The 57671-nt window shown below is 69.0% G+C and carries 50 protein-coding genes and 2 pseudogenes (1 of these 52 running past the window's edge); 12 read left to right on the top strand and 40 right to left on the bottom strand.

Going from position 1 to position 57671, the window contains the following annotated elements; translation table 11 throughout:
- From A5757_RS19950 to mqo, 8 genes are all read right to left on the bottom strand, one after another.
- Positions 1-424, bottom strand: partial view of a proline--tRNA ligase gene (locus A5757_RS19950; RefSeq protein ID WP_066837622.1) — the start only. The gene continues 1331 nt to the left of window position 1, outside the view; only the first 424 of its 1755 coding nucleotides appear in the window; it begins with the start codon at positions 422-424; its stop codon lies off the left edge, out of view.
- 69 nt (positions 425-493) lie between these two features.
- Positions 494-2074 carry an MFS transporter gene (locus A5757_RS19945; RefSeq protein WP_066837619.1) on the bottom strand — a complete coding sequence of 527 codons (1581 nt, stop codon included), beginning with the start codon at positions 2072-2074 and terminating at the stop codon, positions 494-496.
- Between the two features lie 33 nt (positions 2075-2107).
- Complete coding sequence (gene cobA / locus A5757_RS19940) at positions 2108-3316, bottom strand: uroporphyrinogen-III C-methyltransferase (RefSeq protein WP_066837616.1); 1209 nt, start codon at positions 3314-3316, stop codon at positions 2108-2110.
- Positions 3313-4683 carry a cobyrinate a,c-diamide synthase gene (locus tag A5757_RS19935; RefSeq protein ID WP_066837613.1) on the bottom strand — a complete coding sequence of 457 codons (1371 nt, stop codon included), beginning with the start codon at positions 4681-4683 and terminating at the stop codon, positions 3313-3315. Before A5757_RS19935 ends, cobA begins: the two co-directional genes overlap by 4 nt.
- A gap of 31 nt (positions 4684-4714) precedes the next feature.
- A complete protein-coding gene (gene cobO / locus A5757_RS19930) occupies positions 4715-5329 on the bottom strand; it encodes a cob(I)yrinic acid a,c-diamide adenosyltransferase (RefSeq protein WP_066837610.1) in 615 nt (204 codons plus the stop codon).
- Positions 5330-5344: 15 nt separating this feature from the next.
- Positions 5345-7222, bottom strand: coding sequence for a magnesium chelatase subunit D family protein (locus A5757_RS19925; protein WP_066837607.1), 1878 nt, complete (start codon positions 7220-7222; stop codon positions 5345-5347).
- Positions 7222-7686: a GNAT family N-acetyltransferase gene (locus A5757_RS19920; RefSeq protein ID WP_066837606.1), complete on the bottom strand. Its 465-nt coding sequence runs from the start codon at positions 7684-7686 to the stop codon at positions 7222-7224. Before A5757_RS19920 ends, A5757_RS19925 begins: the two co-directional genes overlap by 1 nt.
- Positions 7687-7698: 12 nt before the next feature.
- Complete coding sequence (mqo, locus tag A5757_RS19915) at positions 7699-9258, bottom strand: malate dehydrogenase (quinone) (protein WP_066837604.1); 1560 nt, start codon at positions 9256-9258, stop codon at positions 7699-7701.
- A 142-nt stretch (positions 9259-9400) separates the two neighbouring features.
- Here mqo and A5757_RS19910 point away from each other — a divergent pair, with 142 nt between their 5' ends.
- The gene (locus tag A5757_RS19910) at positions 9401-10390 is read left to right on the top strand and encodes an alpha/beta hydrolase (RefSeq protein WP_066837600.1); all 990 of its coding nucleotides are present in this window, start codon (positions 9401-9403) and stop codon (positions 10388-10390) included.
- Positions 10391-10417: 27 nt separating this feature from the next.
- On the top strand, positions 10418-11830 hold the full coding sequence (mtr, locus tag A5757_RS19905; protein WP_066837597.1) for a mycothione reductase: 1413 nt from the start codon (positions 10418-10420) through the stop codon (positions 11828-11830).
- Between the two features lie 12 nt (positions 11831-11842).
- On the opposite strand, the gene A5757_RS19900 is transcribed toward mtr, so the two are convergent.
- From A5757_RS19900 to A5757_RS19850, 11 genes are all read right to left on the bottom strand, one after another.
- The gene (locus A5757_RS19900) at positions 11843-13276 is read right to left on the bottom strand and encodes a S1C family serine protease (protein ID WP_066837594.1); all 1434 of its coding nucleotides are present in this window, start codon (positions 13274-13276) and stop codon (positions 11843-11845) included.
- A 36-nt stretch (positions 13277-13312) separates the two neighbouring features.
- Positions 13313-14083 (bottom strand): energy-coupling factor ABC transporter ATP-binding protein, encoded by a 771-nt coding sequence (locus A5757_RS19895; protein WP_066837591.1) that lies wholly within the window; start codon positions 14081-14083, stop codon positions 13313-13315.
- Positions 14080-14853, bottom strand: coding sequence for a cobalt ECF transporter T component CbiQ (gene cbiQ, locus A5757_RS19890; protein ID WP_066837588.1), 774 nt, complete (start codon positions 14851-14853; stop codon positions 14080-14082). Before cbiQ ends, A5757_RS19895 begins: the two co-directional genes overlap by 4 nt.
- Position 14854: 1 nt before the next feature.
- Positions 14855-15196 (bottom strand): PDGLE domain-containing protein, encoded by a 342-nt coding sequence (locus A5757_RS19885; RefSeq protein WP_066837585.1) that lies wholly within the window; start codon positions 15194-15196, stop codon positions 14855-14857.
- A complete protein-coding gene (locus A5757_RS19880) occupies positions 15193-15891 on the bottom strand; it encodes an energy-coupling factor ABC transporter permease (protein ID WP_066837582.1) in 699 nt (232 codons plus the stop codon). Before A5757_RS19880 ends, A5757_RS19885 begins: the two co-directional genes overlap by 4 nt.
- 55 nt (positions 15892-15946) lie before the next feature.
- Positions 15947-16270, bottom strand: a complete 324-nt coding sequence (locus A5757_RS19875; RefSeq protein ID WP_082929587.1) for a helix-turn-helix transcriptional regulator — start codon at positions 16268-16270, stop codon at positions 15947-15949.
- Positions 16271-16305: 35 nt separating this feature from the next.
- The gene (locus A5757_RS19870) at positions 16306-17025 is read right to left on the bottom strand and encodes a FadR/GntR family transcriptional regulator (protein ID WP_066837576.1); all 720 of its coding nucleotides are present in this window, start codon (positions 17023-17025) and stop codon (positions 16306-16308) included.
- Between the two features lie 7 nt (positions 17026-17032).
- Positions 17033-17821, bottom strand: a complete 789-nt coding sequence (locus A5757_RS19865; protein ID WP_066837573.1) for a 3-oxoacyl-ACP reductase — start codon at positions 17819-17821, stop codon at positions 17033-17035.
- Positions 17818-19197 (bottom strand): aldehyde dehydrogenase, encoded by a 1380-nt coding sequence (locus A5757_RS19860; RefSeq protein ID WP_066837570.1) that lies wholly within the window; start codon positions 19195-19197, stop codon positions 17818-17820. Before A5757_RS19860 ends, A5757_RS19865 begins: the two co-directional genes overlap by 4 nt.
- Positions 19194-19916: a gamma-glutamyl-gamma-aminobutyrate hydrolase family protein gene (locus A5757_RS19855; RefSeq protein WP_066837567.1), complete on the bottom strand. Its 723-nt coding sequence runs from the start codon at positions 19914-19916 to the stop codon at positions 19194-19196. The genes A5757_RS19860 and A5757_RS19855 overlap by 4 nt, the downstream gene beginning before the upstream one ends.
- A gap of 70 nt (positions 19917-19986) precedes the next feature.
- Positions 19987-21354 (bottom strand): glutamine synthetase family protein, encoded by a 1368-nt coding sequence (locus A5757_RS19850; RefSeq protein ID WP_066837723.1) that lies wholly within the window; start codon positions 21352-21354, stop codon positions 19987-19989.
- Between the two features lie 265 nt (positions 21355-21619).
- Here A5757_RS19850 and A5757_RS19845 point away from each other — a divergent pair, with 265 nt between their 5' ends.
- Both A5757_RS19845 and ngg read left to right on the top strand, forming a co-directional pair.
- Positions 21620-23440 carry an N-acetylglutaminylglutamine amidotransferase gene (locus tag A5757_RS19845; protein ID WP_066837564.1) on the top strand — a complete coding sequence of 607 codons (1821 nt, stop codon included), beginning with the start codon at positions 21620-21622 and terminating at the stop codon, positions 23438-23440.
- 65 nt (positions 23441-23505) lie between these two features.
- Entirely contained in the window at positions 23506-25230 is a 1725-nt protein-coding gene (gene ngg / locus A5757_RS19840; protein WP_082929594.1) for an N-acetylglutaminylglutamine synthetase, read from the top strand.
- Here the strand turns inward: ngg and A5757_RS19835 are convergent, their stop codons facing one another.
- From A5757_RS19835 to map, 4 genes are all read right to left on the bottom strand, one after another.
- The gene (locus A5757_RS19835; RefSeq protein WP_066837561.1) at positions 25231-25794 is read right to left on the bottom strand and encodes an alpha/beta fold hydrolase; all 564 of its coding nucleotides are present in this window, start codon (positions 25792-25794) and stop codon (positions 25231-25233) included.
- Between the two features lie 59 nt (positions 25795-25853).
- Positions 25854-26516: a hypothetical protein gene (locus tag A5757_RS19830; RefSeq protein ID WP_066837558.1), complete on the bottom strand. Its 663-nt coding sequence runs from the start codon at positions 26514-26516 to the stop codon at positions 25854-25856.
- Positions 26513-28012: a cobyric acid synthase gene (locus tag A5757_RS19825; protein ID WP_066837555.1), complete on the bottom strand. Its 1500-nt coding sequence runs from the start codon at positions 28010-28012 to the stop codon at positions 26513-26515. The genes A5757_RS19830 and A5757_RS19825 overlap by 4 nt, the downstream gene beginning before the upstream one ends.
- 70 nt (positions 28013-28082) lie before the next feature.
- Positions 28083-28940, bottom strand: a complete 858-nt coding sequence (map, locus tag A5757_RS19820; RefSeq protein WP_066837552.1) for a type I methionyl aminopeptidase — start codon at positions 28938-28940, stop codon at positions 28083-28085.
- A 145-nt stretch (positions 28941-29085) separates the two neighbouring features.
- On the opposite strand from map, the gene A5757_RS19815 reads away from it, so the two are divergent.
- A complete protein-coding gene (locus A5757_RS19815; RefSeq protein WP_066837718.1) occupies positions 29086-29433 on the top strand; it encodes a PaaI family thioesterase in 348 nt (115 codons plus the stop codon).
- 2 nt (positions 29434-29435) lie between these two features.
- Here A5757_RS19815 and A5757_RS19810 read toward each other — a convergent pair whose 3' ends face one another.
- Both A5757_RS19810 and A5757_RS19805 read right to left on the bottom strand, forming a co-directional pair.
- Positions 29436-30041 (bottom strand): DUF1707 domain-containing protein, encoded by a 606-nt coding sequence (locus tag A5757_RS19810; RefSeq protein WP_066837549.1) that lies wholly within the window; start codon positions 30039-30041, stop codon positions 29436-29438.
- A gap of 28 nt (positions 30042-30069) precedes the next feature.
- Positions 30070-31890, bottom strand: coding sequence for a penicillin-binding transpeptidase domain-containing protein (locus tag A5757_RS19805; protein ID WP_066837546.1), 1821 nt, complete (start codon positions 31888-31890; stop codon positions 30070-30072).
- Positions 31891-32053: 163 nt separating this feature from the next.
- Here A5757_RS19805 and A5757_RS19800 point away from each other — a divergent pair, with 163 nt between their 5' ends.
- On the top strand, positions 32054-33346 hold the full coding sequence (locus tag A5757_RS19800; protein ID WP_066837543.1) for a neutral zinc metallopeptidase: 1293 nt from the start codon (positions 32054-32056) through the stop codon (positions 33344-33346).
- Here A5757_RS19800 and A5757_RS19795 read toward each other — a convergent pair.
- The 5 genes from A5757_RS19795 to dxr are packed head-to-tail and all read right to left on the bottom strand — an operon-like array spanning position 33334 to position 38579.
- Complete coding sequence (locus tag A5757_RS19795; protein ID WP_066837539.1) at positions 33334-34035, bottom strand: GNAT family N-acetyltransferase; 702 nt, start codon at positions 34033-34035, stop codon at positions 33334-33336. The genes A5757_RS19800 and A5757_RS19795 overlap by 13 nt on opposite strands.
- Before the next feature lie 37 nt (positions 34036-34072).
- A complete protein-coding gene (locus A5757_RS19790; RefSeq protein ID WP_066837537.1) occupies positions 34073-34927 on the bottom strand; it encodes a GNAT family N-acetyltransferase in 855 nt (284 codons plus the stop codon).
- 55 nt (positions 34928-34982) lie between these two features.
- Positions 34983-36164, bottom strand: a complete 1182-nt coding sequence (gene ispG, locus A5757_RS19785) for a flavodoxin-dependent (E)-4-hydroxy-3-methylbut-2-enyl-diphosphate synthase (RefSeq protein WP_066837535.1) — start codon at positions 36162-36164, stop codon at positions 34983-34985.
- 8 nt (positions 36165-36172) lie between these two features.
- A complete protein-coding gene (locus A5757_RS19780) occupies positions 36173-37387 on the bottom strand; it encodes an RIP metalloprotease (RefSeq protein WP_066837534.1) in 1215 nt (404 codons plus the stop codon).
- 7 nt (positions 37388-37394) lie between these two features.
- On the bottom strand, positions 37395-38579 hold the full coding sequence (gene dxr, locus A5757_RS19775; RefSeq protein WP_066837532.1) for a 1-deoxy-D-xylulose-5-phosphate reductoisomerase: 1185 nt from the start codon (positions 38577-38579) through the stop codon (positions 37395-37397).
- A 183-nt stretch (positions 38580-38762) separates the two neighbouring features.
- Here dxr and A5757_RS19770 point away from each other — a divergent pair, with 183 nt between their 5' ends.
- The gene (locus tag A5757_RS19770) at positions 38763-39443 is read left to right on the top strand and encodes a fasciclin domain-containing protein (RefSeq protein WP_066837529.1); all 681 of its coding nucleotides are present in this window, start codon (positions 38763-38765) and stop codon (positions 39441-39443) included.
- A gap of 71 nt (positions 39444-39514) precedes the next feature.
- Complete coding sequence (locus tag A5757_RS19765) at positions 39515-40111, top strand: fasciclin domain-containing protein (RefSeq protein ID WP_197497400.1); 597 nt, start codon at positions 39515-39517, stop codon at positions 40109-40111.
- A 77-nt stretch (positions 40112-40188) separates the two neighbouring features.
- On the opposite strand, the gene A5757_RS19760 is transcribed toward A5757_RS19765, so the two are convergent.
- The 5 genes and pseudogenes from A5757_RS19760 to A5757_RS19740 form a co-directional block, all read right to left on the bottom strand.
- Positions 40189-41637, bottom strand: a complete 1449-nt coding sequence (locus A5757_RS19760; protein ID WP_156618585.1) for a hypothetical protein — start codon at positions 41635-41637, stop codon at positions 40189-40191.
- Between the two features lie 187 nt (positions 41638-41824).
- The gene (locus A5757_RS19755) at positions 41825-43291 is read right to left on the bottom strand and encodes a hypothetical protein (protein ID WP_066837523.1); all 1467 of its coding nucleotides are present in this window, start codon (positions 43289-43291) and stop codon (positions 41825-41827) included.
- Between the two features lie 32 nt (positions 43292-43323).
- Complete coding sequence (locus tag A5757_RS19750) at positions 43324-44778, bottom strand: hypothetical protein (RefSeq protein WP_156618583.1); 1455 nt, start codon at positions 44776-44778, stop codon at positions 43324-43326.
- Between the two features lie 232 nt (positions 44779-45010).
- Positions 45011-46444, bottom strand: a complete 1434-nt coding sequence (locus tag A5757_RS23990; RefSeq protein ID WP_304440367.1) for a PGRS repeat-containing protein — start codon at positions 46442-46444, stop codon at positions 45011-45013.
- Between the two features lie 443 nt (positions 46445-46887).
- Positions 46888-47545 (bottom strand): annotated as a pseudogene (locus A5757_RS19740) (hypothetical protein).
- Positions 47546-47635: 90 nt separating this feature from the next.
- On the opposite strand from A5757_RS19740, the gene A5757_RS19735 reads away from it, so the two are divergent.
- On the top strand, positions 47636-48964 hold the full coding sequence (locus tag A5757_RS19735) for a deoxyribodipyrimidine photo-lyase (RefSeq protein ID WP_066837516.1): 1329 nt from the start codon (positions 47636-47638) through the stop codon (positions 48962-48964).
- A 63-nt stretch (positions 48965-49027) separates the two neighbouring features.
- Positions 49028-49282 (top strand): DUF2631 domain-containing protein, encoded by a 255-nt coding sequence (locus tag A5757_RS19730; protein WP_066837513.1) that lies wholly within the window; start codon positions 49028-49030, stop codon positions 49280-49282.
- Here the strand turns inward: A5757_RS19730 and A5757_RS19725 are convergent.
- From A5757_RS19725 to A5757_RS19715, 3 genes are all read right to left on the bottom strand, one after another.
- Positions 49279-49848 carry a hypothetical protein gene (locus A5757_RS19725; RefSeq protein ID WP_156618581.1) on the bottom strand — a complete coding sequence of 190 codons (570 nt, stop codon included), beginning with the start codon at positions 49846-49848 and terminating at the stop codon, positions 49279-49281. The genes A5757_RS19730 and A5757_RS19725 overlap by 4 nt on opposite strands.
- A 69-nt stretch (positions 49849-49917) precedes the next feature.
- On the bottom strand, positions 49918-51273 hold the full coding sequence (locus tag A5757_RS19720; protein ID WP_066837507.1) for an FAD-binding oxidoreductase: 1356 nt from the start codon (positions 51271-51273) through the stop codon (positions 49918-49920).
- Positions 51273-52706: a wax ester/triacylglycerol synthase family O-acyltransferase gene (locus tag A5757_RS19715; RefSeq protein WP_082929593.1), complete on the bottom strand. Its 1434-nt coding sequence runs from the start codon at positions 52704-52706 to the stop codon at positions 51273-51275. Before A5757_RS19715 ends, A5757_RS19720 begins: the two co-directional genes overlap by 1 nt.
- Before the next feature lie 95 nt (positions 52707-52801).
- Between A5757_RS19715 and A5757_RS19710 the strand changes: the two genes are divergently transcribed.
- Positions 52802-53485, top strand: a complete 684-nt coding sequence (locus A5757_RS19710; protein WP_066837501.1) for a DUF427 domain-containing protein — start codon at positions 52802-52804, stop codon at positions 53483-53485.
- A 343-nt stretch (positions 53486-53828) separates the two neighbouring features.
- On the opposite strand, the pseudogene A5757_RS19705 reads toward A5757_RS19710, so the two are convergent.
- Positions 53829-55066: pseudogene (locus tag A5757_RS19705) on the bottom strand (IS256 family transposase).
- 312 nt (positions 55067-55378) lie between these two features.
- Here A5757_RS19705 and A5757_RS19700 point away from each other — a divergent pair.
- Positions 55379-56431: an IS110 family transposase gene (locus tag A5757_RS19700; protein WP_013470346.1), complete on the top strand. Its 1053-nt coding sequence runs from the start codon at positions 55379-55381 to the stop codon at positions 56429-56431.
- Positions 56432-56699: 268 nt separating this feature from the next.
- Here A5757_RS19700 and A5757_RS19695 read toward each other — a convergent pair.
- On the bottom strand, positions 56700-57671 hold a 972-nt coding region (locus tag A5757_RS19695), incomplete at its 5' end, for an HNH endonuclease signature motif containing protein (RefSeq protein ID WP_156618579.1).

Here is a 57671-nt window from a genome sequence, read left to right as displayed (position 1 = left end):
GGTATTTGGTCTGGATCTGGTACAGCCGCACCGGGAAGTCCTTGTACGACGAGTACTCCCCCTTGACCGTGAGCGCGAACAGTTCCTCGTGGGTCGGTCCGAGCAGATAGTCGTTCTGCCTGCGGTCTTTGAGCCGGAAGAGGTTCTCCCCGTATTCGGTCCACCGGTTGGTGGTCTCGTAGGGCGCCCGCGGCAGCAGGGCCGGGAACAGGATCTCCTGCCCGCCGATCGCGTTCATCTCCTCGCGGATGATCTGCTCGATCTTGCGGAACACCCGCAGACCCAGCGGCAGCCAGCTGTACAGACCGGGCCCGATCGGGCGGACGTACCCGGCGCGGATGAGCAGCTTGTGGCTGGGCACCTCGGCGTCGGCGGGGTCGTCGCGCAGGGTGCGCAGGAACAGCTCGGACATCCGGGTGATCACGAGCGACAACCTTACTAAGAGCGATTTCGGTGTAGTCAGTCGCGCTGAGCGCAACCAACTACACCCGAATCACAGTTCTCCTGCGTCGATCGCGTCCTTGACTTCCTGCGCATGCGCGACCTGCTTGCTGGTGTACCCGATCATCAGGGCCGCGCCGCCGACGAGCACCGCGACCGCGGCCACCCACAGCAGGCCGTAGGTATAGCCGGCGTCCAGCGCCGCGAGCTGCGCGGTGTCCATGTTCTTCACCGGGCCGGTGGTGCCGCCGAGGTACAGCGTCCGCGAGGTGATGACCGCCTGGATGATCGCCAGCACGACGGGTCCGCCGAGGTTCTGCAGCATCAGTGCGATCGCCGAGACCGGGCCGATCTGGTCGAACCCGACGCCGGCGATGGCCGAGATGGTCAGCGGCACGACGATCATGCCGATGCCGATGCCGCCGATCGTGATGGGCAGCACCAGGTTCGGGAAGTACGGGATACCGATTTCGAGTGTCGAGCCGTAGATCATCGCGCCGAGCACCAGCACACCACCGGCGATCACCAGCACGCGCGGCGGGAACATCGACACCAGCTGCGAGGACAGCGCCAGACCGATGCCCATGGCGATGACGAACGGGATGAAGCCGATCCCGGCGCGCAACGGCGAGTAGCCCAGGATGTCCTGCACGTAGAGGCCGATCAGCACGGTCAGCGTGAACATGACGCCGCCGGCCAAAAAGATCGCGGAGAACGTGGCCAGTCGGTTGCGGTCCTTGAACAGCTTGAACGGCACGACGGGGTTCTCCGCGGTGCGTTCGACGATGACGAACGCGATCATCAGCACGGCGGCGGCGACGATGGAGCCGATCGTGATCGGGGACGCCCAGCCCTTCTCGGGTCCCATCGAGAAGCCGAACACCGCAGCGGTACAGCCCAGCGTGGCCAGCAGGGCGCCTGCGGCGTCGAGCTTCAGGCGTTCCTTGCTGGTCTCCCGCAGCGTCGAGTGCGCGAGGTAGATCATCACCAGACCGATCGGCACGTTGACCAGGAACGCCCAGCGCCACGACACCTCGGTGAGCGCACCGCCGACGACCAGGCCCATGACCGAACCGACACCGGTCATCGCGGCGAACACCGCGGTCGCGGCGTTGCGGGCCGGACCCTTCGGGAACGTCGTCGCGACCAGTGCCAGACCGGTCGGCGACGCGATGGCCGCACCGACGCCCTGCAGGAGGCGGGCGATCACCAGGGTCGCCTCGTTCCAGGCGATGCCGCACAGGATCGAGGCGATGACGAACAGCGCCACGCCGGCGATGAACGCCCGCTTGCGGCCGATGGTGTCGCCGAGGCGGCCGCCGAGCAGCATCAGACCGCCGAACGTCAGGACGTAGGCGGTGATGACCCAGCTGCGGCCGGCGTCGGAGAGTCCGAGCTCGTCCTGGATCTGGGGCAGCGCGACGATCGCGATGGTGCTGTCCATGGTGGCGAGCAGCTGCATACCGGCGATCGCGATCACCGCGGCGAAGAAACGCCGGGACGGGACCCAGGCGGGGGTCTTCGCAGTGCGCGGAACGGGCGTGCGCTCCACACTCGTCGGCCGGGCCCGTTTCGAGGTGCCGTCGGCGTCTCGAATCATGGCTGCACGCTCGGCGTCGTTGAGAGCCGTCATAACGAGTTACCTTACAGTAATCTTAGGAACCCTTTATTTGGCGAAGCCCGCCACGGGCCCGATCACGATGATCGCAGGTGGTCTGATGCCCTCGGAACGGATCTTCTCCGGGGCGTCGCCGAGGGTCGCCCGCAAACTTCGTTGCGAGCTCGTCGTGCCGTGCTGCACCACCAGAACCGGCGTATCCGCAGGCCGGCCGCCTGCGATGAGCACCTCGGCGAAAAGTTCAATCCGCTCGACGGCCATCAGCAACACGATGGTTCCGGAAAGAGCCGCGAGTGCATCCCAATTGACTAACGATTCGGGGTGCCCGGGCGCGACATGCCCGCTGACCACCACGAATTCGTGCGTGACGTGCCTGTGGGTGACCGGCACACCGGCCAGCGCCGGCACGCCGATGGCGCTGGTCACACCGGGTACGACGGTCACCGGGATACCGGCCTCGGCGCACGCCAGCACCTCCTCGTAACCGCGGGCGAACACGAACGGATCGCCGCCTTTGAGTCGCACCACGAAATTGCCCGCCGACGCGCGGTCGATGAGCAGTGCGTTGATGGCGTCCTGAGCCATGGCGCGGCCGTAGGGGATCTTGGCGGCGTCGATGACCTCGACGTGTGGCCCCAGTTCGGCGAGGAGCTCCTGGGGGGCCAGGCGGTCGGCGACGACGACGTCGGCCTGCGCGAGCAGGCGCCGGCCCCGCACGGTGATGAGCTCGGGGTCGCCCGGTCCGCCGCCGACGAGCGCCACGCCGGTCGCCGGGGCCTCGGGGTCCTCGGCGGTGATCAGCCCGCTCGCCAGCGCCTCGTGGATCGCCGAGCGGATCGCCGCGGACCGACGGTGCTCGCCGCCGGCCAGCACGCCGACCGACAGACCCTCGTGATCGAAGGTCGCCGGGGTGACCGCGGTGCCCTCCCGGGCGATGTCGGCGCGGACGCAGAAGATGTGTCGCCGTTCGGCCTCGGCGACGACGGCGGCGTTGACCGCCGGATCGTCGGTGGCGGCGATGGCATACCAGGCGCCGTCCAGGTCGCCGACCTGGAATTCGCGCAGTGTCAGGGTGATTCCCGGGTCCTGCCCGGCGAGGGCCTCCACCGCGGGGGTGGCTTCGCGGGCGATGACGTGCACGTCGGCGCCGTTGGCGAGCAGCAGCGGCAACCGGCGCTGCGCGACGCTTCCCCCACCGACGAAGACGACCTTCTTGCCCGCAAGGCGCAGGCCGACGAGGTACGCGTGATCGGTCACCCGGCGAGCTTAGAGCGTGCGGCGGTCCGGACGAAGCGGGCGACGGCCTGGGGGTGCGCCGCGGGGTGGGTGTGCAGATATCCGGCGTGCACGCCGCCGTGTACCACCCCGTCGGCGACGCCGTGCCCTGAGCGGCCCGGGTATCGCCAAGCGGTCTGGTAGTCGGCGGTGAAAGCAACCGCGGTGCGGTGGAATTCGTGACCTGTGACACGTTCGCCCGCGGTGTGCAGCGACGAGTCCGCGACGGCGACCGCGTCCCGGTAGCCCAGGGTGAGCCGTTCGGTGAAGCGCGCCGACCCCGAGAGCACCCCGCACATCGCTGCGCCGTCGAGATCGTCGACCAGGTAGGTCAGACCGGCGCATTCGGCGTGGATCGGCGCACCGGCTGCGGCCAATTCACGGATCTGTTCGCGCACAACGGTGTTGGCGGACAGGTCGGCGGTGTGCTGTTCGGGGAATCCGCCCGGGACGACGAGCGCGCCGGTCCCGGCGGGCAGCGGATCGGTCAGCGGGTCGAACTCGACGACCTCGGCGCCTGCCGCGCGCAACAGTTCGCCGTGCTCCGGGTAGCCGAACGTGAAGGCCTTGCCTGCGGCGAGCGCGACGGTCACGCCGTCACCGGCCGGCAGGGCCGGCGGCGTCCACGGCGGTGCACTGACCCCCGCTGCGGCACTGCGTACGACGGCATCCAGGTCGACGTGGCGGGCGATCAACGCGGTCATCGCGTCGACCGCCTGCCGGGCCCGTACACCGTGTTCGACCGCGGTGACCAGACCGAGATGCCGCGACGGCACGCTCAGCGCCTCGGTGCGCGGTACCGCCCCCAGCACCGGCAGCCCGGCGTGATCGCACGCCTGGCGCAGCACCTCCTCGTGGCGGGGTGAGCCGACGAGGTTGAGCACCACCCCGACGATGCGGGTCAGCGGGTCGAACGTCGAGAAACCCTGCAGCAGTGCGGCGATACTGTGGCTCTGTCCGCGGGCGTCGACCACCAGCACCACGGGTGCGCCGAGCAACGTGGCGACGTGAGCAGTCGAACCCGTTGCTGGACCGGACATCTGGTCGCCGATGCGGCCGTCGAACAGGCCCATCACGCCCTCGACGACGGCGATGTCGGCGCCCGCGGCGCCGTGGGCGTAGAGCGGTCCGATGAGATCCGCACCGACGAGCACGGGGTCCAGGTTGCGGCCCGGCCTGCCGGTGGCCAGGGCGTGGTATCCGGGGTCGATGAAGTCCGGACCCACCTTGAACGGCGCGACGGTGTGACCGGCCTGCCGCAGCGCGCCCATCAGACCTGTTGCCACCGTGGTCTTCCCACTGCCCGACGACGGGGCGGCCAGCACGATCGCCGGCGCTGCGCTCACCACTCGCGAGCCCTGTTGTCGCGGTTCGCTGCGCTCACCACTCGATTCCTCGCTGGCCCTTGCGACCCGCGTCCATCGGATGCTTCACCTTGGTCATCTCGGTGACCAGGTCGGCGGCGTCGACCAGCCGCTGCGGGGCATCGCGGCCGGTGATCACGACGTGCTGGGTGCCGGGGCGGTTGCTCAGCACCTCGACCACCTCGTCGACGTCGACCCAACCCCATTTGAGGGGATAGGTGAATTCGTCGAGCACGTAGAAGTCGTGGCGTTCCTCGGCCAGTCGCCGGGCGATCTCGGCCCACCCGTCGGCGGCGGCCTCGGCGTGGTCGACGTCGCTGCCCGGTTTGCGGGTCCACGACCACCCCGAGCCCATCTTGTGCCATTCGACGGGTCCGCCGACGCCACGTTCGTCGTGCACCCGGCCGAGCTCGCGCAGTGCGGTCTCCTCCCCGACCTTCCACTTCGCGCTCTTGACGAACTGGAACACCGCGACGTCGAAGCCCTGGTTCCAGGCGCGCAGCGCCATCCCGAACGCGGCCGTCGACTTACCCTTGCCCGGCCCGGTGTGCACCGCCAGCAACGGGGCGTTGCGCCGCGCCCGGGTGGTCAGGCCGTCGTTCGGCACGGTGAGCGGTTTGCCCTGCGGCATGGTCGGTTTCCTCCGTCAGGCGGCGCGGTGTTCGGTGCCGGTCACCACGCGGGTCAGCTCATCGGCGCGCAGCTGCGCCAGTCGCACGGCGGGGGCCCGCAGCGCGGTGGCCAGTTCCTCGGCGAGCCCGAGGCGCACCAGCGACGTCTCACAGTCCACGACCACCGCGGCGGCACCCTCGGCGACCAGTCGGGCGGCGGCCTGGCGGGTGCGGCCCAGGGGATCGGGTCCGCCGGTGGCGCGGCCGTCGGTGAGGACGACCACCAGGCAACGCCGAGCCCGGTCCCGCGCCTTCTCGCGCACCACCACGTCGCGTGCGGCCAGGAGTCCCTCGGCGATCGGCGTCTTGCCGCCGGTGTCGAAGCGGGCCAGGCGCCGGCTCGCGATGTACACCGATGAGGTCGGCGGCAGCAGCAGCGTCGCCTCCCGGCCTCGGAAGGTGATGACCGCGACCTTGTCGCGGCGCTGATAGGCGTCGCGCAGCAGGGACAGCGTGGCACCGCCGACAGCGGCCATGCGGTCGCGCGCCGCCATCGATCCCGAGGCGTCGACGACGAACACCACCAGGTTGCCCTCGCGTCCTTCGCGCACGGCGCGCCGGACGTCCTGCGGTCCCGGTCGGGGGCGACCCGAACCGCGCTGGCTACCGGCCGCCGCCAGCAGCGTGCCGAAGACGTGCAACCCGTGGCCGTCGGCGTCGGCCGTCGCCGACACCACGGTGCCGGTGCGGTTCCGCGCCCGGGACCGGCGTCCCGGCGCGCCCTCGCCGATACCGGGCACCGTCAGCGTCCGGGTGCGGAACGCCGCCGACGGCGCGGCGCTGGGACGCGGCTGTGACGACGAATCTCGTTGCCCGGACGGTGGTTTCGGTGACTCGCCGGTCGGCCCGGGCGTGCCGCCACCGGGCGGGTCCGGTTCCGGATCCGGCTCGGGGTCGCCGTCGGGGGGCGGGCCGTCCGCGGACTCGCCGGCCTCGGCCATCGCCTCGTCGAGGCGCTGCGGGTCCAGACCGGGGTCGTCGAACGGGTCGCGCCGGCGCCGGTGCGGCAGCGCGAGTTCGGCGGCCACCCGGATGTCCTCTTCGCAGACGGTGGTTTCACCGCGCCAGGCGGCGTGCGCGACCGCCGTCCGGGCCACCACCAGATCGGCCCGCATCCCGTCCACGTCGAACGCGGCGCACAGCGCCGCGATACGGCGTAACTCGTTGTCGGGCAACACGACCGAGTCGACCAGGGCGCGAGCTGTGGACACCCGGCGGGACAGGTCGGCATCGGAGTTGGTGTAGCGCTCGGCGAATCCCGCGGGATCGGCTTCGAACGCCATCCGCCGACGGATCACCTCGACGCGCACGTCGACGTCGCGCGACGCGGCGATGTCCACCGTCAATCCGAAGCGGTCGAGCAGCTGGGGACGCAGCTCACCCTCTTCGGGGTTCATGGTGCCGATCAGGATGAACTTGGCCTCGTGACTGTGCGAGATCCCGTCGCGTTCGACGTGGACCCGGCCCATCGCCGCGGCGTCGAGCAGCACGTCCACCAGATGGTCGTGCAGCAGGTTGACCTCGTCGACGTACAGCACGCCCCCGTGGGCGCGGGCCAGCAGTCCGGGCGAGAAGGCGTGTTCGCCGTCGCGCAGCACCTTCTGCAGATCCAGCGATCCGACGACGCGGTCCTCGGTGGCGCCGATGGGTAGCTCGACAAGCGCTCCCCCGCCCGAACCTCCTACGCCGCGCAGGATCTCGGCGAGTCCGCGCACCGCCGTCGATTTCGCGGTGCCCTTCTCGCCGCGGATCAGCACGCCACCGATCTCGGGCCGGACGGCGCACAGCAACAGGGCGAGCAGCAGCCGGTCGTGACCGACGATCGCGCTGAACGGATAGGTCGGGACAGCCATCAGTGCGCGCTCCCGGGGACCGGTCGCACCATCGGGACGTGCGGGATGCCGTCTTCGACGTATTCGTCTCCATCGCGGACGAATCCGTGGTTGGCGTACATCTCCTCCAGATAGGTCTGGGCGTCGATGCGGCACGGGTGGTCGCCGACATCGGCGAGTGCGGCCTGCATCAGCCGAGCGGTGTGCCCGTGTCCCCGGCCGCTGCGCTTGGTGCACACGCGACCGATGCGGAACGTCTTGTGGCCGCCGGCGTGCTCCTCCATCAGCCGCAACGTGGAGACGACCTCACCGTCAGGGCCCTCCAGCCAGAAGTGGCGGGTCTCGGCGAGCAGGTCCCGACCATCGAGTTCCGGGTAGGGGCAGGCCTGTTCGACGACGAACACCTCGACCCGCAGCTTCAGCAGTTCGTAGAGCGTCGCGGCGTCGAGGTCCTTGGCCCAGCTGCGCCGCAGCGCGACCGTCATCGGCTGTCCACGTCAGGCGGTGACCGCGGCGCGGTTGGAGTCCGATTCGGTGTGCTCGGTGTCCGGGCCGGCCAAGGGCAGCCCCTCGGCCGGGCGATCCAGCTTGAGCACCCTGGTGCCGTGCGCCCAGATCTCCTCGAAGAGCTTGGGTTCGGTGGACAGCTTCGTGCCCAGCGACGGCACGATCTCCTGGAGTTTGGGCTCCCACGCGGCGTAGCGCTCGGAGAAGCACCGCTGCATCACGTCGAGCATCGCGGGCACCGCCGTCGACGCGCCCGGGGACGCACCCAGCAGACCGGCCATGCTGCCGTCCTGCGCTGCGAGCACCGTGGTGCCGAACTCCAGCACCCCGCCCTTGCCCTTGCGCCGGATGACCTGCACCCGCTGCCCGGCGATGTCGAGTTCCCAATCGGAGTCGCGGGCGCTGGGCGCGAAATCCCGCAGGGCGTCCACCCGGTCGGGCTCGCTGAGCATGAGCTGACCGATCAGGTACTTCAGCAGACCCATCTCGGTGAGGCCGACGCCGAGCATCGAAGCGAGGTTGTTCGGCTTGACCGAGAACGGCAGATCGGTGACCTTGCCCTGCTTGAGGAATTTCGGCGACCAGCCGGCGAACGGACCGAACAGCAGCCACGACTTGCCGTTGATGACTCGGGTGTCCAAGTGCGGCACCGACATCGGGGGCGCACCGAGGGGCGGCAGACCGTACACCTTGGCCTGGTGCCTGGCGGTGAGGTCGGGGTTGCGGCTGCGCAGCCACTGTCCGCCCACCGGGAAGCCGCCGAAGCCCTTGGCCTCCTTGATCCCGGCCTTCTGCAGCAGCGGCAGCGCACCGCCGCCGGCACCGACGAAGACGAACTTCGCGTTGATCTTTCGCGTCGCCCGGGTGCGGCGGTTGACCACCTTGACCATCCAGCTGCCGTCGGACTGCTTGGACAGATCGCGGACGTCGTGCCCGAACAGCGTGGGCATACCGCGTTGGGCGCAGTACCCGATGAGCTGACGGGACAGCGACCCGAAGTCGACGTCGGTGCCGTCCTGGGTCCAGTTCAGCGCCAACGGCTCACGCAGATCGCGGCCCTCGGCCATGAACGGCAGCCGGCGGGCGAACTCGTCCGGGTCGTCGATGTACTCCATCGTGGCGAACAGCGGGTTGGTCACCAGCGCGTCGTAGCGGGCGCGCAGATAGCGGGCGTTCTTCGCCCCGGTGACGAAGCTGACGTGCGGGACGGGGTTGATGAAGCTGCGGACGTCGGGCAACACGCCGTTCTCCACCGCGTAGCTCCAGAACTGCCGCGAGACCTGGAACTGCTCGTTGACGTTGACGGCCTTGCTGATGTCGACGACGCCGTCGGACGTCTGCGGGGTGTAGTTCAGTTCGCAGAGCGCGGAGTGGCCGGTGCCCGCGTTGTTCCACGCGTCGCTGCTCTCGGCGGCCGCGCCGTCCAGTCGCTCGATCAGCGTGATGGACCAGTTCGGCTCCAGAAGCTTGAGCAGGACCCCCAGCGTGGCGCTCATGATGCCGGCACCCACCAGCACGACGTCGGTCTTGGCTACCTCTTCATCAGGCACGTCATCGATCCTTACAGTCGCGAATCCGGCGGTTCACCAGGTCTCAGGTTATCCCGAGGCCGGGGCCGCCAACCGTGCGGTCACTGTGCATCTGCTCACCGCGCGCAGCCGCGCCCGGCCGAGGCCGCCTAGTGTGGCTCAGGTGAGCGCCTGGGTGCCCGACGAGCTGCCCGACTACCTTCAGCAGACCTTCGCGCTCGGCGACGATCCCGACGGTGAGGGCGAGCTGTTCGCCACCCTGGTGCGGCGCGGCCCGGTGCAGTCCGCGGCCCGCCGCGCGGTGTTGCTGGTGCACGGGTTCACCGACTATTTCTTCCACACCGACCTGGCCGACCACCTCGCCGCCCGCGGATTCGCCTTCTATGCCCTGGACCTGCACAAATGCGGGCGGTCGCGCCGGGAGGGCCAGACGCCGCACTTCACCACCGACCTGGCGCGCTACGACACCGAGTTGGAGCGGGCGCTGGAGGTGATCGCCGCCGAGACCGGCGGGGCCGAGGTGCTCGTCGTCGGCCACTCGGCGGGCGGGTTGATCGTGTCGCTGTGGCTGGACCGCGTCGCCCGCCGGGGCGACACGGGGCGGCTGCACCTGGGTGGTCTGGTGCTCAACAGTCCGTGGCTCGATCTGCAGGGTCCGGCGATCCTGCGGAGTGGGGGCACTTCGGCCGCCCTGGGTGCGCTGTCGCGCGTCCGCAAGCACCGGGTGGTGCGGGCCCCGCGCCCGGGTGTCGGTTACGGCGCCTCGCTGCACCGCGACTACGCCGGCGAATTCGACTACAACCTGCAGTGGAAGCCGGTGGGGGGCTTCCCGGTCACCGTCGGCTGGCTGCACGCGATCCGACGCGGCCACCATCGGCTGCACCGCGGGCTGGACGTCGGTGTGCCCAACCTGATCCTGCGGTCGGACCACAGCGTGCGGGAGGCCGGCGATCCGGAGTCGATCCAGCGCGGTGACGCGGTCCTCGACGTCCGGCAGATCGCGCGCTGGGCCGGGTGTATCGGCAACCGCTCCACCGTGGTGCCGATCCCCGACGCCAAACACGACGTCTTCCTGTCGCTGGCCGAACCGCGGGATGCGGCCTACCGTGAGCTGGATCGCTGGCTGGACTGGTATGCGGGCAACGTGGGATGAACTAGTGCGAGAGGGGGGATGAGACAAATGGCGCACTTCGACATCGCGATCATCGGAACCGGTTCGGGGAACACGATCCTCGACGACCGCTACATCGACAAGAAGGTGGCGATCTGCGAGAAGGGGATGTTCGGTGGCACCTGCCTGAACGTCGGCTGCATCCCCACGAAGATGTTCGTCTACGCGGCCGGAGTCGCCCAGAACGTCCGCGACGCACCGCAATACGGAATCGACGCGCACGTCGACGACGTCCGCTGGAGCGACATCGTCTCGCGTGTCTTCGGCCGGATCGATCCGCTGGCCACCGGCGGCGAGCACTACCGCCGATCCTCCCCCAACGTCGAGGTCTTCGCCGCCCACACCCGGTTCGCCGGCACGCTGCCCGACGGCGGCTACCGGCTGCGCACCGACGACGGCGACGAGTTCACCGCCGACCAGGTGGTCATCGCCGCGGGGTCCCGCGCCACGGTGCCGCCGGCGATCGGCGACTGCGGGGTGACGTATCACACCAGTGACACGATCATGCGGATCGCGGAGCTGCCCGAGCACATCATCATCGTCGGCGGCGGTTATGTCGCAGCGGAGTTCGCGCACATCTTCTCCTCGCTGGGGTCGCGCGTCACGATCGTCATCCGCGGCACCACGCTGCTCGCCCACGCCGACGACACGATCTGCGAGCGGTTCACCGACATCGCCGGCAAGAAGTGGGAGATCCGCAGCCGCCGCAACATCGTCGGCGGCACCAGCGACGACTCCGGTGTCACGTTGGAACTCGACGACGGATCGTCGCTGCGCGGTGACGTGCTGCTGGTGGCCACCGGCCGGGTGCCCAACGGTGATCAGCTCGACGCGCACCTGGCCGGGGTGGCCGTCGAGCGGGGTCGGGTCACCGTGGACGAATACCAGCGCACCACCGCGCGCAACGTGTTCGCCCTCGGCGACGTCTGCTCACCTCACCAGCTCAAGCACGTCGCCAATCACGAAGCGCGCGTTGTGAAGAACAATCTGCTCGTCGACTGGGACGACACGGAGGCGATGGCGGAGGCCAACCATCGCCACGTACCGTCGGCGGTGTTCACCGAACCGCAGATCGCATCGGTGGGGATGACCGAGAACGCGGCCCGTGCCGCCGGTCACCGCATCCGCAGCAAGGTGCAGGACTACAGCGACGTCGCTTACGGGTGGGCGATGGAGGACACGTCGGGATTCGCGAAACTCATCGTCGACGACGAGACCGGGCTGTTGCTGGGTGCACACATCATGGGCCATCAGGCGTCGTCGATCATCCAGCCGCTCATCACGGCGATGGCGTTCGATCTGCCCGCCCAGGACATGGCGCGCGGACAGTACTGGATCCATCCGGCGCTGCCCGAGGTGATCGAGAACGCGCTGCTGGATCTGTGCGGTGAACCGCCCTGGCCGCCGGCCCGCCGGCACTGAGCCGCGTCCGCGCTACGTCGAGGGTTCCCCCGCCTGCGGGTTGACCGTCAGGGTGAGCCGCTCGCCCCCGCGCAGCACCTCCACCGGGGCGTCCTGCCCGATCGGGAGCTGACGCACCGCGACGATGAACCCGTCGAGGTCGCCGACGTCCCGGTCGCCGATCCGGATCACCACGTCGTCCTTCTGCAGACCCGCACGGTCGGCCGGGCTGCCCTGTTTGACGTCGGTGACACGGGCGCCCTCGGCGGCCGACTCGCTGACCGATTCGGCCGACAGCCCGAGGGTCGGGTGGGCGATGACGCCGTCGCGCATCAGCGTCTCGACGACGTGACGCACCTCGTTGACCGGGATGGCGAAGCCAAGGCCGCTGGCACTGTCCGACAGCGATCTGCCCGCCGCGTTGATCCCGATGACCTCGGCGTTCATGTTGATCAGCGGACCGCCGGAGTTGCCGTGGTTGATCGCCGCGTCGGTCTGCACGGCGGCGATGACGGTGTCGCCGCCGGAGTCGTCGCCGGACAGCCGCACCGCGCGGTCGAGTGCGCTGATGATGCCCTGCGTGTCGGTGCTGCGCAGACCCAGTGGCGCACCGGCGGCGATGACCTCCTGGCCGACCCGCAGCTTGTCGGAGTCGCCCAGGCGCGCGACGGTCAGGTTGTCGACGTTGTTGACCTTGAGCACCGCGAGGTCGGTGGTGGGATCGCGGCCGACGATGTGGGCCGGGACGGTCTTACCGTCGTTGAACACCACGGCCAGCTTCCACTTGTCGAGCGCCATCGCGGCTTCTTCGACGACATGGTTGTTCGTGACGACGTAGCCGCGGCCGTCGACGACGACGCCGGAGCCCTGCGAACCCGCCGAATCGCTCATCGCCTCGATCGTCACCACCGAATCGGCGACCGCGTCGGCGACCCGGGAGAACCGTCCCTCGGAGAGTTCGTCGGAATCGGTGGTCGACAGACTGACCTTGGGGGTCGCGAACGCCTCCAGGACCGACGCGGACTTGCTGCCCACCCAACCGCCGAGCAGCCCGACGGTCAGGGCGATGACCGCCAACACCACCAGCGCCGGTTTGGAGACCCTGCCGCCGAACAGCAGATCGCGCACGCCGAGCTTCTCGGCGGGCACCGTGGGTGCGGCGACGGCGGTCTCGGTGGGTGCGGCGGCCGGTTCGGTGGGCGGTCCGGCGGCCGGTGGCGGCGCCAGGATCGAGTCGTCGTCGGTGTTGACATCGGTGTCGTCGTCGGGCCGGGCGAAGACGTCGGCCAGCACGGCGTCGGGCGGCTGATTGGTGGGTTCGTAACGACCGGCTTCCCGACCTGCTCCGGCGCGACGCTCAGGACTGGCGAACGCCCCGGTCACCCCGTCGGGACGGCCGAAGGTGCGCTGGGTCGCCGGGTCGGGCGCCGGACGGGAGCCGGGACGCCGCGGGTCCTCATCGGTCACGCATGATCACTTTCCTCGGCGAACGGTGCATTCAGCCTACCTACGGTGCGGTGGCGTCCCGGGTCGTCCTCGGTCGGGGACGGTGAATCCCCACGGCAGTTCCAGTCGGTGCGCGGCCAGCAGCGGTGCGTCGGACAGGACGGCGGCGACGGGCCCGTCGGCGACGATGGTCCCGGCGTCCATCACGACGGCGCGCTCGCACAGCTGTGCGGCATAGGGCAGGTCGTGCGTGACGATCAGCAGGGTCGCCGACAACCGGAGCAGCGTCTCGGCGAGTTCCCGGCGGGCCAGCGGGTCGAGGTTCGCCGACGGTTCGTCGAGGACCAGGATGTCCGGCTCGCAGGCCAGCACGGACGCCAGAGCCGCGCGGCGCCGCTGTCCTGCCGACAGGTGGGTGGGGCTGCGGTCGGCGTCGTCGAGCAGGTCGACGGTGTGCAGCGCCGTGCGCACCCGGGTCGCCAATTCGTCGCCGCGCAGGCCGAAATTCGCCGGACCGAACGCGACGTCCTGCGCGACGGTCGGCATGAACAGCTGATCGTCGGGGTCCTGGAACACCAGGCCGACGCGGCGGCGGATGTCGCCGACGGTCTTCCGCGCCACCGGGGTGCCCCCGATCGCGACCGTGCCCGAGCTGGCGGTCAGCACCCCGTTGAGGTGCAGCATCAGGGTCGTCTTCCCGGCGCCGTTGGGGCCCAGGACCGCAACGCGTTCGCCGGGGTGCACGGTGAGGTCGACGCCGTCGAGCGCGACGCGACCGTCGGGGTAGACGTGCCGCAGCTGCTCGACGCGCACCGCGGGCGGGGTCATCCTGTCGTCCAGGCCAGCGCGGTGACCGTGATGGCGGCGGCGGCCGGGCTCAGCGCGGCCGCCCACTGCGGGCCACGGGCCGGTGGCGGCGCGCCGACCGAGGCGAGATCGGGGGCGTGGCCGTCGAATCCGCGGGACAGCATCGCGACGTACACCCGTTCGCCGCGTTCGTAGGAGCGGAGAAACAGCGTCCCGATCCCCTTGGCGATCGCGCCGGCCTGGTGCAGCGCGCGGGGTGAGTCGCCGCGGGAGATGCGGGCCATGCGCATTCGGCCCGCTTCGGCGGCCAGCAGATCGACGTAGCGGATCATCAGCACCAGCACCGAGGTGACCACGGCGGGCGCTCCGAGCCGGCTCAGGGCGGCGGGCAGCTGGGCCGCCGACGTGGTTGCGGCGACGGCCAGCGCGGCCGCCACGCCGAGGGTGCCCTTTGCGACGATCCCCCAGGCGGCGTAGAGACCGGCGACCGACAGCGAAAGGCCCGCGACCTCGACGCGTTCACCGCCGCCGGAGAACGGCAGCAGCAGTGCCAGCACCACGAACGGCGCCTCGATCAGCATCCTCGGGAGCACCCAGCGCAGCGGGATGCGCGCCAGTCGCCAGACGACCAGCACGATGACCGCGTATCCGGCGTAGGGCCATAGGGTTTCGCGCGGGGTGGCGACCACGGCGAGCACGAATGCCAGCAGGCCGACGATCTTCACCTCGGCCGGCAGTCGGTGCACCGCGGAGTCTGCGTGGTGGTAGAGCGGATGCGCCCCGGCCCCCATGTCAGGTGCGGCCGCGGCGGGCCCGCGATATCAGCCAGAAGAGCGCGCCGGCGATCGCGACGGTGACGGCGACGCCGATCACCCCGGCCACTCCACCGGTCGCCTCGTGACCGCCGATGGCGTAGTCGGCCAGCGGGGAGTCGGCCAGCGCGTGCTCGGTGGCGTGCTGTGCGATGCAGTCCCCGGTCAGGTCCTCCCCGTCGGCGGTCTCGACCACAGTGCAGCCCCGCAGCGTGGTGGCGTCCAGACCGTCCGGGCTGGCGCTGGCAAACGACGACAGGCCACCGGCGATGAGCAGCGTGAGCACCGCGAACGCCACCCAGAACCAGCGTCGGCCGGTCATACCGCCACCTCCCGGCGCGACGCGCGCAGCAGGTACACCAGATCCGGTCTGGCGCGGGCCACCGCCATCACCGTCACGGCGGTGATCAGTCCCTCCCCCACGCCGATGAGGACGTGGGTGCCGAACATGAAGCCGGCGACGGCGCCGAGCGAGACCCCGCCCGCACCCCCGATGGCATATTCGAGCACGAATCCCATTGCCGCACAGACCGTTCCGACTAGGGCGGCAACGAAAGCCACCACGCCGAGGGTGGGCACCGAGACGTCGGATCTGCGGCGGGCGACGGTGTACAGCACGACCGCGGTGCCGTATCCCGCGGCGACGCCGATCACGCTCATGTTGACGATATTGGTGCCGAGTGCGCTCACCCCGCCGTCGGCGAACAGCAGCGCCTGCACGACGAGCACGATCGCCAGGCACAGCGCTCCGGTGAAGGGGCCGACCAGGATCGCGGCCAGCGCGCCGCCCAGCAGGTGTCCGCTGACCCCGGGCAGGATCGGGAAGTTCACCATCTGCACGGCGAAGACGAACGCCGCCACCAGACCGGCCAGCGGTACTGCTCGCTCGTCGAGTTCTGCGCGCGCCCGCGCCACGCTGAACGCGATCGCGCCGAGGGCGATCACCCCGAACAGCAGCGACACCGGGGCGTTGATGATGCCGTCGCTCATGTGCATCGCGACGTGACTGACAGCCATCCGCCGAGCGTAGGACCGGTGCTGTCATCTGTCCACGTGAACAGATGACCCGGTGTCAGCCGTGCCGCGCGCCGATCCAGTGCAGCAGATCGTGCACGGTGTCGTCCTCGAGCCGATAGCTGACGAGCCGACCGGTCCGGGTCGACGTCACCCAGCCCTGCCGGCGCAGCACCCGCAGCGCCTGCGACACCGCGTTCTCCGACCGGTCGAGCGCCGCGGCAAGGTCACCGACGCAGATGCCGGGCGCGCGGTGCAGCACCAGTAGGATCTCTAGACGGTGCTGATCGGAGAGCAGGTCAAACCGCTGCGCCCAGCCCCCGGTATCGACGTCGGACAGCGCGGACGTCGCGCGTCGCAGGTCGATCCCCGGTTCGGTCACGACCTCCAATGTAGTGGCCGGTCGGCCTGGTTCGGCTAGTCCAGGAAGCCGTGCAGCAGGGCGCTGGATCCGGCGACGTGGTCGCGCATCGACGATTCGGCCGCTTCCGCGTCGCCGGCGAGGATCGCGGCCACGATCGCCTCGTGCTGTTCGTCGGAGTGGATGATGTTGCGCCGCAGCAGCGGAATACGTTCGAGCATGGTGTTGAGTCGCATGCGGTTCTCCGCCACCAGCGGTACCAGCGACGGCACGCCCGCAGCCTCCGCGATCGCCAGGTGCAGACGCGAGTCGAGCCGTCGGTAGTCGTCGGGCGCCGCGGTCCGCACGTCCTCGAGACGCGTCCGCAGCTCCTCGCGCTGCGCCCCGGTCAGGGTGCGCAGCGCCGCCGCCCTGGCCGCGCCGGCCTCCAGGATCGCGCGCAGACGCAGGACGTCGTCGATCTCATCGGCGGTGAGCCCCGCGCCGTCGCCGGTGCGCCGCGGGAACTCCTCGGCGAGGAACGTGCCGCCGTACCGCCCACGGCGCGAGACCAGATAACCGGCCTCGGCCAGCGATTTGATGGCCTCGCGGACGGTGTCACGGCTGACGCCGAGGCGCGCGGCGAGTTCCCGTTCCGGCGGTAACGACTCCCCCGGGGCCAACACCCCGAGCCGGATCGTCGCCAGCAGCCGGCCCACGGTGTCCTCGAACGCGTTGCCGTGCCGGACCGGCCGCAGCAGAGCCTGGCCTGCGGGCTGGTCCGGACCGGCGGTCATGACAGGCCTACAGCGGCGTCACGTAGGCCGAGCTGATGCCACCGTCGACCAGGAACGACGAACCGGTGATGAACGACGAGTCGTCGCTGGCCAGGAACGCCACCGCGGCCGCGAGCTCCTCCGGTTCGGCGAACCGACCGAGCGGGACGTGCACGAGCCGGCGAGCGGCGCGTTCCGGGTCCTTGGCGAACAACTCCTGCAGCAACGGGGTGTTCACCGGTCCGGGGCACAGCGCGTTGACCCGAATGCCCTGGCGGGCGTACTGCACCCCGAGTTCGCGTGACATCGCCAGCACGCCGCCCTTGGAGGCGGTGTAGGAGATCTGCGAGGTCGCCGATCCCATGACCGCGACGAACGACGCGGTGTTGATGATCGCGCCCTTCTGTTGCGGAACCATGTGGCGCAGTGCGGCCTTGCAGCACAGGAACACCGACTTGAGGTTGATGTCCTGGACCCGCTGCCACGCGTCGATGCCGGTGTTCTCGATCAGATCGTCATCGGGCGGGCTGATGCCGGCGTTGTTGAACGCGATGTCCACCGAACCGTAGGTCTCGGCGGCGGTGTCGAACAGCGCGTCGACGGCGACCGGATCGGCGACGTCGACCGGGACGAACGTGCCGTTGAGGTCGTCGGCCACGGTCTTACCGGTGGCCGGGTCGATGTCGCCGATGACGATCGTGGCGCCCTCGGCCTTCATCCGTTTGGCGGTGGCCAGCCCGATCCCACTGGCGCCGCCGGTGATCACGGCGACCTTGCCCGCGAGGCGCTGGGTCAGGTCAACCCGGGAGGGGGTCATGCATTGTCTCCGATCGCGTCTGGAACTGAGATGAAGACGTTCTTCGTCTCCGTGAAGGACAGGGGGGCGTCGGGTCCGAGCTCGCGGCCTAGACCGGACTGCTTGAAGCCGCCGAACGGGGTGCTGTAGCGCACCGAGGAATGCGAATTCACCGAGAGGTTCCCGGCTTCCACGGCGCGCGACACCCGCAGCGCACGCGACACGTTCTCGGTCCAGATCGAACCGGACAGACCGTAGGGGGTGTCGTTGGCGATCGCGATGGCGTCGGCTTCGTCGTCGAACGGCAGCACCGTCACCACGGGTCCGAAGATCTCCTCGGTCACGGAGCGGTCGGTGCGAGACGGGGTGAGCACCGTCGGGGCGAACCAGTAGCCGGGGCCCGACGGTGCGGTGCCGCGGAACGCCACCGGGGCGTCGTCGGGCACGAACGAGGCAACCGACTGCCGGTGCTTCTCGGACACCAGGGGGCCCATCTCGGTGTCGCGTGCGGCGGGGTCACCGACGACCACACCCTTGACGGCCGGCTCGAGCATTTCCATGAAGCGGTCGTAGATGTTGCGCTGCACGAGGATTCGGCTGCGGGCGCAGCAATCCTGACCCGCGTTGTCGAATACGCCGTACGGTGCGGTCGCCGCGGCGCGCTCGAGATCGCAGTCGTCGAAGATGATGTTGGCGCTCTTGCCGCCAAGTTCGAGGGTGACCCGCTTGACCTGGGCTGCGGCGCCGGCCATGACGTGCTTGCCGACCTCGGTCGAACCGGTGAACACGATCTTGCGGACATCCGGGTGGGTGACGAAGCGGTCACCGACCACCGAGCCGCGGCCGGGAAGCACCTGGAACAACCCCTCGGGCAGCCCGGATTCCAGCGCCAGCTCACCGAGGCGGATCGTCGTCAGCGGCGTCCACTCGGCCGGTTTGAGCACCACGGCGTTACCCGCCGCGAGCGCCGGCGCGAATCCCCACGCCGCGATGGTCATCGGAAAGTTCCACGGGGTGATCACCCCGACCACACCGAGCGGCTCGTGGAACGTCACGTCGAGACCGCCGGCCACCGGGATCTGGCTGCCGGTCAGCCGTTCCGGGCTGGCCGAGTAGTACTGCAGCACATCGCGGACGTGGCCGGCCTCCCATTCGGCGTTGCCGATCGGGTGCCCGGAGTTCGCGACCTCCAGCGCGGCGAGCTCGTCGACGTGGGCGTCGACCGCGGCGGCGAAATCGCGCAGTGCCGCAGCGCGTTCGGCGGGCGCCCGCCGGGCCCACGCCCGCTGCGCCGACAGTGCGCGCGCGACGGCGTCGTCGACCCCGTCGACGTCGACGAGGTCGACCGTGCGCAGCACCTCCTCAGTCGCCGGGTTGATCACATCGCTGGTGGTCAAGCACGTACCCTTTCCATCGCGTATTGCCCTGCTGCATGGACGATTCCGGCGAACAGCCGGAGATCGTCGAGCCGCTCCTCGGGGTGCCACTGCACGCCCAGGACCCAACTGCCGGGGTGGTCCCGCTGATCGAACTCGACGGCCTCGATCACACCGTCGCCGTCGCGCGCGGTGACGACGAGTCCGTCGCCGAGGCGATCGATTGCCTGGTGGTGGTAGCACTGGGCGTCGGACTCCTGGCCGATCAGCGACGCCAGCAGGCTGCCGGGTTCGGTGCGCACCGACGACGTCCCGAACACGGCGTTACCCCGCTGATGGTGGGTGTGGCCGATGACGTCGGGCAGGTGCTGGTGCAGGGTGCCGCCCAGGGCCACGTTGAGAACCTGTGCGCCACGGCAGATCCCGAGCACCGGCAGCCGGCGGCGCAGCGCCTCCTCGAGCAGGGCGAACTCCCACGCGTCGCGCACCCGGTCGGGCTCGTCGGTGGTCGGGTGCGGCTGCTGGCCGTAGCGGCACGGGTCGACGTCCTTGCCGCCGGTGAGGATCAACCCGTCGAGGCCGTCCAGAATCCGGGTGGCCTCGCTGGTCTCGACGGGTTGCGGCGGCAGCAGTACCGCCACGCCGCCGGCGAGGTTGACGCCCTGGAAGTAGATCGCCGGCAAGAAGCTGGCGTGGACATCCCACACCCCCGTCTGCGCCTGTTGGAGGTAGGTCGTCATGCCCAGGACAGGGCGCACCGCCGGGGTCGGATCACCCTGGGGGCAGGAGCGAAGCGACCCGGGGGTCGGATTAGAGTCGCTCGAAGCCACGCACCCGCTCCCAGTCCGTCACCGCCGCGTTGAATGCCTTGACCTCGACGCGCGCGTAGTGCACATAGTGGTCGACGACCTCGTCGCCGAACGCGTCCCGCGCGATCTGGGACTTGTCGAACAGATCGGCCGCCTCGGCCAGCGTCGTCGGCAACCGTTCGGCGCCACTGGTGTACGCATTGCCCTCCAGGGCCTCGGGCAATTCGAGTGAGTTCTCGATCCCGTAGAGGCCGCCGGCGATCAATGCCGACACCGCCAGGAACTGGTTGACGTCGCCCCCGGGCGCGCGGTTCTCCATCCGCATCGCCGGCCCCTTACCCACCACGCGCAACGCGCACGTGCGGTTGTCGAACCCCCAGGCGATCGCCGTCGGGGCGAAGCTGCCGTCGGCGAATCGCTTGTAGGAGTTGATGTTCGGTGCATAGCACAGGCTCAACTCGCGCATCGTGGCGATCTGGCCGGCGATGAAGCTCCGGAACAGCGCCGTCATCCCGTCCTCGGCGTCGGGATCGGCGAACACCGGAGTGCCGTCTTCACCCTGCAGCGAGATGTGGATGTGGCAGCTGTTGCCCTCGCGCTCGTCGAACTTCGCCATGAAGGTCAGGCTCTTACCGTGCTGGTCGGCGATCTCTTTGGCGCCGTTCTTGTAGATGGTGTGGTTGTCGCAGGTGGCGCGCGCATGGTCGTAGCGGAAGCCGATCTCCTGCTGACCGAGGTTGCACTCGCCCTTGACGCCCTCGCAGTACATGCCGGCGCCGTCCATGCCGAGACGGATGTCGCGCAGCAGCGGCTCCATCCGGGTGGAGGCCAGCATCGCGTAGTCGATGTTGTAGTCGGTCGCCGGCGTGAGGCCCTTGTAGCCGGCCGCCCATGCCGCGCGATAGTTGTCGTCGAACACCATGAACTCGAGTTCGGTGGCGGCGTAGGGCACCAGCCCCTTCTCCGACAGCCGGTCGATCTGCCGGTTGAGGATGCTGCGCGGGGCTTGCGTCACCGGCCTGCCGTCCGTCCACGACAGATCCGCCATCACCAGCGCGGTGCCGGGCAGCCACGGCAGCAGGCGCAGCGTGTCGAAGTCGGGCGTCATCACCATGTCGCCGTAGCCGGTCTCCCAGCTCGTCATCGCATAGCCGTCGACGGTGTTGTTCTCCACGTCGACGGTCAGCAGGTAGTTGCAGCACTCCGCGCCGTGGGCGGCTACGTCGTCGACGAACAGCCGGGCGGAGATGCGCTTACCGACGAGCCTGCCCTGCATATCGGTGAACCCGACGATGACGGTGTCGATGTCGCCGTCGGCCACACGTTGCTCGAGGTCGGACTTCGAGAGGATGCCGGGGTTGGTGGTCATCGCAGGACCTTCCTCGTCTGAATGCTGCACGTCTGCCGCAAAGGTCGGACAACCGACCATTGGGCACTTTAGCGCCTCACCCGCGCTTCGCACGCCAACCCGGGGAATGCGGGTTGTGAGCTGCACCATCGACGGGCTTAACCCGCCGTGCCGGGGGTACCCCCGCGGGGTGTTCACCAGGATTCTCAGCCAGACTCCGACCCTGCGGGTGACCCTTCACCCCTCCGCCGCCCGCTCCCGGTCCGTCAGCGGTAGGGTTTGACCGATGTGTGGAGCCACCGGTGAGGTGCGCCTCGACGGCAGAACCCCGGATCTGACGGCAGTCTCGGCAATGGCCGAGGCGTTGACCCCGCGCGGCCCCGACGGTGCGGGTGTCTGGGCGCAGCGGTCCGTGGCCCTGGGCCACCGCCGCCTCAAGATCATCGATCTGTCGGAGGCCGGCGGTCAGCCGATGGTCGACGCCGATCTCGGGTTGTCGATCGCCTGGAACGGCTGCATCTACAACTATCAGGAACTCCGCACGGAGCTGTCCGGGCACGGATACCGCTTCTTCAGCACGAGCGACACCGAGGTGCTGCTCAAGGCCTATCACCACTGGGGCGACCGTTTCGTCGACCGCCTGTACGGCATGTTCGCGTTCGCCATCGTCGAACGCGACAGCGGCCGGGTGCTGCTGGGCCGGGACCGGCTGGGCATCAAACCGCTCTACATCAGCGAGGACGCGCACCGCATCCGGTTCGCCTCGTCGCTGCCGGCACTGGTGGCCGGCGGCGGTGTCGACACCCGGATCGACCCGGTCGCCCTGCACCACTACCTGAGCTTTCACTCGGTGGTGCCACCGCCGCTGACGATCCTGCGCGGCGTCAAGAAGGTGCCGCCGGCGTCGCTGGTCGCGATCGAGCCCGACGGGCACGGCGGCTACCGCACACCGGTGACCACCACGTACTGGACCCCCGATTTCACCCGGCAGGCCGACCGCGCGGACTGGTCGGCGCAGGACTGGGAGGACGCGGTGCTCGCCGCGCTGCGCCGCGCCGTCGAGCGGCGCCTGGTGGCCGACGTGCCGGTCGGGTGCCTGCTGTCCGGCGGCGTCGATTCCAGCTTGATCGTCGGCCTGCTCGCCGAGGCCGGGCAATCCGGGTTGCAGACGTTCTCGATCGGCTTCGAATCGGTCAACGGTGTGGCCGGCGACGAATTCAAGTACTCCGACATCGTCGCGTCGCGGTTCGGAACCGACCACCACCAGATCCGGATCGACACCGCCCGCATGCTCCCCGCGCTCGACGGGGCGATCGGCGCGATGAGCGAACCGATGGTCAGCCACGACTGCGTGGCGTTCTACCTGCTCAGCCAGGAGGTCGCCAAACACGTCAAGGTGGTGCAGTCCGGCCAGGGCGCCGACGAGGTGTTCGCCGGCTACCACTGGTATCCACCGATGGCCGAACCCGGTGCCGCGTCCGTCGACGGGTCGGTGCGCAGCTATCGCGGCGCCTTCTTCGACCGCGGTCCCGACGAGCTCCGTGGGCTGGTCACCCCGCCGTACTTCACCGACGGGGATCCGAGCGGACGGTTCGTCACCGAACACTTCGCGCGCGCAGGCGCCGAGACCGGGGTGGACCGGGCGCTGCGGCTCGACACGATGGTCATGCTCGTCGACGACCCGGTCAAACGGGTCGACAACATGACGATGGCGTGGGGACTCGAGGGCCGGGTGCCGTTCCTCGACCACGAACTGGTCGAGCTGGCCGCCACCTGCCCGCCCGAGTACAAGACCGCACAGGGCGGCAAGGGTGTGCTGAAAGAGGCGGCGCGCCGGGTGATCCCGGCCGAGGTGATCGACCGTCCGAAGGGGTACTTCCCGGTGCCCGCGCTGACACATCTGGAAGGCCCGTATCTGGATCTGGTCCGCGACGCGCTGTTCACGCCGGCGGCCAAGGAGCGCGACCTGTTCCGGCCCGACGCGGTGGAGCGGCTGCTCGCCGACCCCAACGGGAAGCTGACCCCGTTGCGCGGCAACGAGTTGTGGCAGATCGCGCTGCTGGAGCTGTGGCTGCAGCGGCACGGGATCACGGGGCCGGCTGCGTGACCGACACGGACGCGGGCGTGGGCCACGATGATGGGGACCTCGAAGACCACACCGAGGCCATCACGATGGGGCTGCACGGCGCCTCGCCGCAGCACCTCGTGGACGCCATGGCCGACGACGTCGTGCTCGAACTCGGTTGGGGCAGGCTGATCTTCGGCCAGACCTTCGCCGACCCCGAGCGGCTCGCCGAGGTGCTCAAACAGGAGCGCTCAGGCCGCCGCGACATCTGCATCTACGCGCGCGAGTCGCACGTGCTGGTGGCGCGGTCCCCGGCCGAGCTGTTCATCGATCCCAGCCACACCTACCGGTTCCGGTTCCTCGACGATGACATTGCCGGCCGCGATCCCGTCGGCTTCACCGTCCGCCGCCTGCAGGATCCGGCCGACGCCGACGAGATGAACCGCGTGTTCGTGCGGTGCGGCATGGTGCCCGCTCCGAACGACGTCATCTGGGACAACCACACCAATCAGGACGCGGTCATCTATCTGGTCGCGGTCCGCGACGACGACGGCAGCGTGCTCGGCACCGTCACCGGCGTCGACCACACGCTGCTGTTCTCCGACCCCGAGAACGGGTCGAGCCTGTGGACGCTGGCCGTCGATCCGACCGCGAGCCTGCCCGGTGTCGGGGAGGCGCTGACCCGCTCGCTGGCCCGGGTGTTCCTCGAACGCGGCCGGTCCTACATGGATCTGTCGGTGGCCCATGACAACGCGGCGGCGATCGGCCTGTACGAGAAGCTGGGCTTCCAGCGCGTCCCGGTCCTGGCGGTCAAGCGCAAGAACGCGATCAACGAGCCCCTGTTCACCCATCCGCCGGAGACCGTCGACGACCTCAACCCGTATGCACGCATCATCGCCGACGAGGCGATCCGGCGCGGCATCTGGGTCGAGGTTCTCGACGCGGGCGCAGGCGAGATGCGATTGAGCCACGGCGGGCGCAGTGTCATCACCCGGGAGTCGCTGTCGGAGTTCACCTCCGCGGTCGCGATGAGCCGCTGCGACGACAAACGCCAGACCCGGCGCATCGTGTCCGACGCCGGCATCACGGTCCCGAAAGGCCGACTGGCCACCTTCGACGAGAAGGACCACGAGTTCCTCGCCGAGGTGGGCGATGTCGTGGTCAAACCGACCCGCGGCGAGCAGGGCAAGGGCATCACTGTCGGGGTCGACGGACCGGAGGAACTCGACGCCGCACTCGTCCGGGCCCGCGAACAGCACCCCGAGGTGCTCATCGAACAGCGCGCTCCCGGCGACGACCTCCGCCTCGTCGTGATCGACGGCAAGGTGGTGGCAGCCGCGCTGCGGATGCCGGCCGAGATCGTCGGCACCGGCAAGCACACGATCCGCGAACTCATCGAGACCCAGAGCCGGCGACGGGCCGCCGCCACCGGCGGTGAATCGCAGATCCCGATGGACGCCGTCACGGAGGGCACGGTCCGGGAGGCCGGCTGGTCGTTCGACGACGTGCTTCCCGAGGGTGAGCGGCTGCGGGTGCGCCGCACGGCGAACCTGCATCAGGGCGGCACCATTCACGACGTCACCGCCGAGGTGAATCCCGAGCTGTGCCGGGTGGCGGTGGCGGCTGCCGCGGCGATCGGCATCCCGGTCACCGGTATCGATCTGCTGGTGCCCGACGTGACCGCGGAGGAGTACGTCTTCGTCGAGGCGAACGAGCGGCCCGGGCTGGCCAATCACGAACCACAGCCCACCGCAGCGGCTTTCGTCGACTATCTGTTCCCGAATCAGCCCGGTCTGCCGCAGGCGTGGACGCCTGACGAACCGCCCTCCTAGCTACCAGGTGCTGGTGCGCATGACGATCTCGGCCGCCAGCTGCGCGGTCGAATCGGCGGCGTTGCGTCGGCCGAGCAGGTTGACGATCCGGTAGTCACCGTAGACATACTGTTGGCTGGCCGTGGCCACCGCGCGGGCGGCCGCGTTGCTGACCAGTGCCGTGGTGTTCATCTCCACCGCCGGGCAGCGTTCGTCGCGGACGGTGCCGGTCGGATCGGCGACGCGCGGGTGGCCGCGGTCGATCACGACCAGGCCGATGAACCGGTCGAGTCGGGTGGCGGCGAGCTCCCAGGCCAGATCGCCGCCGGTCCGGTCACCGACCAGTAGCCCCCAGCGGACGTCGAGCGAGTCGAGGACGCCGATGACGGCGTTGGCCGTCAGGCGTGGTTCCGGTCCGATGATGATCGTGCGCAGGTTCGCGGTGTGCAGGCGCTGGCACACCCCGTCGTACGCCGAAGACGGATGCTGCGCGGCGGCGAGCAGAACGACGACAGAACCCTTTTCGGGCCCTGCGACGGCAACCGGTACGGAGAACCCTTCGACGGTGACCATCGACGAGAGCATTCGGTCACGCTACAGGCATGCGGTTGTCCCGCGAGCGGATTTCGGCGTCTTCCCCGTGGTCAGAGCGCCTCCATGCGGCCGGCCTGTTTGCCGGTGATGTCCAGGAAGGTTTGCGGCAGCTCGCCTTTCGCGGTGATGCCGGGATCCGGTGTGGGGAAGGCGATCCCGAACACCCCCATGGTGCCGATGTTCTCGAAGCTGAAGTAGACGCTGCTGTCGACGCCGGCGAGCGTGAGCGTCTGCCGGTAAACCAACGCGTCGAGACGTGCGGTGTCCAGGCGAGTGGTGGTCATCGGGATGCGGTCGCCCGACGGATCGAAGAACGTCTCGAAGCGCTCACAGCGCTCGGCGGCCGCCTGCAGCCGATCCAGATCGAGGTTCCACGTCAGCACGGTCATCACGATCCGCGCCCCGTCGAAGGCCACCAGGTATTCGCCTGCGCTACCCGGCCCGCGTTGCGCGGTCTCCTCGATCACCCGGGTCAACGCGTCGGAGCAGCCCGGCGGTGAGGTCGCCATCGGTGGCGGCCCGGCCGGACCGCCGGACGGTTCGGGCTCATCGAAGATCCGGTCGTAGCGGGCGCCGGGCGGGACGTCCGCGGCGGTGAGCAGAACCTTTTCCAGGCGCGCGCCCGGCCAGGTCGCGGTCCCGGACACGGTGGTCGAACAACCAGTCAGCAACGTGACGGCGACGAGCGTGGCCGCGGTCCGCTGCCTGGTCATATCTGCAGGCTACTCATCAGCCCCGTCGTGATGACCGGTCTGCGCACCGGCCCGCCGGTGGCCAGCCCGAGCACCGCGTCGACGTCGAGATGCGCGTCGAGCAGATCGGCCATCACATCGAGCTGTCCGTCGCGCCGCGCGGGGACGTCGACGTCGTCGGCCACCACAAATCCCGTACGGCCCGCAGCCGCGGCGGCCTCGGTCAGCCAGCCCCGGCGCAGGACGTTGTTGTCCATGAGACCGTGCCAGTGGGTGCCGAACACCGCGCCGCGGCGCACCCCGACGCCGACCCAGTCGCCGTCCTCGCAGCGGGTGACCTGCCCATGGTGGATCTCGTAGCCGTGCAGCGGTGTCTCCCAGTGCCGCAACGTCTTCGCGGACGCGAAGGTGATGTCGGCGTCGAGCAGCCCGAGTCCGTCGACCTGTCCGGCCCGCGATTCCACCGCGTCGTCGATGTGGCGGCAGAGCATCTGGAAGCCGCCGCACACGCCCAGCACCGGCCGACCGGCTCGCGCGTGGGCGACGACGGCGTCGGCGAGCCCGCGACCGCGCAGCCACTCCAGATCCGCGACGGTGGCCTTGGTGCCGGGCAGGACCACGACATCGGCGTCTGCCAGTCCCGCCGGGTCGGTCACCCAACGCACCGTGACGCCGGGCTCACACGCCAGCGCCTCGACATCGGTGGAGTTCGAGATGCGCGGCAGCCGCACCGCGGCGACGGTGAGGGCCTCGGCGCCGCGGGGTGCGCCCGGCCGGCCGACGATGCTGCCGGCCTGCACCGACACCGAGTCCTCCGCGTCGAGCCACAGCTCGTCGCTGTAGGGCACCACCCCGTAGGTGGGCCTGCCGGTCAGCTCCCGCAGTTGGTCGAGACCCGGAGCCAGCAGAGCCGGATCCCCGCGGAACTTGTTGACGACGAACCCCGCGATCAGTTCCTGGTCGGCCGGGTCCAAGACCGCGACCGTGCCGTAGAGGTGGGCCAGCACTCCCCCGCGATCGATGTCGCCGACCACGATCACCGGCATCCGCGCGCGCCTCGCGAGCCCCATGTTCGCCAGGTCGGTGACGCGCAGATTGATCTCGGCGGGTGAGCCGGCACCCTCGCAGAGCACGATGTCGAAGTCCTCACGCAGCGCGGCGAGTTCACCGGCCACCACGTCGGCGAGACGATCCCGGTGGGTGATGTAGTCGGCCGCGGCCACCGATCCGGTGACCTGTCCGCGCACCACCAGCTGTGAGGTCCGGTCACTGCCGGGTTTGAGCAACACCGGGTTGAACCGGATGCTGGGCGCCAGGCCGGCGGCGCGGGCCTGCATCGCCTGGGCACGGCCGATCTCGCCGCCCTCGACGGTCACCGCGGAATTGTTCGACATGTTCTGCGCCTTGAACGGCGCCACCCGCACCCCGCGGCGGGCCAGCAGCCGGCACAGCCCGGCCACCACCATCGACTTCCCGGCGTCGGAGGTGGTTCCGGCGACGAGTAGCGCTCCGTTCATCGCGCCGAGCGTGAACGCAGTGCGAGATTCCGAACGCAAATTCGCAGTGATTTCACATTCGCCGGCGGCGTCACGGCAGCGTGAGGATGTCCGCGCCGGTGTCGGTGACCACCAGGGTGTGCTCGAACTGCGCGGTCCACTTGCGGTCCTTGGTGGCCACGGTCCAGCCGTCGTCCCAGATCTCGTAGTCCAGCGTGCCGAGGTTGATCATCGGCTCGATGGTGAACGTCATGCCCGGCTCCAGCACGGTGTCCACCGAGGGCTGATCGTAGTGCAGCACCACCAGGCCGTTGTGGAACGTCGTGCCGATCCCGTGACCGGTGAAGTCGCGAACGACGTTGTAGCCGAAGCGGTTCGCGTACGACTCGATGACCCGGCCGACGACCGAGAGCTGGCGGCCGGGTTTGACGGCCTTGATCGCGCGCATCGTCGCCTCGTGGGTGCGTTCGACGAGCAGCCGGTGCTCCTCGGAGACGTCGCCGGCCAGGAAGGTGGCGTTGGTGTCGCCGTGCACACCGTCGATGTAGGCGGTCACGTCGATGTTGACGATGTCGCCGTCCTCGATGACGGTTGAATCCGGGATCCCGTGACAAATCACCTCGTTCAGCGAGGTGCAGCAGGACTTCGGAAAGCCCTTGTAGCCCAGCGTCGACGGGTAGGCCCCGTGGTCGACCATGTACTCGTGGGCGATGCGATCCAACGCGTCGGTCGTGACGCCGGGCGCGACGGCTTTACCCGCCTCGGCGAGAGCCCTGGCCGCGATCCGGCCGGCCACGCGCATCTTCTCGATCACCTCGGGGGTCTGCACCCAGGGTTCGTTGCCCTCGACGGCGGTGGGCCGCCACGCGTATTCGGGACGCGCGATGGACTTGGGCACCGGCAGTGTCGGGGAGAGCTCGCCGGGGCGCAGTGCAGTACGAAGGGTCACCCGACCAGGGTAATGGTCGATCGGCGGGCAGCGATTCCATCGCGGTGTGCGCCCGGCCCGTCACGAGAGTCACCCTCTCACTTTTCAAGAATGGTGTTACCGTTCGGCGGTGATCGAACCTGAACACCTGCTGCACCGGTACGGAATGCGCGACGTCGTCGACAGCGACGAGCAGCTGGTCATCGAGATGGACAACCGCCCGGATCTGACCAACGTCCGCGGTGCGCTACAGGGCGGACTGGTCGCGACCCTGATCGACATCGCGGGAGGTCGGCTGGCCGGGCGGCACATCACCGCGGACCAGGACGTCACCACCGCCGATATGACCGTGCACTTCCTCGCGCCGGTCGTCGTGGGTCCCGCCCGCGCGGAGGCGACGATCGTCCGGGCCGGCCGCAGGCTGATCGTCACCGCCGTCGATGTGCACGACGTCGGCCGGGACCGGTTGGCGGCCAGGGCGACGCTGAGCTTCGCGGTGCTCGACCGCCGCTAGGCTCAGCCGCGCTCGCCGAGGACGCGCGGCCGGCGCAGCCACCCCGTCTGCGGACCCCGCACGTCGACCGACCCCCACACCACCTTGCCGGTGAGCACCACGTGCGGCCGACCCTCGCCCGGTGCGTCCCTGCGGTGGTCGGTCGCACTGCCCACTACCACCTCGACGTCGTCGATCGAGGCGCTGGCGCCATCGGGCAGGCGGAGGTTGAGCCCGCCGAACTTCAGATCGAGTTCGATCACCACGATCGGTCCGGCGAACCGCGCCCGGGTCAGATCGAGGTCGATCGAGCCCATCCGGCGGTGCAGCGCCAGTCGCGTGGGCACCGTCCACTCCCCCTGCCGTTTGAGCGAGCCGAGCACCCCGCGCAGCTCGACGCGGTCGGTCGCCGAGGTGACGATCGCACCGGGCCCGGGCAGATCCTCGACCAGCGCGTCGAGATCCTCGCGCAGCCGCGCCTGCGACACCCGCGCCGACCGCTCCTCGAATTCCTCGATGTCGATCAGACCCAGTGCCACCGCGTTGTGCAGGCGGCGCAGCGTGCCGTTGCGGTCCGCGTCGGAGACGCGCATCGGCATCAGCTCACCGTTGTCGGCCGGGTTGGTCATAACCCCTCCAGGCTACCGACGACCCCGCTCAGGCCAGATAGCCGTCGGGCAGTCCGTCGAGCATCCCCTTGAGCATCCGCACCGCGTACTCCGAGCTGCCGCCGCCCACGATGAGCGCCGCGAAGGCCAGGTCACCGCGGTAACCGGCGAACCACGAGTGCGAACCACCGGCGAACTCCGCCTCACCGGTCTTGCCGCGGACATCACCCGCGCCCGCGAGATCGTCGGCCGTGCCGTTGGTCACCACCAGCCGCATCATCGGCCGCAGACCTTCGATCACCTCGGGCGGGACCGGTGTGCGCTCACCGGTCACGACGGTTTCCCGGCCCTGGATCAGCTGCGGCACCGGCGTGTGGCCGGCCGCGACGGTCGCCGCCACCAGCGCCATTCCGAAGGGGCTCGCCAGCACCTTGCCCTGCCCGAAGCCGTCCTCGGTGCGTTCGGCCAGGTTCACCGTCGGGGGCACGGTGCCGGTCACCGTGGTGATGCCCTCCACCTGGTAATCGGGGCCGAGGCCATACTGCGCGGCCGCGGTGGTCAGCCCGCGCGGCGGCATCCGGCTGGCCAGTTCGGCGAACGTGGTGTTGCACGAACTGGCGAAGGCGCGCGACATCGGGACGGTCCCGAGGTCGAAGCCGCCGTAGTTGGGCACGGTGCGATGACCGATATCCAGACGGCCCGGGCAGCCCAAAAGCGTGTTCGGCGTTGCCATATCGCGTTCCATCGCCGCACCCGCCGTGACGATCTTGAACGTCGAGCCGGGCGGGTAGAGGCCCATCGTGGCCAGCGGACCCTCGCGGTCGGCGGCCGGATTCTGCGCAACGGCGAGGATTTCGCCGGTGGAGGGTTGGATCGCGACGATCATCGCCTGCTTGTCGGTGAAGTTCACGGAGTTCTGCGCGGCGTTCTGCACCTGGCGGTCCAGGCTGATGGTGATCGACGGCGCCGGGTCACCGGCCACCTCGGTGAGGACGTCGACATCCACACCGTTCTGGTTGACCGTCACGACCCGCCAGCCGGCGCGGCCGTCGAGTTCGTCAGCGACCGCCTGCTTGACCTGGTTGATGATCGCCGGGGCGAAACGGTCGTCGGTGGGCTGCATCGCCGGCTGCGGGGTGATGACGACGCCCGGGCGCTGCTGCAGCGCGGCGGCCACCCGGTCGTGGTCGGCCTGGCGCAGGATGACCAGGCTCAGTGGTCCGGTTGACGAGCTGGCCTGTTCGGCCAGCCGTTGGGCGTCCAGGTCGGGATCGAAGGGACGCAACGCATCGGCGACGGCGCGGGCGGTGGCCATCAGCTCGGTGCCCGCGGCTTTCGCGTCGAGCTGGAAGTGGTAGACGAAGCCGGGGATGAGCACGTTGGTGCCGCCGCGCTCGTTGACCGACGCCCGCGGCGGCGGGTCCGCGCGCAGCGCGAATTTCTGGTTCTCCCCCAGTCTCGGATGCAGATTAGTTGCGCCCCAACGCACTTCCCAGCCACCCTCGTCGCGGACCATGTTCAGCTGTCCGTCGTAGGTCCACCGTCGGTCTTTCGGCAGGTGCCAGGTGTAGCGGTAGGTGATGCTGCCGGTGTCCTCGGTGTACTTCGAGCCGACGACCTGGGCGTCGAGATGGGTGGCCTGCAGACCCGCCCACGCCTCGTTGAGCGCGGCGCGCGCCGCTTCAGGCCGGTCGGCCAGTTCGGCGGCCGCTTCGGTGTCACCGGTCGACAGTGCGGCGAAGAACGCCTCGGCGGCGGGCTCGGGCCCATTCGGTTTCGGGGTGCAGCCGACCAGAGCGAGGCTGCCGATGACGGTGACCACCGTGAGCAATCCGGTGATCCGTGTTGCTGATGTGATTCGAGTTGCCATTGAGGCCGATGTTAGAGATGTGACTCTACTTCTCGCCGGAGGCGCACCGAGACGTATCCGTTATCAACACGCGGGTGTCCGGACGGGATGAAACGTGCGAACCCGACGGTCACGGCTTACGGTCCCACCATGATCAACCAGGATCGCTCCGATCGCCGCCACGATGTTGCTCACCTTGACGGCATGCGGCAGCGATGACGAGACGGCGGCGGCCGGACCGAACTCCACCGTCACCCCCGTCGCCTCGCTGGCCGCCGCGGCGGTCGACGATCTGCAGGCCTACTGGTCCGAGCAGTTTCCCGCGCTCTACGGCAGCGAATACGTACCGCTGAAGGGCGGCGTGTACGCGCTCACCGCCTCCTCCACGAAGTGGCCCGAGTGCGCGACCGAGTACGCCGACGTGGAGGGCAATGCGTTCTTCTGCCAGCTGGACGACTCGGTGTCCTGGGATGCCGAGGGGCTGCTGCCGGAACTGCAGGCGAACTTCGGCGACTTCGTGATCCCGGTGGTGCTCGCGCACGAGTGGGGTCACGCCGTGCAGCACCGGTCGGGGTTCTTCGACGAGAACGCCTTGACCGTCTCCTCGGAACTCCAAGCCGACTGCTTCGCCGGCGCCTGGTCCAGACACGCCCGCGACAGCGGCCTCTTCCAGGTCAGCGACGATCAACTCGACGATGCGCTGGCCGGTGTGCTCGACCTGCGGGACGCCCCCGGCACCAGCGCCGAGGATCCGTCCGCACACGGCAGCGGGTTCGACCGGGTCGCCGCCTTCCAGGACGGCTACGACAACGCCGCCGGCCGCTGCAAGGAGTACCGCGACGGTGAGCCGACGGTGCTGGAACTGCCGTTCGAGGATGCCGAGGAGGCCGCCAGCGAAGGCAACGCGCCGTACGACTCCATCGTCAACGGCGTGCCGTATGACCTCGAGGACTACTGGACGCACGTGTATCCGGAGATCACCGGCGGTAAGCCGTGGGTACCCCTGCGCGGTCTGGAGCCCTTCGATCCCGCCAACCCGCCGATGTGTGACGGTGAGGCGGACGACGATTACACGCTGTTCTATTGCGTGCCGGACGATTTCGTCGCCTGGGACAACGTCGAGGACATGCCGGAGGTGTACCGCGAGGGCGGCGACTGGGCCGTCGGGACGCTGCTGGCCACGCAGTACGGTCTCGCGGCGCTGACCCGGATGGGCGATCAGTCCGACGACAGGACGTCGACGCTGAGGTCGGATTGTCTGGCCGGCTCCTACACCGCGAGCGTCATGCTGTTCAACCGTGCGGACACCAGCTCGTTCCGCATCTCCCCCGGCGATCTCGACGAAGGGATCACCGCCCTGCTCGTGTTCCGCGGCGACGGGGATGTCGAGCGCCAGGGCCACGGCTTCAGCCGGGTACGCGCGTACCGCGAAGGGGTGCTCAACGGCGCCGAGGGGTGTCTGACCTACCAACCGTGACCGGCGGTCACGCCCCCGGCCGCAGGCGCGCGCACCACCAGCGGCACCGCCGGGAAGTAGGCGGCCATCTCCGAGCGCGAAGCGCGCAACGCCGCGGTGCCGTAACCGCGCTTGCGGTGTTCGGGGTGGATCCAGATCCGCACGTTGACCTCACCGTCGGCCAGTTCGCCGAAGACCATGCCGATCTTGCGGCTCCCGACACTGGCGACCAGCCACACGGCCTCCTCGGCCTCCACCCGCGCGACCGCCGCGGCGATCTCGTCGTCGAGCGCCCCCGCGGGTGCGCCGGACCCGTCGCCGGCGGCGCCGACGTCGCCGGTGCGGGCCGCGAAGACGTCGCGGTCCTCGGTGGCGGAGAACGGTCTCAGCGCCACGCGCTCCGTCGGGCGCGGCTGCACCTCGCCCATGGTGAAGTCCAGCTGGTTGTTCAGATCCTCGAGCTCGGTGGCGATCCGGCGGCGCCCGACCTTGGTGAGCCGGTCGAACGACAGCCGCAGGACGGCCTCCCCGCCGACGGCGGAGGTGCCGAGGAGTACGGCGATGTTCTCGATCGCGGCGTCGTAGTCGTCGGACGCCACGATCACGTCGAGCACTTCGTGTCGGCGTTCGAGCGCCCGCATCAGAGCGTCGGCGATCTCGCGCCGGACCACCCGGCGGTCGGTGTCATCGTCAACGACGGGATCGGTCATGAGCGCCTAGCGTAGACCCCGCGTCCGGCGGTGCCGGTCAGTCGAGCAACACCGTCGCGAAGGTGCCGACCTGTTCGAAGCCGATGCGCGCGTAGGTCGCCCGGGCCACCGAGTTGTAGCTGTTGACGTAGAGACTGGCGATGCGTCCGCCGCGCACCACGGCGCCGGCCAGCGCAGCGGTCCCCCCGGTGCCCAGTCCGTGGCCGCGCCGATCGGGATGCACCCAGACCCCCTGGATCTGGCCGACGGCGGGCGACTGGGACCCGACCTCGGCTTTGAACACCACCTCGCCGCGTTCGAACCGCGCCCAGGCCCGGCCCGCGGCGATCAGGCTGGCCACCCGGCGCCGATAGCCCCGACCGCCGTCGCCGATCCGGGGGTCGATGCCCACCTCACCGATGAACATGTCGATGGCCGCCACCAGATAGGCGTCGAGCTCCTCCATCCGAACCCGGCGCACCGCGGGGTCGATGTGGTTGTGCGGCACCGTGTTCAGCGCCAGCAGCGGTTGATCGTCACGAACGTCGCGGGCAGGTCCCCAGACCGGTTCGAGGCGACACCACATGGGCATCACCATCTCGGCGTGACCGACCAGCGACGAGCAGCGCCGCGCGGTGCTCATCGCCTTCTCGGCGAAGACGCGCATATCGGTCGGCGCACCCCGCAGCGGAATGAGGTTGGCGCCGGCGTAGCAGAGCGACTCGGCGGCGTGCCGCCGCGTCCAGAGCTCACCGCCGATGGCGCCGGGTTCCACCCCGTGATCGGCGACCCGGGAGGCCACCATGCAGGATCCGACGGGATCGCCGTCGAGGACGTGCCGCACCGCGGCGACATCACGCACCACGGAGACCTGTCGGTCGTCGGCGAGGCGGGAGAGCGGCGGAGCCGACATCGGTCACTGCTTTCTGGAGGAGCCGAGGCGGTGAGGCCGATCACCGCGTCGGGTCCTAGCTTACGGTCACAATCGGCGAACCGGTGGTACTTGGCTCGCCGTCGGCGCGCGCCGAACCCATCTCGTCGGCGATGCGCAACGCCTCCTCGATCAGCGTCTCCACGATCTGCGCCTCCGGCACGGTCTTGATGACTTCACCGCGGACGAAGATCTGGCCCTTGCCGTTGCCCGAGGCGACGCCGAGATCGGCCTCGCGCGCCTCGCCGGGTCCGTTGACCACGCAGCCCATCACCGCCACGCGCAGCGGGACATCCATCCCCTCGAGGCCGGCGGTGACCTCGTTGGCGAGGGTGTACACGTCGACCTGCGCGCGGCCGCACGACGGACACGACACGATCTCCAGGCCGCGCGGACGCAGGTTGAGCGATTCCAGGATCTGGTTGCCGACCTTGACCTCTTCGGCGGGCGGTGCGGACAGCGAAACGCGGATGGTGTCGCCGATGCCCTTGGACAGCAGGGCGCCGAACGCGACGGCGGACTTGATGGTGCCCTGGAACGCCGGCCCGGCCTCGGTGACCCCGAGGTGCAGCGGGTAGTCGCACTGCGCGGCCAGCAATTCATAGGCCGCGACCATGATCACCGGGTCGTTGTGCTTGACGCTGATCTTGATATCGCCGAAGCCGTGCTCCTCGAACAGCGAGGCCTCCCACAGCGCCGACTCCACCAGCGCCTCGGGGGTGGCTTTGCCGTACTTCTGCATGATGCGCTTGTCCAGCGATCCGGCGTTGACGCCGATCCGGATCGGGATGCCCGCGTCACCGGCGGCCTTGGCGACCTCCTTGACGCGGCCGTCGAACTCCTTGATGTTGCCGGGGTTCACGCGGACCGCGGCACACCCGGCGTCGATGGCCGCGAAGATGTACTTCGGCTGGAAGTGGATGTCGGCGATCACCGGGATCTTCGACTTCTTCGCGATCACCGGCAGCGCGTCGGCGTCCTCCTGCCGGGGGCAGGCGACGCGCACGATGTCGCAGCCTGACGCGGTGAGCTCGGCGATCTGCTGCAGGGTCGAGTTGATGTCGTGGGTCTTGGTCGTGCACATCGACTGCACCGCGATCGGGTGATCGCTGCCGACGCCGACGTCACGCACCATCAGCTGGCGGGTCTTGCGCCGCGGCGCCAACGTGGGCGGGGGCGGCACCGGCAGACCAAGCCCGATGACAGGGCCGGAACTCATGGGTTCTCCTATTGGAAGATGCTGATCGGGTTGACCAGATCGGCTGTCACGGTCAACAGCATGTATCCGGCCACCACGAACAAGACTACGTATGTCGCCGGCATCAGCTTGAGATAGTTCACCGGCGCCGCGGCCACCTTGCCGCGCGCCGACCGGATCATGTCGCGGATCTTCTCGTAGACGGCGATCGCGATGTGGCCGCCGTCGAAGGGCAGCAGCGGAATGAGGTTGACCGCCCCGAGCACGAAGTTCAGCTGGGCGAGGAAGAACCAGAACGCCACCCACAGCCCGGCGTCGACGGTCTCGCCGCCGATGATCGAGGCGCCCACCACCGAGATGGGAGTTTCGGGGTCACGTTCCCCGCCGCCGATGGCGTCGACGAGCGCACCGATCTTGGTGGGGATCTTCGCCAGCGCCTTACCGAGTTCGACGGCCAGGTCACCGGTGAACGCGAACGTGCCGGGCACCGCGGTCAGCGCGTTGTACTGGGTCGGCCCGAACGAGGCGGCGCTGATGCCGATGGCGCCGACGGTCGAGAGCTGACCCTCCTCACCGGTCAGGCGCTGGGTCTGTTCGACGTCGACGATCTTGGTCAGTTCCTGCCCATCGCGTTCGACGACCACCGGGGTGGGGCCGGATGAGCCCTGCAGGGCCACGCGCGCCTCGTCGAAGTTGGCGACCGGGGTGTCACCGACCTTGACCAGCACGTCACCGGATTGGATACCGGCCGCCGCGGCCGGACCCGGGCCGGTGCAGTCGGCCACTTCGTCCGCGCTGATCTGGTCGGCCACGCATCCGGTCTGGCCGACGACGGCCGACGTGGGTGGGTTGAGGTTCGGCAGGCCCCAGATGACCGCGATGGCGTAGATCAGGACCAGGCCGATCACGAAGTTCATACCCGGCCCCGCGAACAGCACCGCGACCCGCTTCCAGACCTTCTGCCGGAACATCGCGTACGGACGGTCCTCGGGTGGGAGCTCCTCGACCGAGGTCATCCCGGCGATGTCGCAGAAGCCGCCGAGCGGAATGGCCTTGATGCCGTACTCGGTGCTGCCCAGCCGATTGGGCCGCCGCGTGGACCACACCGTCGGTCCGAAGCCGACGAAGTAGCGCCGCACCTTCATCCCGGTCGCGCGCGCCACCCACATATGCCCGCACTCGTGCAGCGCCACCGACACCAGGATCGCAAGCGCGAAGGCGACGACGCCCAGAGCAAACATCATCCGGCGATCATCCTTTTACTCGAACTTTTTCGACGCCGGCCCGCTCGACGGCAGACCGCGCCCGCTCGCGCGCCCAACGCTGGGCCTCGAGCACCTCCTCCACGGTAACCGGTTCGGCTTTCCACTCGTCGGCGCCGCGCAGCACCTCGGCGACGGTGTCGACGATCGCGGGGAACCTGATCCGGCCGTCGAGGAACGCCTCGGCCGCCTCCTCGTTGGCGGCGTTGTACACCGCGGTCAGGCAGCCACCCGCTTCGCCCGCGGCTCGGGCCAGCCGGACGGCGGGGAACACGTCGTCGTCGAGCGGGAGAAACTCCCAGGTCGACGCGGTGGAGAAGTCGCACGCCGACGCTGCTCCGGCGACCCGGTCCGGCCAGCCCAGCGCCAGGGCGATCGGCAGCTTCATATCCGGCGGGCTGGCCTGCGCGAGCGTGGACCCGTCGGTGAAGGTGGCCATCGAGTGCACGATCGACTGCGGATGCACGACCACCTGGATGCGGTCGTACGGGATGCCGAACAGCAGATGGGTCTCGATGAGTTCGAGACCCTTGTTGACCAGGGTCGCCGAGTTCAGCGTGTTCATCGGCCCCATCGACCAGGTCGGGTGCTTACCCGCCTGTTCGGGGGTGACGGTCTGCAGGTCCTCGGCGGACCAGCCGCGGAACGGGCCACCCGACGCGGTCAGGACGAGCTCGGCCACCTCGTCGGCGGTGCCCCCGCGCAGGCACTGCGCCATCGCCGAGTGTTCGGAGTCCACCGGCACGATCTGCCCGGGGGCGGCGGCCCGGAGCACCAGCGGCCCGCCGGCGACCAGCGACTCCTTGTTCGCCAGCGCCAGCCGGGCACCCGTCGCGAGGGCGGCGAGGGTGGGTTCCAGACCGAGCGCGCCGACCAGGGCGTTGAGTACGACGTCGGCCGGGGTGTTCTCCACCAGCCGGGTCACCGCATCGGGTCCGGTGTAGGTGACGTCGCCGATCTGTTCGGCCGCCCCCTCATTGGTGACGGCGACGGCGGCGGCCCCGGTCTCGGCCCGCTGGCGGGCGAGCAGCTCGGGGTTGCCCCCGCCCGCGGCGAGGCCGACGACCTCGAAGCGCTCGGGGTTGGCCGCGATCACCTCGAGTGCCTGGGTGCCGATGGACCCGGTGCTGCCCAGGATGAGCACTCGGACCCGCTGCCCGCTCTGCCGATTCACGCCTTCATTGTGCCGCCCCGCGCCGTCTGGGCCCGCATTCGCGGGGCCCGGTTGGCGGCGAGGCCAATCGTGACGCGTCTGTGACGTGAGCGCTTCGGGCCCATCCGTCGGGCGGTCTGTGCGGAATCACCCGTGTCAGGACAGGACGGGCACCCGGCCCGCCCGACGAAGGGATAGCAGTCGATGAAGACAGTTCACCGGAAGTCCGTCGCGATGGCAGGACTTGCCGCCATGGCCGTATTCGGCGCCGCAGCGTGCTCGAGCGAGGAGGCCTCGAGCAACGCCTCCTCCGCGACGAGCGCCGCGTCCTCGGCGGTGGAGTCCGCGACGAGCAGTATGTCCAGCCCCGCACCGGCCGCGGATCCCGCCGCCAATCTGATCGGAAGCGGATGCGCCGCCTACGCCGAGCAGGTTCCGTCCGGCCCCGGCTCCGTCGCCGGGATGGCCGCCGACCCGGTGACCGTCGCCGCGTCGAACAATCCCCAACTCAGCACGCTGAGCCAGGCGCTGTCGGGGCAGCTCAATCCGGGCGTGAATCTGGTCGACACCCTCAACGGCGGTGAGTTCACCGTCTTCGCGCCCACCAACGACGCGTTCGCCAAGATCGACCCGGCCACGCTGGAGACCCTCAAGACCGATTCCGAACTGCTGACCAGCATCTTGACCTACCACGTGGTCCCAGGTCAGGCGGCGCCCGACGCGGTGGCCGGCGAGCACGACACCGTCCAGGGCGCAGCGGTCAACGTCACCGGCGCCGGGAACGACCTGAAGGTCAACGACGCCGGCCTCGTGTGCGGCGGGGTCAAGACGGCCAACGCCACCGTGTACATGATCGACACGGTGCTCATGCCCCCGGCCAACTGAACCGTTTCGTAACCGCCTGTCTCGCAACCCAACTCGCGGTCCGATGGACCGCACCACGAAAGGAATCACCCATGATGACTGTCAACTCCCGGCGGTTGGCCGGTGCGGGTTTCGCCGCGGTGGCCGCTCTCGGTCTCACGCTCGGCACGGCCGGGACGGCTGCCGCCGCACCCGTCGGCCCGGGCTGCGCCGGCTACGTCGCCCAGGTGCCGGACGGCCCCGGCTCGGTGCAGGGGATGTCGATGTCGCCGGTCGCCGAGGCCGCTTCGAACAACCCGATGCTGACCACCCTGACCAAGGCGGTCTCCGGTCAGCTCAATCCGAACGTCAACCTGGTCGACACGCTCAACGGTGGTGAATTCACCGTCTTCGCCCCGACCGATGACGCGTTCGCCAAGATCGACCCGGCCACGATCGAGACGCTCAAGACCGACTCGGCCCTGCTGACCAGCATCCTGACCTACCACGTGGTTCCGGGTCAGGCCGATCCGGCTCAGGTGGTCGGCACCCACAAGACGGTGCAGGGCGCCGATGTCACAGTGACCGGCACGCCCGAGCATCTGATGGTCAACGACGCGTCGGTGGTCTGCGGCGGCGTCCAGACCGCCAATGCCACGGTGTATCTCATCGACACCGTGCTGATGCCGCCCGCGGCCCCGGCGCAGTAGTCCGGCCGCCCTGAGGCAGAGGATCCCCCGTAATCCCCCCCGGTTCCGCGGGGGATCCTCGCCTCGAGCGGACCTCCTCAGTCCTCGGACCCCGGCCGCTTCTTGCGTCGCAGGAACAGGAAGCCCACCAACGTCATTCCGTAGACCGGCGCGTACGGTGCAGGATCCTGGAACCGGATGTTGTAGCCGATGTCGGCGAGCACGCCCTGCTCGATCCGGCTGAGCGTCTTCGGACCGGGGCCCATGCCGTCGGCGGACGTCATCATCTGGAAGTTCCCGTTGGCCCTGCTGAACGTGACATCGTCCAGATGCGACAGCGAACTGCCGCCCTGCCACGGCTCGGGGGTGAACAACGGAACCAGCATCCCGTAGGCGGCGACGGCGTTGCGGCCGGCGAAATATGTGCCGCCGTTGAACCCGATCAGATCCTCACTCTGTTCTTCGTCGAACCGGTAGTCGGAATTGACCAGACGAACGCCGTTCTCGTTGACGATGTGGCTGTCATAGATCGTGTATTCGCGGTTCGTTGCGTTCTTGCCGGGCTCATTGATGAAGGACAGCCAACCGAACGAGTGCAGCAGCTCGTGCATCGCGGTCGATGTGAGATCGTATTGATCCGTGGTTGGCTTCGGCTGGGCACTCCATTGCTCGGCGAAACTCCAGTCGATCTCGCCGTCAGCCTGCAACCCGTTCAGATCCAGACCGGACAGCAGCTTCTCCTGCACGACCACGTTGTCGAAGCCGGGATTTCTGGCGAACGGCTCACTACCCGCCGCGGCCAGCTTCTCGGGATCGTTCTCGCCGTTGACGCGGTAGGTCAATGTCACCGGTCGGTCGACGATGAAATACGTTGCCGCCAAGGTGTTGGCCGCGTCTTCGAGCCCCCGCTTCAGCTCCGGGGTCCAGTACTCACCGTCGTCGGTGTACTCGAACTCGAAGGTGACTTTGGCACTCGGCTGCAGGTTCGGCTGCGGGGCAGGGGGTTTCGGTGTGAACGCCGACAGCATGGTGGCCATCGGGCCGCCACCCGCCGCGGGCGTGGCCCCGGCGGAGCGGGACGCCATTCGGGAACTCAGCGACGTCGAATTCGCGAAGCGGTTTGCGACGGAGGTGCTTCCGGCCGGCGCGTCGCGATCGGACCGGGACACCACCTTCGCCGGCGCGTTGTCACTGTCAGCCTCTCCGGCGGCGTTCTCTCCGGCGGCGGAGCTGGGCGCTGAGCTGGGCGCTGCCCTCCGCGGCGCCGACGCCGGACCACCCGAGTCACGTCGGCTGTGCGTACCGGCAGTCGACGAAGATCCGGAGTCCACGCCCTTCGAAGGGGATGCGGCCGGCCCGGCTGACGCCGACGCCGAACCCTCGACACCGTCGGCGGACGCAACGCCGATCTCCGAACCGACCAGCGACCAACCCAGCAGTGCCGCACCGACCCCGGCCGACGCCGCGCCCAGCTGGAGCCACCGCCGCACGGGAAGGCCCTCCGCGCGATGCCTGCCGACGCCGCGCCCCTTCTTTGCAGTTGTCATACCCCTACTCCTCCCGTGGTGATCCGTGCCCCGGACGGTGACCGGACGATCAGTCCGCGGTGGTCTGTGATCTCTTGAGACGACGCAGGAACAGCACCGCGAGCAGAGCGGCGCCGACGGGGGCCGGCGGCGTCCCGGCTCTGCTTGGCGGTGCCCATGATCGGAATCTCTGTCGCCTGCTGCGGGTTCAGTTTCCGGACGCTTCCGGCTTCCGCCGGCGGCGCAGCAACAGGAATCCGAGGAACGCCCCCGCGACAGGCGGTGCGTATGGCGCCGGGCCTTGGAAGTTGATCTGGTATCCGATGTCGGCGAGGATCCCCTGCTCGATCGCGCTCAGGGTTCGGCGGTCGTTGCCGACCTTGTTGGCCTCCGGGTTCATCATCTGGGCGTCGGGGCCCACGAACGACAGTTGATTCAGGTGCGATAGCGAACTACCGCTCTGGAAGGGATCGGGCGTAAAAAGCGGAACGGGTCGGCCATACGCGGCGACCGCGTTGGGTCCTCCGAAGTACAGGCCGCCGTTCCAGCCGACGAGGTTGGCATCCAGCGCGGTGTCGAAGGCGTAGTCCGGCCCGATGGCCCGGGTCCCGCGATCGTCGACCACGAAACCGGCGAAGACCGGCCAGTACCTTTCGTTGTTGTCACCGGCCGGCCCGATACCCGAGAAGAACCCGAGCGAATGGACCAGCTCGTGGATGGCGGTGGACACGAAGTCGTATTGGTCGTCACCCACCTTGTAGCCGAGCCCGTAATCGTTGGCGAAGTTGAACGTGACGTAGCCGTCGTCCTCCGGGCCGTTCAGATCGAGCCCGGAGATCAACTTCTCCTGCACGACGGTGTTGTCGAATCCGTAGTCCCCGCCGGCCAGGTTGCTTCCGGCGAAGGCGAGAGTTCTGCTGTTCGGGTCGTCCTCACCGCTGACGTTGTAGGTGATCTTGACCGGAATGGGAGCGTTGAGGTACTGCGCCAATGACGCCGCCGACTGCTCGAGTTCGCGGCGGCGTTCCGGGGTCCAGCTCTCAGCGCCTTTGCCGTAGTTGAATTCGAAGGTGATGTTGCCGCCAGGTGCTGCGGCGGGTTCGGCCGCGGGCCCGTTGAACAGCCCGGTCACCGCGGTGCCGAAGGCGTTGACGTCGGGCGCGGCCGCGGTACGCGAGGCCAGCCGCGAGCCCACCGACGTCGAATCGGCCAACCGGTCGGCCACCGACGCGGACCCACCGGCCTTCGGAGCCGACGACGATTCAACCGGATTCGCCGTGCTTCGAAGCGAATTCCCGCGTCGCTCGGCCCGGCCCACCGCATCGGCAGGCTCAGCGGCATCTTCGTCCTGCGCCGTAGCGGTCCGCGCGGTCTGACGCGACGTCGACGACGGACCGGCGTCATCACCCGAAGACGAAGATGCCTTCGGCGCAGACGAACTCGCCGAGCGGGACTCCACACCGCCGGCCGGCGACGCGGCCGGACCGGCCGACGCCGACGAGCCGTCGACGCCACTGTCGGCCGATGCAGCCGGGGTCTCCGAACCGATCAGCGACCACCCCAGCAATGCCGCGCCGACACCAGCCGACGCCGCCCCCAACTGCAGCCACCGCCGCACCGGCAACTCCTCCGCACGATGCCTGCCGGTGCCACGACCCTTGTTCGCAGATGCCATGTCTTTTCTGTCTTCCTGTGTCGTCGGCTGGTTCAGTTGTCGGATGCTTCCGGCTTCCGCCGGCGGCGCAAGATCAGGAATCCGAAAAATGCCCCGGCCACCGGCGGCGCGTAGGGCGCGGGCGCCTGGAAATTCACCTGGTACCCGAGGTCGGCCATGATTCCCTGCTCGATCGCACTCAGGAACCGCCGGTCGTTGCCCGCTTTGTTGGCCGCGGAATTCATCATCTGGGCGTTCACGCCGGTGAAGGTCGTGTCGTCGAGGTGCGACATCGAGCTGCCGGGCTGATAGGGATCCGGTGTGAACAGGGGAACGAATGCGCCGTAGGCGGCCACCGCGTTCGGACCACCGAAGTACATACCGCCGTTCCAGCCGATCAGGTTGGGGTTGAACGCATCGTCGAAGCGGTAGTCGGCGCCGATGGGGCGCTCGCCCGCCGAGTCGACGAGGTAGCGGTCGAAGATCGCCCAGTTCGTGCGGGTGTTCTTACCGGGCTCGTCCGTCTGGGAGAGGAATCCCAGCGAGTGCATCATCTCGTGCATCGCCGTGGAGACGAAGTCGTACTGTTCGGGCTCGACCTGGTAGCCCAGGCCCCAGTCGTTTCCGAAATAGAACTTGATGTTGCCGTCGGCCTCGGGACCGTTGAGGTCCAACCCGGAGATGAACTTCTCCTGCACCACCGTGTTGTAGTAGCCCGGCGCACCACTGATGGGATCACTGCCGGCTTCCGCGAGGAAGCGGTCGCCGGGATCGCCCTCCACCTCGTAGGTGATAGTGACGGGCACGGGGGCCCGGAAGTACTCGGCGAGCACCGATGCCGCCTGTTCCAGCTCGCGGCGGCGCTCCGGAGTCCATTCCTCGGCGCCTTCTGTGTAGTCGAACTCGAACTTCACCGTGGCGCCGGGTGCGGCGGCGGGTTCAGCCGGGGGCCGGTTGAACAGTCCGGTCACCGCGGTTCCGAAGCCGTTGACGTCCGGGGCGGTCGCGGTGCGCTGAGCCAGGCGCGAGCCCACCGACGTCGAATCGGTCAGTCTGTCGGCTACCGAAGCCGTCGCTCCGGTCGTGGCCCCGGCCGGAGCCACCGCGTTCGAATCCGGTGTGCGCGCAAGCGTATTCGCCCGTCGTTCCGCCCGGGTCACCGCATCGGCAGGCTCTGCACGGTCGCCCTCGGCGGCATCACGCGCGGTACGACGCGACATCTGTGACGGACCGTCGTCATCGCGCGACGACGACGCTGCCGAGCCAGGCGAACTCGCCGAGCGGGTTTCCACACCGTTGGCCGGCGAGGCGGCCGGACCTGCTGCCGCCGACGAGCCATCGACACCACCGTCTGCCGACGCGATGGAGGTTTGCGAACCGATCAGCGACCAACCCAGCAACGCCGCGCCCATACCCGCCGAAGCCGCACTCAACTGCAGCCACCGCCGTACCGGCAGTTCCTCGGCACGATGCCTGCCGGCGTGACGACGCTTCTTCTCAAGTGCCATGGTGGGGGTCGCTTTCGGTGAAGTGGTGCGGTGCAGGGTATTCGTCCGCGATCAAGATCGGGTTCGATCGTCGAATGTGTGCGTATTCGTGCCGAAGGGGCTCGGAAGGGTCGTTGACAAGCCCCACCCGGCTCGACTCGTCTCCCTCCACCAACTGTGCAAACAGCAAAGAGTTGATGGTCGACGCGGAGGAGACCGACGAGTGAGCGCCGGCCTCCCCCGCGTCGTCACATCACTGGACGTCGGGGGCTTGGGCCGCGGGGCCCTGGCCGTCGGCGCCGGCCACGCCACCCTTACCGGCAACGCCGTCCACGCCGCCGCCTGCGCCGCCCTTACCGCCGGCGCCGCCCTTACCGGCTGCGCCACCGGTGCCTGCGGTTTCGCCATCATTGCCGGGCTGGCCGGCAGGCCCACCGCCCACGACGATGCCCGCGGCGCCGCCCTTGCCGACGCTGCCGCCGTTTCCGCCGTCGCCGCCGACACCACCGTTGCCGCCGTTACCGCCGACACCGGGCCCGGTCAGGAACGGAATGAAACCGCCCGCTCCGGCCGCGCCACCGTTGCCACCGACACCACCGTCGCCGGCGTCGGCACCGTTGCCGCCATTGCCGCCGTTGCCCCCGTTACCGGCACCCTCTCCGGCGAGGCCGGCGCCGCCGACACCGCCGTCGCCACCGCTGCCGCCGTCCGCGCCACGGCCGCCGGCACCGCCGACGCCACCGACACCACCGTTACCGCCGAAGCCGAAGAGGTAGCCGCCCGCGCCGCCCGCGCCACCGTTACCGCCGGCACCACCGTCACTGCCGCTGGCCGTCGAGGCCACGCCGTTGCCGCCCTTGCCGCCGTTACCGCCGGGCTGCAGGACATTGTCCGCGTCGAAACCGGTGTCGGCACCGTCGCCACCCGCGCCACCGTTGCCGCCGCCACCCTGGGCGTCGCCGCCGTCACCGCCGTTGGGGTTGACCAGCTGGTCGCCGTTGCCGCCCGCGCCGCCGTCACCACCGTCGACCCCGCCGTCGCCGCCATTCTCACCGAACGCGCCGTCTTCACCGTTGCTGATGCCGGGGGTGTCCTCGCCCGGCTGCGGGTTCTGGCCATTCAGGCCGGGGCGCCCGGCGCCGCCGAAGCCACCGTTGCCGCCGCTGCCGAACAGGAACGCGCCGGCTCCACCATTGCCGCCGTTGGTGGCCTCGACCGGGTCGCCGTTCTCGTTGTAGCCACCGCGTACGCCGTTACCGCCGTTACCGCCGTTACCGAAGAAGAAGCCGGCGTTGCCGCCATTGCCACCGTTGCTGCTGGTGGTGCCGTTGTAGAACCCGTTGAAGCCGTTGCCGCCACTACCGAAGAAGATGCCGCCGTCGCCGCCATTGGGGTTGGCCAGGGTTCCGTCGGCGCCGTTTCCGATGAAGATGTTGAGGACGGGAATCGTGCCCGCGATGTCCAGGAGCGGATCGATCAGCGCCATCGGATCGAGGAACGGGATGGGCGTGCCGAAGGCGTCGCCGAAGAACGGCAGCTGGCCGAACTGCTCGGGAGCCGGAGCGAACACGGGAGCGGCCGCAGCGGCGGGCGCGGCGACCAGAGCAGCTGCCGGAGCGCCCAGGATCAGGCCGGCGCCCCCGAGCGCGGCAGCCGTCGCAACGAGCGGACGGCGCCCCCGAGCCACACTTGAGTTGTTGACCATGTTCATCCCTTTCGGATGGAAGCTGAGTGAGCAGCAGCAACCTAACACTGGATATGTTTCACTGCAGCGAATGTTGAAGGGTTCGTTTGGCTGTTGTTGCGTTTTCAAAAGATTTATTGACCCTGCAGATGGCCGTTCGCTGAGAATTCGGGCTGATCTCACAGAATGGGTTTGATTCGACGATTCCTGGTATTCGCACGTCAGACGCCGCTTAACCGCACTGTCCCGCGGCGAGCGGCCGACCTGCTCCCTCCACCTCTTCGGCAGCTCTCAGCTTATCCTCAGTTTCAAATTTTGTCGGCGGCCTGTTCGCTCGGCTGTCCGCCAGGCGAAACGCCCTATGCATATCCCCCGGCCGGCAAGGAACGGACAAGCCCTCAGCAAACCGGATAGTAAGGCTCGGCAATTAATTCCCCGGCCCCGGATCACTGCGGCGGGAAACGCTCGATCCAATGCCGCCCGATGTCGATCCGCCGGGGGATCCAGACACGGTCGTGGGACTGCACATGGTCGAGGAACCGCTCGAGGGCAGCCGTGCGCGCAGGCCGACCGATCAGGCGGCAGTGCAGGCCGATCGACAGCATCTTCGGCGCGCCCGCGACGCCCTCCGCGTACAGCACGTCGAAGGCGTCACGGAGGTGGGAACCCACCGGCGATCGCGAATCTCATGTCGTTGGTGTCGAGCGTGTACGGCACCACAAGGTGGTGCCGCCCGTCGACCTCGGTCCAGTACGGCAGGTCGTCGGCGTAGGAGTCGGCGTAGGAGTACCAGCCCAGTGGCGCACGTCCGGTGAGCTCGGTCAGCAGGTCGACCGCCTACACCCGCCACAGCCCCGCTCGCGAACCGTATTCGTACAACGACTCCATGCTCATGTGCCGGTTCGGAAACGACTGTGCGCCAATAATTTCCGATAGAAAAGTTTCGGTGCCCAGGTCGCCGTGCAGCGGACTGTTCTCCGCACCCTCCTCGTAGTTGAGGACGAACTGAACCGCGATGCGCGCGTCATCCGGCCACTTCGGATCCGGACCTACCCGACCATGTCGCTCGGATAGTGCTCGCCGGGGCGCACGGACATGGGGAATTCTGACAGCAGCCGCGCCGCGCCGGGTGACGTCACCGATCCGTCAGCGCGGCGGAGTTTCCGCGGCCGGCCCGGCGGGCAGCAGGGATGAATGCCCACACTGCTGTGGTTCCGCCGCGACCTGCGTCTCCACGATCTGCCCGCGCTCGCCGACGCCGCGGCAGCCGACGGCAGCGTCCTGGCCTGCTACGTGCTCGACCCGCGCCTGCACGCGTCGTCGGGTCCGCGGCGCCTGCAGTATCTGCACGACGCGCTGCGGGATCTGCGCGAGCGCCTCGACGGATGTCTGCTGGTCACCCGGGGCCGACCCGAACAGCGGATTCCGGCGCTGGCCAAGGAGATCGGCGCGTCGGCCGTCCACGTCTCCGAGGATTACACCCCCTTCGGTCTACGACGCGACGACGCGGTCCGCCAGGCCCTCGGCGACGTCCCGTTGGAGGCATCGGGCTCCCCCTATCTGGTGTCACCGGGCCGGGTCACCAAGGGCGACGGCTCCCCCTACAAGGTGTTCAGCCCGTTCTTCGACGCGTGGCGCCGGCACGGCTGGCGTTCACCCGCCCAGACCGGCGCGGACTCGGCGACCTGGATCGACCCGACGTCGGTGGGCGGCACCGTGGAGATTCCCGACGGCGGCGTCGAACTCGACATTCCAGCCGGGGAGAGCGCGGCGCGACAGCATTGGCAGGCCTTCGTGGACGACGGACTGGCGGGTTACGCCGACGACCGCAACCGCCCCGACCTCGATGTCACCAGCCGGATGTCGGCACACCTGAAGTTCGGCACCATCCACCCCCGCACGATGGTTCCCGATCTCGGCCGCGGTGAGGGCGCGCGGGCGTATCTGCGCGAGTTGGCGTTCCGGGACTTCTACGCGTCGGTGCTCCACGAATGGCCGCACAGCGTGTGGTGGAACTGGAACCGGGGTTTCGACGCGATCCGGGTCGACGAAGGTGCGGCGGCGGAGAAGATGTTCGCCGCGTGGAAGGCGGGCCGTACCGGTTTTCCCATCGTCGACGCCGGTATGCGCCAACTCGCCGCGATCGGCTGGATGCACAACAGGGTGCGGATGATCGTGGCCTCATTCCTGGTCAAGGATCTACATCTGCCGTGGCAGTGGGGCGCACGCTGGTTCCTCGAGCAGCTCGTGGACGGCGATATGGCCAACAACCAGCACGGCTGGCAGTGGACCGCGGGCAGCGGTACCGACGCCGCCCCGTTCTTCCGGGTGTTCAACCCGACGACGCAGGGCGCGAAGTTCGACCCGGACGGCGCCTACATCAAGCGGTGGGTACCCGAACTCGCCGGCGTCGCCGACGTCCACAAGCTCGGCGTCGACCGGCCCGCGGGTTATCCGGCGCCGATCGTGGATCACGCGACGGAGCGGGCCGAGGCGCTGCGGCGGTACGCGGAGATCACCTGATCGGAGCCGGTGACGGGTATGCCAGAATGAGCCGAGTTGCCGTCCGATCGTGAGGAGCGCCCCGTGGCAAGTACCGAGGTGGAACGACACACCGGCGTCGACGTCGAGGACGTGCCGTCGGCGAACTGGGGCTGGAGCAAGGAGAACCCGCGGGTCATCCACGGAACACTCCTGTTCGGCGCGTTCTTCCTGCTGACCATGCTGCGTGGCAATCACGTCGGGCGCGTCGAGGACTGGTTCCTCATCGGGTTCGCCGCGGTGATCATCGGCTGGGTGATCCGCGATTGGTGGCTGCGCAAGCGCGGCTGGACCCGCTAGTTCCCGGTCGTCACCAGGTCGGAATCGAGTGGCCGGTAGCCACCACAACGCAGCATCTCCACCGTCTCGACCGACGGGTCCGCACCGCCCAACGCGATCAGCGCCTGCCGCTTGAAAGCCCGCGCTGCCGCACTCGGTTGATAGCGCACCACGGTGGAGCGCCCACCGAGCTTCGGACACGGCTCACCCCAGGACACGACCTCGGTCGACCCGGTGCGCAGCGCATCGGCAACCAGGGCGCCGACCGCATGCTCGGTCGCGACCAGCCCTCCGGCCACCGCCAGACCCGCGACCACCTCGTCCTCCGCAGCCGGCGCCGGTGCATCGACGAACGGATACACCCGCGCGCCCAGGACCGTCAGTGCCCGTAAGTCGCGGGTGTCGATGAGCCATACCCCGACCGCCCATCCGGCCAGCGCGCGGTCGAACAGCCACCCGCCCGCGGCCCGCACCACATCGCCCGCATCGGCGCCGAGGACGTCGAGCCGGTACTGCAGCCGCAGCGCCGCTCCGGCGTCCGGGGCGGTGCGGCCTTGGGCCCGGTTCGGCATCGAGACAGTCGGCACAGGCGGCTCCGTTCACGATCGGCTGACAACCCCCAGCGTGACACTATCGACGCGATCTGTAAAGGAGGCTCAGCTGCCGAACAGCACCGCGGGATTCAGGTATCCCGCCGGGTCCAGCGTCGCCTTGACCGCCCGCATGGTGGCGATGTCGGCCTCGGTCCGCGACATCGACAGGTAGTCCCGTTTGCGCGTGCCGACTCCGTGCTCGGAACTGACGTTGCCGCCGTGGTCGGCGATCAGCGCCATCATCGCCGCGTAGAGCCCCTGCTCCGCATCGAGTGAGCACCGCAGTACGTTCAGGTGCAGATTGCCCTCCCCGATGTGCCCGAACAACACCGGCACCGCGTCGGCGGCGTGCTCCGTGACCAGTGCAGCGGAGTCACGGGCGAAGGCGGCGATCCGCGACAGCGGCAGGGACACGTCGAATTTCAAAGGCGGGCCGAACAATCCGACGACATCGGCCACGGATTCGCGCACCTGCCACAACCGGGTCGCGGCGGCGGAGTCGACGCCGACGGCCGGTTCGCCGCAGACGTCGACCTCGTCCAGCGCCGCGGCCAGCGTCTCGGTGGGATCGGTGTCCGCGGCCAGTTCGACCAGCAGGAGCCAGTTCCCACCGACCGGGACGGGGGTGGCGAGGTGCTCGGCGGCCAGAGCGGCCGCCCGTGCGTCGATGAGTTCCAGCGCCGCGATCTGCGAGATGTCGCGAAAGACCCGGCCCGCGGCCACCAGGGCGTCCAGATCGGTGAAGCCGCACACCGCCGTGACGCGATGCGCAGGCACCGGGTGCAGCCGCAGATCCAGTGCGGTGATGACACCGAGCGTGCCCTCCGCACCGACGAACAGCGCCGCCAGGTCGTAGCCGGTGTTGTCGCTACGCACCTCGCTGTGCCGGACCAGCACGGTGCCGTCGGGCAGCACCACCTCCAACCCCAGCACCTGCTCGCCCATGTTGCCGTAGCGCACAGTGCGCAGCCCACCAGCGTTCGTCGACGCCATCCCGCCGACCGTGGCCGAATCGCGGGCCGCCAGATCGACGCCGAACAGGAGCCCGTCGGCGGCCGCCGTGCGCTGGACCGCCGCCAGCGTTGCTCCGGCGCCCGCGCGGATCCGACGCTCGCCGGTGTCGACCGGATCGAGGAAGCAGATGCGCTCGGTCGAGAGCAGAACGTCGTCGTGCTCGGGCACGGTGCCTGCCACCAGGGAGGTGCGTCCACCCTGCACCGTCACAGGGCTGCCCGCGGCGCGACATTCGGCCAGCACCGCGACGACCTCCTCCGCCGACGCGGGGCGCACCAGCAGCGATCCGCGGCCGCGGTACCGGCCGGTGTAGTCCACGCTGCGGCCCGCCACGAGGTCCGGGTCGTCGATGACATGACCGGTTCCGACCACCGCGGCCAGGCGGGTCGCCAACCCCGCGGCCATCACGCGGTCCCGACGAGCGGCAGCGCGCCGGACACCTCCGTGAGCGGACCGTCCACGCCTGCGGCCGTGCGGATCTCGGCGAACGCCCGCACGATCGCGTCGGTCGCCTCGTGCGGATCGTCCAGCGTCCGGTCGTCGGTGAGCACCGAGATACTCAGCTGGTCGACATAGCTCCACACGGTGATGTTCATGCCGCTCCCCACCACGAGCGGCCCGACGGAGTAGATCTCGCTGACCGACGCGCCGGAGACGAGGCCCGGCGTCTTCGGGCCCGGCACGTTCGAGATGGTGAGGTTCATGATCAAGCTGGACTCCATACGTCGCGCCTGCCGGCGGAAGACGCTCGGGACCACCTGGGGCGGAAGGTAGTTCAACCAGGAGGCAATGGTCGTCGGTCCGAGCAGGTGGTGGTTCTCCTTCGCGATCGACGTGGCGACCGACGTGACCCGTACCCGTTCGAGGGGATCGGCGAGGTGCACGGGAATCGACGGGGTGATGTAGCTGAAGTGGTTGCCCGACAACCGGTCCGGCGAAGTGTCGAACGCCACGGGTACACCGGCGATCAGCGGGGCGTCGGCGTGGCCGTCGTAGCGCAGCAGCAACTCCCGCAGCGCGCCCGCCGCGGTCGCCAGCACGATGTCATTCAGGGTGACGTCGAGGCGGCGAGCGACGTCTTTGGCGTCGGACAGCGCCAGCGGAGCCGACGCGAAGCGGCGCACCGGACTGACCACGTGGTTGAGGAACGTCTGCGGCGGCGCGAAGTTGCGGGCCAAATCCGGATCCGCGACCCGCTCGCGGGACCGCCGGCGCACCTGATTGACTCCCCCGGCGGTCTGGCGCAGCAGACCGGGCAGCCGGCGCATCTGCCGGACGTGGTCGCCACCGGCGGCGCGCAGCAGGGTGAACGGATCGTGCCCCTGGTCATCCGCCGATTCGTGGTCACCGACCTCCTCGGGCTCGGCCGGCGAGATCGCGCGGGCCAGCTGGTTGGCCGAGGCCACCCCGTCGGCCAGGACGTGGTGCACCTTGTGCACCACCCCGATCCTGTTGTCCGCCAGACCTTCCACCACATACAGCTCCCAGAGGGGCCGCGAACGGTCCAGTGGCGTACTCGCGATCCGGCCGATGAGCTCGTCGAGTTCCCGACGGCCGCCGGGCGCGGGCACCTCGACGAACCGCACGTGATGGTCGAAGTCGATCGTCGGGTTCTGCCGCCACATCGGGTGGTGGACGCGCCCCGGGATCTCGACGAGTTGGCGGCGGAGCGGCGGGAGGGCCTGCAGGCGGGGCATCGCGACCTCGCGGAACAGGGCGCGGCTGTAGCCGTCGCCGAGACCGGAGAGGTCGAGCACCCCGATCTTCAGGGTGTGCATGTGGATCTCAGGCGTCTCGCTGTAGAGCATCAGCGCATCCACACCGTTGAGTCGTTTCACGACCACCCCATCACTCGACGTTGCCGCAGCACGTGTACCCCACTCCGGTGATCTTCCCACCCCGGTCGGCGCGGCATCGACGTAGTCTTCGGTTCATGACGCTCACGGCAGGCCGGGGTCCGCTCAGCGCGGATCCCGCCGGCTGCTTCCATCCGCCCGTACCTGCGGAGGCCGTCTTCGTCGAACCCCATCCGCGGCGTGTGCAGGCACGCTCGGGCGCGAGAACGGTGATCGACACCGAGGCGGCGCTGCTGGTACACCGCCGCGGTCATCCACTGAGCTACGCGTTCCCCGAGGAGGTCGTCGGCGACCTGCCCCGGCAGCCGGTCGCCGAGGCGCCCGGATATGTGTACGTGCCGTGGGACGCGGTCGACACCTGGTCCGAGGAGGGGCGTCCGCTGGTGCACTATCCACCGAACCCCTATCACCGTGTCGACTGTCTGCCCGGCGGGCGCCGGTTACGCGTCAGCGTGGGCGCCACCGTGCTCGTCGACACCGCGGACACGGTCACCGTCTTCGAGACCGCGTTGGCGCCGAAGTTGTACGTCCACCCCGACCACGTGCGCACGGATCTGTTGCGCCGCAGCGACACCGAGAGCTACTGCAACTACAAGGGCTGGGCGACGTACTGGTCGGCCACCGTGGGCGACACCACCTACCACGATGTCGCGTGGAGCTATCCCGACCCGCCGCCGGAGAGCCTGCCGATCCGCGACCACCTGAGTTTCGACGAGCAGCGGGTCGACATGGTCGCCGACCTGCCCGGCCGGTCGGGCTAGCTGCGATGCACCGCTACCGTGGCGCGCACGGCGCCAATGGGCGCGATGAGGGGCTTGGCGAACACGCCTCGTGCGGCCCGACTCACCTTTCGAGGGCGGGGCTACTGCGGGGCTCGTCGAGTCGGATGAGGCCGTCGAACCTACAGCGCCCCTGCCGCGTCGGGTGACGTGGCCGATCGAATCGTGCTGACCGAGGGCAATAAGCTGATTGACCAGCGGCGGTGGTTCGGGTCATGGCGACGCCTTCCTTTCAGTGTGCGACAGTCGATTCAGCGCCGCTACCATCAGTCAAGTCCAGGGACGTGGTGTACGACGTCGTCGTGTGATTCCTCGTGGTGGTGATTCAGGCGGTCAGTGCCGCGGGGGTGGCCTCCTGTTCTGTCTGGGTGTCGTTGACTATGCGTGATTTGCTCAGGACGTCGAGGCCGAGGTAGCGCCGGGATTCGGCCCATTCTTCGTGTTGTTCGGCCAGCACGGCCCCGACAAGCCGGATCAGCGCGTTTCGGTCGGGGAAGATGCCGACGACGTCGGCGCGTCGCCGGATTTCCTTGTTGAGACGTTCCTGGGGATTGTTCGACCAGATCTGGCGCCAGATCTGCTTGGGAAGGGCCGTGAACGCCAGCAGGTCCGGGCGGGCTGCTTCCAGGTGGTCGGCGACCTTGGGGAGCTTGTCGGCCAGTGCGTTGATGGTCCGGTAATATTGTGCGGCAACGGATTCGGTGTCGGGTTGATCGAACACCGAATGCAGCAGGGTGCGCACCCACGGCCACGAGCTCTTGGGAGTGATGGCCATCAGGTTGGTCGTGTCATGCGTTCGGCAGCGCTGCCAGGCCGCCCCGGGCAGCGTGGCGCCGATCGCCGCGACCAGCCCGGCATGAGCGTCACTGGTGACGAGTTTGACTCCAGACAGGCCATCGGGCGGTCAGCTACCGCCAGAACGCCATCCAGCCGGCGCCGTCCTCGGCGGTGGACACGTCGATGCCCAAGATCTCCCGGTAGCCCTCCTTGTTGACCCCGACGGCGATCAGGGCGTGCACGTTGACCACCCGACACTGCTCGCGGACCTTGAGCACCAGGGCGTCGGCGGCCACGAACGTGTACGGGCCGGCGTCCAAGGGCCGGGTGCGGAACGCTTCGACGGCGGTGTCGAGTTCCTTGGCCATCACACTGACTTGCGACTTCGACAGGCTGGTGATGCCCAACGTCTCGACGAGCTTGTCCATCCGCCGCGTCGAGACTCCGAGCAAGTAGCAGGTCGCGACCACGGTCGTCAGCGCCCGCTCGGCACGTTTGCGGCGTTCCAGCAGCCAGTCCGGGAAGTACGAGCCGTGCCGCAACCTTCGGGATCGCGAGATCCAGAGTGCCTGCGCGGGTGTCGAATTCGCGGTGCCGGTAACCGTTGCGGGAGTTGGCGCGCCGCGCCGAACGCTCACCGTAACCGGCGCCGCACAGTGCGTCAGCTTCGGCACCCATCAGGGTGTGGATGAACGTGGCGAGCAGCTCGCGCAGCACTTCGGGATGAGTGGTGGTGAGTCGTTCGGCAAGCACAGCAGGCAGGTCGATATTGTGGGCAGCGGTCATCGCGTGGTTCCTTTGCTCGAGTGACTTTGGACGGTCCTCGATCACTCGGCTACGACACGCCGGTGCCGCTGATCAGGTCCGACTCGTACACCAACTTGTTGAATTCGAGCGGGGATGCGCCGCCTGCAGCGATGCTCCCTGTGGTGGTGATCGGTCTGGCTCGTCGTACACCTGTCGCCTTCGGGCTGACTCCGAGAGTGGCCTGCCGGCCGTTCGCCACCACCACGGCGTGGAGTGGCTGAAGAGAGGCTTGTTCGACCCAAAGTTGGTGTGCCCTCCTCGCAACCGAATCCATTCGAGCAGAGGAAACACATGGCATCAACCCCGAACATGTCCACGCCGCCGGTAATGATTGCGATCGACCCACACAAGCGGTCGTGGACCGCCGCAGCCGTGGATGTCCGGCTGCAACCGCTGGCAACAATCCGCGTCCCGGTCAGCCGAGACGGCTACCGAACGCTACTGCGCTTCGCCCGGCGCTGGCCCGACACCGCGTGGGCGATAGAAGGCGCCAGCGGTCTCGGAGCTCCACTGACCGTTCGACTGCGTCAAGACGGCATCACCGTCCTTGACGTCCCCGCAAAGCTCGCGGCCAGAGTAAGGCTCCTCTCGACAGGACACGGTCGGAAAAGCGATGAAGCCGATGCCGTTTCGGTGGGCGTCGCCGCTCATACGTCCAGTTCTCTGAACACTGCCGAAATCGATTCTGCTACAACGGCTTTACGCGCGCTCGTCGAACACCGCGACGACTTGGTCAAGACCCGAACACAAACCATCAACAGACTTCACACCGTTCTCACCCACCTCATTCCCGGCGGCGCCAGCCGCGACCTGAACGCCGAACGTGCCGCTGAGCTACTACGCACCGTGCGCCCACGAGACACCGCTGGCAAGACGCTACGCGCACTGGCCGCGGATCTGATCTCGGAACTGCGTGGACTCGACCGCAGAATCGACAAGGCCGTCCATGACATCGAGATTGCGGTGAAAGACTGCGGTACTACCCTGACCGAGCTCCACGGCATCGGGGCGCTCACCGCCGCCAAGATTGTCTCCAGAGTCGGCTCGATCCAGCGCTTCGACTCACCTGCAGCGTTCGCCAGTTACACCGGCACAGCCCCAATCGAAGTGTCCTCCGGAGACGTCGTCCGGCACCGGCTTTCGCGCGCCGGCGATCGCCAACTCAATTACTGCTTACACGTCATGGCCATCACCCAGATCCGACGAGACACCCCGGGACGTACCTACTACCTGCGCAAACGCGCCAACGGCAAGAGTCACAGCGAAGCGATGCGCTGCCTCAAGAGACGACTTTCCGACACCGTCTACCGACAACTACTCCGCGACGCCAACACCACTACTTGACACAGAGAGGCGCCACTCTGCTGGACGCAACCCGTTCCGGGGCCCGGGGTTCAAGTGGTCGCAGGTTCAAATCCTGTCAGCCCGACGCAGGTCAGAGGCGCTTTCCGGAGGTTTCGGGAGGTGCCCCTTTCGTTCGGTACGCCAGCGCGTACGCCAACCGCGCGCGTGTTCATCGCCGAGAAGCCGGTGCCGTTGAGCAGTTGGGCCATGATTCCTGATGGCTTCAGACGTTCTCCGGTCGCGTTCCGGTGTGTGAGATCTGCGGCCTTTAGGCCGCTTGGTCTTCGGGTGGTGCGGGTCCGCCGGGTTCGCCGGGTTCGTCGGCCGGTCGTGGGGCACCCGATTCAGCGTCGTCGATCTTGCTGCCGTCGGCGGAGTCGGTTGTGGCGCTCGGGATCTGGTCCGGATGTTCCGGTTCGCTCTGGGTGCGTAGCAGCCGTTCGGGGCGGTGGTAGTAGTTGACCCTCGCCTGGCCGGTGCCCAATCCAGTCGGCGGGGTCCATTCGACATCGCGGTGGTCGTTCATGTGGGTGGTCCAGCCGCCGTCCTGATCGACGCTGCGGTTGTCGGGCCCACAGGCCAGGCCGAGTTCGTCGACATTGGTGTTGCCGCCGTCGCACCAATCGGTCTCCACGTGATGGGCTTGGCAGCCGTAGGCGCCGACGGTGCAGCCCGGTTTGGTGCATCCGCCGTCGCGTGCGATGAGCATGATCCGTTGCGCCGGGGAGGCGATGCGTTTGGCGCGGAACAGGTTCAGCGCCGATCCGGTCGCACCGTCGAACACCGCGAGGTAGTGGTTGGCGTGGCCGGCCATGCGGATCACGTCGGCAATAGGTATGACGGTGCCGCCGCCGGTGGTGCCGACCCCGGCGCGGGACTCCAAGTCCTGCAGAGTGGTGCGGATCATGACCGAGACCGGCAGCCCGTTGAGGTGTCCGAGCTCGCCGCTCATCAGCGCGATCCGCCCGACGGCGAGCATCGCGTCGTGTTGACGCTGGGCCAGGCTGCGGTGGTCGTTGTCGATCTGGGCTTGTGACGGTGTCCCCGAAGTGCAGGGTTCGGGGTCGTCGGGATTGCACATCCCCGGCGCGGCGTACTTGGCGAAGATGACCTCCCACACCGCCCACGCTTCGGGGGTCAACGTCGCGCGCAGATCGACCATTTGGTCATCGCGCTGTTTGTGCTTGGTCACGCCGCGCTTGCGGGCCCGTTCGGTGTCGTCCGGCTCGGGTCCGTCTTG

The organism is Mycobacterium sp. 852013-51886_SCH5428379 (assembly GCF_001665575.1).
Taxonomy (GTDB): Bacteria; Actinomycetota; Actinomycetes; order Mycobacteriales; family Mycobacteriaceae; genus Mycobacterium.
The sequence above is the reverse complement of the archived record's forward strand: the minus strand, read 5'-3'. Positions and strand labels throughout refer to the sequence as shown.

What these genes read in the sequence shown, in the direction of transcription:
- A5757_RS19945 (WP_066837619.1), bottom strand. Translation starts at nt 2,074, where the DNA reads ATGACGGCTCTCAACGACGCCGAGCGTGCAGCCATGATTCGAGACGCC.
- cobO (WP_066837610.1), bottom strand. Translation starts at nt 5,329, where the DNA reads ATGCCGCAGGGCAAACCGCTCACCGTGCCGAACGACGGCCTGACCACC.
- A5757_RS19925 (WP_066837607.1), bottom strand. Translation starts at nt 7,222, where the DNA reads ATGGCTGTCCCGACCTATCCGTTCAGCGCGATCGTCGGTCACGACCGG.
- A5757_RS19920 (WP_066837606.1), bottom strand. Translation starts at nt 7,686, where the DNA reads ATGACGGTCGCGCTGCGGCGCAGCTGGGCCAAGGACCTCGACGCCGCG.
- mtr (WP_066837597.1), top strand. Translation starts at nt 10,418, where the DNA reads ATGGCGCACTTCGACATCGCGATCATCGGAACCGGTTCGGGGAACACG.
- A5757_RS19895 (WP_066837591.1), bottom strand. Translation starts at nt 14,083, where the DNA reads ATGACCCCGCCCGCGGTGCGCGTCGAGCAGCTGCGGCACGTCTACCCC.
- cbiQ (WP_066837588.1), bottom strand. Translation starts at nt 14,853, where the DNA reads ATGGGGGCCGGGGCGCATCCGCTCTACCACCACGCAGACTCCGCGGTG.
- A5757_RS19885 (WP_066837585.1), bottom strand. Translation starts at nt 15,196, where the DNA reads ATGACCGGCCGACGCTGGTTCTGGGTGGCGTTCGCGGTGCTCACGCTG.
- A5757_RS19880 (WP_066837582.1), bottom strand. Translation starts at nt 15,891, where the DNA reads ATGGCTGTCAGTCACGTCGCGATGCACATGAGCGACGGCATCATCAAC.
- A5757_RS19870 (WP_066837576.1), bottom strand. Translation starts at nt 17,025, where the DNA reads ATGACCGCCGGTCCGGACCAGCCCGCAGGCCAGGCTCTGCTGCGGCCG.
- A5757_RS19865 (WP_066837573.1), bottom strand. Translation starts at nt 17,821, where the DNA reads ATGACCCCCTCCCGGGTTGACCTGACCCAGCGCCTCGCGGGCAAGGTC.
- A5757_RS19855 (WP_066837567.1), bottom strand. Translation starts at nt 19,916, where the DNA reads ATGACGACCTACCTCCAACAGGCGCAGACGGGGGTGTGGGATGTCCAC.
- A5757_RS19850 (WP_066837723.1), bottom strand. Translation starts at nt 21,354, where the DNA reads ATGACCACCAACCCCGGCATCCTCTCGAAGTCCGACCTCGAGCAACGT.
- A5757_RS19845 (WP_066837564.1), top strand. Translation starts at nt 21,620, where the DNA reads ATGTGTGGAGCCACCGGTGAGGTGCGCCTCGACGGCAGAACCCCGGAT.
- ngg (WP_082929594.1), top strand. Translation starts at nt 23,506, where the DNA reads ATGGGGCTGCACGGCGCCTCGCCGCAGCACCTCGTGGACGCCATGGCC.
- A5757_RS19835 (WP_066837561.1), bottom strand. Translation starts at nt 25,794, where the DNA reads ATGCTCTCGTCGATGGTCACCGTCGAAGGGTTCTCCGTACCGGTTGCC.
- A5757_RS19830 (WP_066837558.1), bottom strand. Translation starts at nt 26,516, where the DNA reads ATGACCAGGCAGCGGACCGCGGCCACGCTCGTCGCCGTCACGTTGCTG.
- A5757_RS19825 (WP_066837555.1), bottom strand. Translation starts at nt 28,012, where the DNA reads ATGAACGGAGCGCTACTCGTCGCCGGAACCACCTCCGACGCCGGGAAG.
- A5757_RS19815 (WP_066837718.1), top strand. Translation starts at nt 29,086, where the DNA reads ATGCGCGACGTCGTCGACAGCGACGAGCAGCTGGTCATCGAGATGGAC.
- A5757_RS19810 (WP_066837549.1), bottom strand. Translation starts at nt 30,041, where the DNA reads ATGACCAACCCGGCCGACAACGGTGAGCTGATGCCGATGCGCGTCTCC.
- A5757_RS19805 (WP_066837546.1), bottom strand. Translation starts at nt 31,890, where the DNA reads ATGGCAACTCGAATCACATCAGCAACACGGATCACCGGATTGCTCACG.
- A5757_RS19800 (WP_066837543.1), top strand. Translation starts at nt 32,054, where the DNA reads ATGTTGCTCACCTTGACGGCATGCGGCAGCGATGACGAGACGGCGGCG.
- A5757_RS19795 (WP_066837539.1), bottom strand. Translation starts at nt 34,035, where the DNA reads ATGACCGATCCCGTCGTTGACGATGACACCGACCGCCGGGTGGTCCGG.
- A5757_RS19790 (WP_066837537.1), bottom strand. Translation starts at nt 34,927, where the DNA reads ATGTCGGCTCCGCCGCTCTCCCGCCTCGCCGACGACCGACAGGTCTCC.
- ispG (WP_066837535.1), bottom strand. Translation starts at nt 36,164, where the DNA reads ATGAGTTCCGGCCCTGTCATCGGGCTTGGTCTGCCGGTGCCGCCCCCG.
- A5757_RS19780 (WP_066837534.1), bottom strand. Translation starts at nt 37,387, where the DNA reads ATGATGTTTGCTCTGGGCGTCGTCGCCTTCGCGCTTGCGATCCTGGTG.
- A5757_RS19770 (WP_066837529.1), top strand. Translation starts at nt 38,763, where the DNA reads ATGAAGACAGTTCACCGGAAGTCCGTCGCGATGGCAGGACTTGCCGCC.
- A5757_RS19765 (WP_197497400.1), top strand. Translation starts at nt 39,515, where the DNA reads ATGATGACTGTCAACTCCCGGCGGTTGGCCGGTGCGGGTTTCGCCGCG.
- A5757_RS19760 (WP_156618585.1), bottom strand. Translation starts at nt 41,637, where the DNA reads ATGACAACTGCAAAGAAGGGGCGCGGCGTCGGCAGGCATCGCGCGGAG.
- A5757_RS19755 (WP_066837523.1), bottom strand. Translation starts at nt 43,291, where the DNA reads ATGGCATCTGCGAACAAGGGTCGTGGCACCGGCAGGCATCGTGCGGAG.
- A5757_RS19750 (WP_156618583.1), bottom strand. Translation starts at nt 44,778, where the DNA reads ATGGCACTTGAGAAGAAGCGTCGTCACGCCGGCAGGCATCGTGCCGAG.
- A5757_RS19735 (WP_066837516.1), top strand. Translation starts at nt 47,636, where the DNA reads ATGCCCACACTGCTGTGGTTCCGCCGCGACCTGCGTCTCCACGATCTG.
- A5757_RS19720 (WP_066837507.1), bottom strand. Translation starts at nt 51,273, where the DNA reads ATGGCCGCGGGGTTGGCGACCCGCCTGGCCGCGGTGGTCGGAACCGGT.
- A5757_RS19710 (WP_066837501.1), top strand. Translation starts at nt 52,802, where the DNA reads ATGACGCTCACGGCAGGCCGGGGTCCGCTCAGCGCGGATCCCGCCGGC.
- A5757_RS19700 (WP_013470346.1), top strand. Translation starts at nt 55,379, where the DNA reads ATGGCATCAACCCCGAACATGTCCACGCCGCCGGTAATGATTGCGATC.